Genomic DNA, 57,671 nt, shown 5'->3' with positions numbered 1-57,671 from the left:
CATCGGTAGCGGAGTACGACAACAAACAATTTAATAAAGATCCACTCACCGGTGTTCCTGCTTCTAAGAAAACGGAGTACTATCAACACGCAGCAGATGCTGCTGCTGCGGTGATCGCGCTGGGTATCTACGACCTGGAAACAGATTATGCCAAAGCATTTCTGAACGGCAACAGCAAGGAGGCTATCTTTGCTGTGTATTACCAGCGTCCGGGCGTTACACACCAGCTGGACTTCTTCTTCTCTCCCCCGGCAGATGTAGCGGGCGGCGGCGCTACCGGCGTACCTACTGCCGAACTGGTGAATGAATATGAAATGGCAGATGGCCGTAAATTTTCCTGGTCAGAAGCCGATATGAAAGCAGATCCGTATGCCGGCAGAGAACCAAGGTTCTATGCCTCCGTTATTTATAACGGCGCCTCGTGGAAAGGCAGAACCGTAAACACTACACCCGAGGACGATAAGGAAGGCTACATCGATTTTAAAGTAAACAGCGATCCGCGCAAAACAGTGACCGGCTACTACCAGCGTAAAATGCTGGACGAAACCAACACGGATATCCTGGTGCTCAACAGCAACCAGCCCTGGGTAGAAATGCGCTATGCAGAAATACTACTGATACATGCAGAAGCATTGACCAAACTGGGCAAAATAACAGAAGCCAAGACCTCCCTGAATAAGGTAAGATCCCGGGTAGGCCTGCCCGGAGTGCCCGCAGCCACGCCAGAAGCGATGATGGCCGCTATTGAGCATGAACGCAAAGTGGAACTGGCCTTCGAAGGCCATCGTTATTGGGACCTGCGCCGCTGGCGCAAAGCGCATATCGTATTAAACAACGTGCGCTTCCACGGACATAAGGTAACGGCCAACGGTAGCGGTTTCGATTATACGGAAGTAGACTGCGATAAGGAAAACCGTTATTTCCCAACATCTTTCTACTACATGCCGATCACACAAACCGAAATTGTGAACAATCCGGCAATGAAACAAATTCAGGGCTGGTAACCAGCTATGCGTAACAATAAATGATTTGTACATGCGAAATATATATCAAGTACCTGCAATCATCATGGGGTTAGGCATGGCGTTTACTGCCTGCCACAAGCCGGAACCCATCTTTCCAAAAGAAGACAGCAAACCGCAGTCGATTTGGCTGGAGTTGCCCGGCGTAAAAGATGCCACCTTTGAACCGGTATACAATACGGCCAAAGACAGCGCTTTTATCGAAGTACCTTATTTCTACCCGGTAGAATCAGATAACGAAACAGATATCCATAAATTAATATTACGTGCCAACCTGCCACTGGACGCCGTAATGCGCCCCGCTATCGGTACGTTGATGGATATGTCTAAACCCATTAGCCTGGAAATTACCGGCGGCACCGGCCAGAAAAGCAAGCTGGTGGTAGTAGCAAAAAAAGTAGGAGATGTGACTGTGAAAAAAGCTACCATGCACTACCTGCTCGATGGCGCCGACACAGAAGTGGAAGCCGTAATGAAAGATAATGACGTGATCTTTTACGTACTGCCAGGTGTAGATGTATCGAAGGCACAGGTGAGTGTAACGGTCAACAGTCACTCTACGGTATCCATCGCCGATGGCGCCACCGTAAACCTTTCCAACCCGGTACCCTTTACCGTAAAAAGTATCGACGGCATCGTAAAACCATATACGCTAAAAGTACTGCCACCGGTGAAGAAACCTTATGGCATTGGTATTACCCGTAAGCTGTTTGTAAAGCTGGGCGCAGCTTCCGGCGGCGGAGGTATCAGCACCAACTACACCGAAACCAGTATGGCCGTGAGCGGCGATTACCTGGTGGTGGTGAGCAATACCAACCCGTCGAAATTGCGTCTGTTTAATCGTACTACTGGCAACTACGTACAGGATATGCCATTGCCAGTCAGCAATTTCTATTCCTTCCAAATGCAGAACGATTCTATGGGAGCTTTAGTAGGCGCCAGCTTTGCAGCCCTGAATGATAAATTCACTTTATATCGCTGGAAGAGTGCTACCGATCCCGCACCGGAAAAGATCCTGGAATGGAGCAATACTACCGCTTGGGCAGGCGTAGGCCGGCGGGTACGCATATACGGAGATCTGTATAAAGATGCTGTGATCTATGCAACGGCCTCTCAAACCGCGGACATCTACAAATGGCGTATCCACAATGGTAAAATTGTGAATGCCACTAACACACCAGATGTTAACGCAGCGCCGGTGGTAGCTACCTATAAAGGCACTGATAACATAGGTTACCTGGCAGATGCATTACCTACAGCGGCTTCTTTCTCCAGTACTTACTTCATAAATTATGGCAGTGAAATAGCGATGGTAAATGGAGGCAGCAACGCCCGTATTGCGGCTTTCAATACCGATGCTGCCGGTTATATTTTCCATGCGCCTTCTGTGTACTTCAATTTCAACGGCGCCAGCTACCTGGCCTTTTTGAAATACAACTCCTGGAGTCTTAATAATGGCAATATCGCCCTGTTCGATGTTACCGATCCGGCGGCGGTGAGCATGTCGCCTGCCAACCCGGCCTACGGTGCGTTTAATGTATTCAACGCTGAGTCTATCGCCGGCCCAGCCGACAATGGCAACGGTACCGGTGACGTGTGCGTGTCTTTTGCGCCCGACAGGTCCAGCGCCTACATTTATATGCTGCTGACCAACGTGGGGATCATTGGATATGAACTGACCACCTATTAATCACTCCGTCCGGAGCATAGCGCATCCTATGCTCCGGTTTTTTAAAGCACTGCCTCATGAAAAAAATACATATCATTCCTGCGCTGTTGCTGCTATTGATAGTGGTAGCCGGATGTAAAAAGAATAATAACTCTATTCCCGTCGTGGATCCCGATGAGGGCACCGATACCCTGGTAACACCCGGAGGTAAAAAGGAAGCGATTGTCTGGATAGATTTGAACGCCAACGTATTTGGCACCTATGGCCGTTTTAATGACACGGCGGCTATCCGTAAAACGCTGGATACATTGCAACAAATCGGTATCACCGCATTGGTGGTAGATGTAAAAGAATCTTCCGGGCATACCGTTTTTCCCAGCGCCTATACCAGCAAAGTGGCCAGCCATAATGGAAAATCGCTGCCGGCAGGGGTAGACTATCTCGACTTTATGGTGAAAACCGCCAAAGAAAGGAAGATGAAAGTGTATGCCTCCGTGATGACTTTTGTAGAAGGAGATAATGATGCGAAGACCGGCGCCGTTTTCGAAGATGCCACCTTTAAAAATAAATACCAGGCCATCGTATGTGACGCCAGTGGTAAACGGGTACCCGTTACCGAAACAGGCCGTCCCGGATTTGTGAACCCCGCTTATCCGGAAGTGCAGGACCGCATCATCAACATCCTGAAAGAGATCGTGACCAAATACGCAGTGGATGGTGTTATCCTCGACTATGCCCGCTACGCCAATATCGATGCGGACTTTTCTGACTATAGCAAAACGCAGTTTGTACAATACCTGAAAGACGTGTTCAACGACCAGAACGCCAATTTCATGAACTTCCCGACAGATATTGTTTCTTCCTGGAAACAGGAAAACGGGCAAACCACACCTGCAGCTACCGGCAAGTATTACAAACGCTGGCTGGCCTATCGGATGAGTGTGATCTACAACTTTGTAAAGAAAGCACATGCCGCTATCAAGGCCACCCGTGCAGATGCGCTGTTTGGCGCCTATGTAGGCGGCTGGTACGGCGACTACTACCCGGTGGGTGTTAACTGGGCTAGTCAAAAGTACGATCCGTTTAATGACCCTGTGCTTCGCATGGACTGGGCCTATCCGCAAACCAAAGATTACGGTTATGCCGATGAGCTGGGGCTGCTGATGACGGGTAACTATTATGCACAGATCATGCTGGCAGATAATCCTGCTACTGCAGGATTGACCTATAACTGGTGGAGCCTCGAAGGCTCTCTGAATGGAGGCCGGTATGTAACCAAAGGTAAAGTACCGCTGGTAGGCAGTATCGACGCCGGTAACACGGTGTGGAACAATAAATCCGATATCCGTAAAGCCATTAAACTGATCCTGTCTAAAACAGCCGGCGTCATGATCTTTGACCTGGTACACTTATATGCGCCGCAGTACAATCATATGGGCGTGCCATTGTGGGATGAAGTAAAGGCGGGCTTACAGCCATAAATTTATGAAACAGCGTAATCAGAGCCTGGATGCTTTAAGAGGGTTGGCCATTTTCGGAATGGTGCTGGCAGGCAGTATTGCCTTCGGGATACTGCCTGCCTGGATGTACCATGCGCAGGAACCGCCGCCTGCACATCAGTTTAATCCGCAGCTGCCCGGTATCAGTTGGGTAGACCTCGTATTTCCGTTCTTCCTGTTCAGCATGGGCGCTGCCATTCCCTTATCTCTCAAAAAAAGAATACAGGAGAAAGCGGGCTTTTGGGCTATAGGCTGGCTGGCGGTGAAACGTTACCTGCTGTTAGTATTCTTTGCGCTCTTCTCCCGGCAAATGGCCCATGCGATGCCCGGAGCCATGGGATATGGAGTTGCCATCCTGGCTTTCGGGCTGCTATTTATTTTGTTCTTCCAGTCGCCTGCCGGTAGCCGCTTGTGGCGTATCCTTAAAGGTATGGCCGTAGTGATTACAGCGGTGTTGATATATGTGTTGCCTTTTGAGGATAACAAAGGGTTTTCGCTATACAACAGTGATATCATTATCCTGATATTGGCTAATGTATCTTTTGCGGGCATTTGCTGGTGGTATATTACCCGGAATCATCCGTTATGGCGACTGGCACTATTGCCTTTGCTGGCCGGTATTTACCTGGGCGGAACGCAGCCGGGTAATTGGTGTTATACCTGGCTCCACTGGTCGCCGCTGCCCTGGATGTACCAGGCGGATTTCCTGAAATACCTGTTTATCCTCTTGCCCGGTACGCTGGCTGGCGACTGGCTGCTGCAATATAGTGCAGCCACCAAGGCACCGGATGCCGGAGAGATTGTCCGGATACGGCTGGCAGGTAATTTCGCGGCGGCTGTACTGATCTGCAACGTATGCCTGTTATTTGGCCGGTATACCACCATTAACCTGGTGGCTACCTTGGCGGGGTTGCTGCTCTGCTACCTGGCGGTGGCTACCCTGCGCCGGGAACATTTTCGGTTATTGTATCTTTTTTTGCAAACGGGTGCTTATCTTGTTGTACTGGGGCTATGCTTTGAATCATTTGAGGGCGGCATAAAGAAAGATCCCGCCACGTTTAGCTATTACTTTGTTACTACCGGCCTTGCCTTCCTGGTATTAATTACCCTGTACTCGCTGCAATACAGCCGGGTAGGGCAAATCATCATCCATTATCTGTCAGTTACCGGCCGTAATCCAATGGTGGCCTATGTTGCGGGCAACCTGTTGTTATTACCGCTTTTGCAGCTCACCGGCGTTATCCATTTTTTTGATGCCATGGAGCAGCAGGCAGTTACCGGTGTGTTAAGAGGATTTTTGTTTACTGGGTTAGTTACCGCCCTTGCCGCCTGGTTTACCAACCGGCAATGGTATTGGAAAACATAAAATGATATGACATTAAAAAGTATTCCTTTGTTGCTACTGGGATGTATAGGCGGTATACTACCGCTGCTGGCGCAGGATTCCAGCTATCATAATTATTTGTACGACAGCCGTACGGCGTACTTCCGGCAATTACCGGTGGCTAAAAAGCCGGTAATATTTTTTGGAGATAGCATTACGCAGTGGGGCGACTGGTGCGAGTTCCTGGGAAAGGCCAACATCCTGAACAGGGGGATTGCGGGCGATAATACCAATGGTTTACTGGCCCGGGTAGATGAGGTAGTACGGCATCGTCCGGTGAAGCTCTTTATCCTCGTGGGTACCAATGATCTCAACAAGCATATGCCGGCAGCATCTGTGGTTGCTACCTATCGCCGCATTATCAGCACCGTGCAGGCGGCTTCTCCAGGTACCCGTATTTTTGTACAAAGTGTATTGCCCATTAATAATCAGCTGATAGGGCGCCAGTATTATACCGGCACCAACGAACAGGTTATTGACCTCAATGCAGGGCTCAAAGAGATGGCGACTAGTTTGAAGGTAACTTTTGTGAATATATACGATGCACTGCTCGACCGCAGCGGTCAAATGGATGCCCGCTATACCTACGACGGGCTGCATCTTTCCGGGGAAGGCTACCTGAAATGGGTACAGGTGCTGAAACAACAACGATTAATTTAATTCATTTATCAATAGCAGAACATGAATCTCTCGTCAATAGACATTGTGATCATCTTTCTTTATCTGGCCGTTATTGTGGGGCTTGGATTCTGGATATCAAAGAAAGCTTCCAAAAATATCCAATCTTATTTTTTGGGAGATAATAATATCAAATGGTACTGGCTGGGATTCAGCAATAGCAGCGGGATGTTTGATGTAAGCGGCACCGCCTTTTATGTGGCGTTGCTCTTTGTGTACGGTTTCAAAGCGGCCTGGCTGCCCTGGCTATGGCCAATCTGGAACCAGATTTTTGTAATGGTGTTTTTGGCCATCTGGATCAGGCGAAGTAATGCGATGACCGGGGCCGATTGGATCATCAAACGATTTGGCGACGACCGGGGAGGCCGGCTGGCACATATTATCGTAGTGCTTTTTGCCATTGTAAGCGTCATTGGGTTTATAGGATACGTATTTGTAGGTATTGGTAAATTCAGTGCCACCATTTTACCCTGGGACCTGTCTAATCCCTTGCTGAGCAGTCAGCAAACATACGCAGTGATTATTGTGGCGCTGACTACCTTGTACACCGTAAAAGGAGGGATGTATAGTGTAGTGGCCACAGAAGTGCTGCAATATGGCATTTTGCTGGTGAGCTGTGTGCTGGTGGTAACTTACGCGGTACACGATGTGAACTACACCGAGTTGCATCATCGCTTACCGGAGGGGTGGAATAATTTCTGGCCAACCTGGAAGCTGGATGTCAACTGGAGCAATTCTTTTCCACAGGCCAACCAGAAAGTGGCGGAAGATGGATTTACCTGGTTTGGCGCACTGGTGATGATGATGATTGCCAAAGGCGTATTTTCGAGTCTCGCAGGCCCTGTGCCTGGCTTTGATATGCAGCGTATTCTCAGTGCCAAGAAGCCCAAAGAGGCGGCTATGCTTACTGGCTTTACCAACCTGGTATTGTATATCCCTTTGTTTATGATGGTGAGCGCATTAACGCTGATCGGTATTAATTATTTCATGCCTGTATTGCAGGCGCAGCAAAAGCCTGACTTTGAAGTGATACTGAGTAAAGTGGTGGGCGGTTACCTGCCTGCCGGTGTGAGAGGCGTGGTGCTGGCCGGCTTGCTGGCTTCCTTTATGAGTACATTTTCCGCTTTCGTGAATGCGGCTCCTGCTTATTTAGTAAATGATTTCTATAAAAAGTATTTTAAGCCCAATGAGGCGCCTTCACATTACGTGAAGTGGAGTTATGTTACTTCTATCGCGGTAATCATTACGGGCTGCATCTTTGGCCTATTTGCCGACTCGCTTAGCTCTCTCACCTTGTGGATTTCTTCGGCGCTTTATGGCGGCTATGCTGCGGCCAATGTGCTGAAATGGATATGGTGGCGATTCAATGGCTATGGTTATTTTGCGGGCATGCTCACCGGGCTTATTTCCGCCACGTTTGTACCTAAACTCATGGGATTGCTGGCCACGGCCTATTTTCCGCAGTACGCCGATTTATTTGGCAGCGGTATCGGCACGTTGATTTCCTTCTTCATTATCCTGGCATTTTCTATGACCGGCAGTGTGCTGGGGTGTTTACTCACACCCGCTCCCAGTCAGCAGGTGCTTACCAGTTTCTATGCCAACACCCGGCCCTGGGGCTGGTGGAAGCCGGTAGCCCGTTGGGCCAGGGCTGCAGATCCTGACTTTATACCTAACCGGCAGCTCAAATGGGATATCCTAAATATCCTGATAGGCATTTGCTGGCAAATGAGTATGGTAATTATGCCGGTCTGTTTTGTTTTTGGTTATTTTGAGAAAGGCTTCCTGGCCATGGGTACATGGTTGGCTTGTATGGTGGTACTGAAGTTTACCTGGTACGACCGCCTCTATATCACCGCCGCGGAAAATACAAATATTGTTCATCGGGAAGCTGCCACCGCAGCTATTGAAACGGAATAATATGATAACACGCATGATATTGGCAGCGGCGCTGCTGCTGCCGCTTAGTGCTGCCGCCCAGTACGACAGTACTTATGGCAGCACTTATTACCGGCAAAAGGTAACACAGTTTAATGAGATCCCTGATACAGAGTCTGGCGAAATTATTTTCCTGGGAGATAGTATTACGGATATCGCAGAATGGGCAGATCTGTTTAAAAACTGTAAGATTAAGAACCGCGGTATCAGCGGCGACATGACTGCCGGTATTTTAAACCGCCTGTCGGAAGTTACCCGCCGTAAGCCTTCCAGCATCTTCCTCATGGTTGGTATCAATGACCTGGCCAATGGCGTACCCGACAGTGTGATTATCAGCAACTATGCAAAGATCATGGACCGCATCCGCCTGGAGTCGCCTGGTGCCAAATTGTACGTCCAGAGCATCCTGCCTACCAACGATCAGTTTACGGAGTTTGCCCGGCATCAGCACAAGGAGGCGCAAATTGCCGCTATTAACCTGCAGCTGGAACGCATGGCGGTGCAACGGGGATGTATCTACGTAAATTTGCACGATGCCCTGTGCGATAGTGAAGGAAAGCTGAGTACCGACTATACCAACGACGGGCTGCATTTAAAAGGCGCCGGGTACCTGGCCTGGAAAAATATACTGCAACGGAAAAAATACTTATAATGAAAATTACCGGCACTTTCTTAGATGAGATCAGCCACGATATCCCGCATCAGAACTGGGGCAGGGCAGAATGGCGGAAAGATTTTGAGCACATGAAAGCCATCGGCATCGACACTGTTATCCTGATTCGTAGCGGTTATCGTAAATTTCTGACTTATCCCTCCCGCTACCTGGTAAAGGAATTCGGCGCCTATGAGCCACCGGTCGACCTGGTAAAGATGTACCTGGAACTGGCTGATGAAATGGATATGCAGTTTTATTTCGGACTGTATGATAGTGGCAAATATTGGGATACCGGCGACATGTATCATGAAATAGACAGCAATCGCTTTGTGATAGACGAAGTGTGGAAAACATATGGTCATCATAAAAGTTTTAAAGGTTGGTATCTAAGTATGGAGATCAGCCGCAAAACTAAAGGCGCCGCAAACGCATTTCGTACACTGGGCCTGCAATGCAAGGAGGTAAGTAACGGGCTGCCTACGCTGATATCGCCCTGGATAGATGGGAAAAAAGCCGTGATGGCGGCCTCTGCTGGTCTTACCAAGGCCGATGCCGTGTCGCTGCTGGAACACGAAAAAGAGTGGAGCGAAATCTTCGACGGTATCCGTGGCGCAGTGGATGCAGTTGCTTTCCAGGATGGACATATCGATTACCATGAACTGGAGGATTTTTTCCGGGTAAATAAAATGATGGCAGACCGCTATGGGCTGCAATGCTGGACCAATGCCGAAAGTTTTGACCGGGACATGCCCATTAAATTTTTTCCCATCAAGTTTGAAAAACTGCGGCTTAAGCTGGAAGCAGCCAGGAAAGCCGGTTATGATAAGGCGATTACTTTTGAATTTTCACACTTTATGAGTCCCCAGTCGGCCTACCTGCAGGCGGGACACTTGTACAACCGGTACAAGGAATATATGCACACGTTCTGAGGGGAACGGTTGTTAAAACGGGGCTGATCCACATGGGTCGGCCTTTGTTTTTTATACCCGGTGTGAATGCGCTGTTTTATGTTTAACTTGGGGAAACTTTCGTGAAAACTTATTTGACTGGTACATGCGCAAAAAAATTGCCGATACAGGCATAGGCAGATTCCTGAAAAAACTGGGTCCGGGGCTGATTACCGGCGCCAGTGACGACGACCCTTCCGGCATAGCCACTTACTCACAGGCAGGCGCACAATTTGGATTGGCTACCCTGTGGACGGCGCTGCTCAGCTTTCCCCTCATGGCCGCAGTACAGGGCATGTGTGCCCGTATTGGCATTGTCACCTCCCAGGGCTTAACGGTTACCTTAAAGCAGTATTATCCCCGCCCGGTATTATACCTCATGCTCCTGTTCAGTTTTCCGGCTATTACGCTCAATGTAGGCGCCGATATACAGGGGATGGGTGCAGTATGTCATATGATGGTACCCTCCGTGCCGGTATGGGTATTTTGTGTGGCTATTACGGCATTGATGATGTTCACCATCATCCGGTATTCCTATCAGAAAATTGCCATGATCCTGAAATGGCTCTGTGTATTGTTATTCCTGTACCTGATAGTGCCTTTCATGCTGCACCTCAACTGGATGGACATTTTAAAACATACCTTTGTTCCGGATATACAATGGAACAATGATTATCTCTCCATTATTGTAGCTATTTTAGGCACCACCATTTCCCCCTACCTTTTTTTCTGGCAAACTACCATGGAAGCGGAGGAGCAGGAACATAGCGGTCATGGGAAGAAAGGAGCGCACGGTATCTGGGTAGATAAGCAGATATTGAAAGACATGAGAACAGATGTGAATGCCGGTATGTTGTTTTCCAACATCGTGATGTTCTTCATTATCCTTACTACTGGCAGTGTGTTATTTTCCGCAGGGATTAACCAGGTGGAAACCGTAGATCAGGCTGCCAAAGCGTTGGAACCGCTCGTCGGCAAACTGGCCTCCCTGATGTTTACCCTGGGGGTACTGGGCACCGGGTTACTGGCCATACCAGTACTTACGGGTTCACAGTCTTACATGCTGGCAGAAACCCTGGGCTGGGAAGAAGGCCTGGATAAAACTTTCGCGGAAGCCAAGTCGTTTTATGTTTCTATCATTATCTCCCTGCTGGTGGGATTGTCGCTCGATTTCCTGGGTGTTAATCCCATAAAAGCTTTGCTCTATACCGCTATCGTTTACGGGCTAACGGCGCCTGTAATGATTGCCATGATTATGCATATCGGCAACAATAAAAAAATCATGAAGGAATATACCAACTCCTGGTTTTCCAACCTGCTGGGGGCGCTCACGCTCATCCTGATGACGGCAGCCGCCGCGGCTTTGATTTATTCTCTCTTTTAAGAGAGGAAAGAAAATTTTGTTGGATAATAAATAGATTTAGTAGCTTTCGTGCTGTGCCCCTATATTTTTATAAGGGCTTGAAAATAGTATTTGTTTGAGAGAAAAAAGAATCATTGGTGTTTTATCTTATCTGGTTTTAATTCCTTATCACCATCCCTTGTTTGTTTTTTTGATATGATAGTTAATTGTGGGGAAGTATCTCTGAGATGCTGTTAATATCAGTGTACGCGAGTCTTTGTCAATTAAATATTTGTATGTCTTTTTATTCTTTTTTTTGTCGCGTTGGCATTGCGTTATGGTGTATTCTGGTGTTGCCATTCCGTACGATTGGGGGTATACCTTATACTTCACCATTTACACCCTGGGCCGATTCGCTGGGTAATCACCGTGCGGTGATACAAGTTGATCAACCCGTACCTGCTGTTTTCGTACATATTCCCTGGCGCCGTCATGGTGCTGATCCGGCAAAATTCCGCCTCTTAATCACCGACGAAAACGGCCGGGAAATGAAGAACATCTTTCGTATTCAAATCAATCACGAAGCAGGAGATATGGTCTTTGAGCCACGCAGTGGCGCCGGCAAATATTATGTGTATTATATGCCTTTCCGCGGAAAGAAAAATAATGGTTGGTTTGATGGCGACTATCTCCCGCCGGAAACCGCACCCGAGGCGGATTGGACACAAACGCAACACTTGTCGCTGCCATACGGCGGTCATCATCCTGTTGCAAAAGTGCTGGAAATACAGTCCCGTACGCCCTTCGATAGTTTCTATCCAATGGAGGTGTGTGCTACCGCTGAAGAAACTCAACAGCTAATCAAACAAAGTAAAAATAGCTACCTTGTTTTTTCAGAGGACAGAAAATTCCCGATACGCATGCCAGACCAGTTACCATATCGGTGGATCGAGACTCCCCATCAGCAGGGGTTTTCGGGAAAGGCTGCCCGCAATGAGTACTATGCTTTTCAATTGGCAATATATGCAGCTGCCGCTGATCTGGAAGATGTACAAATAAAGTATAGCGGTTTCAGTGATCAGCTGAAGTGTTTCAATAGCCAGGGGGTTCATCCCGACGGTACCGCTTTTACCAAATCAATTAATGTAGCCAAAGGCAAGGTGCAACCTTTGTGGTTTGGACTCGACATTCCTGAGCACCCGACACAACACACCTATCGCTTCACCATTACCATTCAGCCTAAGAATAAAAAGGCAATCGTGGTACCGGTAAATATAGCGGTAGGTGACACACTCCTGGCCGATCGGGGCGATGGTCAACCCTGGCGGCATTCCCGCTTGCGTTGGCTCAATTCTACGCTGGGCGATGCACCAGTAGTGACTTCCCCCTATCACCCGCTGGAACGTAACGGCAGCCGCATTATCTCTCTCTTACACCAACTGGAAATCGGCAGCGATGGCTTCCCTGCCAGCATCACTGCTCTCAGTGGTGAACAACTCCTGGCTAAGCCCATGCAGTTGCTGCTCTATACCAAGGAAGGCATAATGCCCCTGCGCCAGGAACCCATTCAGTGGACAACCGCTACCCCAGCGGCTCTCAGCTGGGAAACAAGGGAAGCTAATAACCAGGTATCGCTCACCACAAAAGCGACCATGGAATTCGACGGGCATATTGTCTATCACACCACTATCACTGCCTTGGGTGATGTAACGCTAACGGATGTACGCCTGGAGATACCGTTTAACAAACTACAAGCCCCCTATTTTATGGGAATGGGTTTGTCGGGACAACTAATTCCCGAACAATACGACTGGAAGTGGAAAGGGCCACAGGATAGCTATTGGGCCGGCAATTATAATATCGGCCTCCATTGTGAACTTCAGGGCGCCGCATACACGGGGCCTTTGCTTAATCTCTATCATCCTTCGCCGCCCCCCGCCTGGTACAACGATAACAAAGGCGGTTTCCAGCTAAGCAGGAAGGCAACTACCACCACCGCCACGCAATACACTGGTGAGCGGACGTTGCATAAAAATGAACACCTGCAACTGGATGTGGCATTTTTACTGACACCTGTAAAACAACTCTCTACAGCAGACCAGTTCACTAACCGCTATTATCACAATGCTGCTAATCCCACACCCACACTCAATGATCTGGCAGCCGGTGTTAAGATCATCAATGTGCACCATGCCAATAGCATCAATCCATATATTAACTATCCCTTTATTGCAACTGATACCATGAAACAATTTGTTGATGACTGGCACCGGGAAGGCATGAAGGTGAAAATCTATTATACTGTCCGGGAATTAAGTAACCAGGCGACGGAGTTATGGGCTTTAAAGAGCATGGGTAATGAAGTGTTGGCAGATGGCCCTGGAGGTGGATATCCCTGGTTGAGAGAACATCTCGTAGATCACTATAATGTACAGTGGTTTACTGCGATAAACGGATATGAACAGTGCGATGCAGCCATCCTGACGAGCGGAGAATCGCGCTGGTATAACTATTATGTGGAAGGATTACAATGGCTGGTTAAAAATGAAGGAATAGACGGATTGTACCTGGATGATGTATCCTACGGACGGGATATGCTGAAACGAATGCGCCGGGTAATGGATGCTGTGAAACCGGGATGCTTGCTGGATCTGCATTCTAACACTGGCTTTTCGAACGGACCTGCTAACCAATACACGGAATTTTTTCCCTATCTCAACAAAATCTGGTTCGGAGAGAGTTTTGATTACAATCATATGTCCCCCGCTAACTGGCTGGTAGAAGTGTCCGGTATCCCCTTTGGCTTAATGGGAGATATGCTGCAAGGTGGTGGCAATCCCTGGAGAGGAATGGTATATGGCATGGCGCTGCGATATCCCTGGCACACCGAAGGGGTTATATGTGATCCCCGGGAATTATGGAAAGTATGGGACAAATTCGGTATAGCTTCCGCTCATATGATAGGGTACTGGGATCCCACTATACCCGTTAATACAGGGGATTCAAACATCCTGGCTACTGTATACGTGAAACCGGATAAGCTGTTGATTGCTCTGGCCAGCTGGCAGGAACAATCAACTAAAGTGAAATTACAGATTGACTGGACAAAATTGGGATGGCCTGTAACAGACAGACTCCTGCAAATGCCCGTTATCCGCAATTTTCAGGAGGCCCGGCAATACCATTCAACAGATAGTATCAATATCATTCCAGGTAAAGGATATTTAATAGAGATAAATAAATGAATCGCTCTTCCGCTTTGATCACCATCCCGGCTCTGCTATTATCGCTTACAGCAGCCAGCCAGCAGCGCATATCCGTGAATATGCCTCCCAATACCTTTAAAGATGCTACGGTGAAAGTACAGGAGGCCATTGCCGCCTGTAGAAATATCCCGGGCGCCGTACTGGAATTTCAGCCCGGTCGCTATGATTTTTATCCCGATAGTGCCGTAAAGAAGGAGTATTTTATTTCCAATACTTCCGATGAAGAGGAAGCGCCCAGTAAAGTAAAAACTATTGGACTGTTTTTCGAAAACTTTAAAGGACTTACCATTGAAGGGCATGGCGCCTCATTGGTATTTCATGGAAAGATGATCACCTGGTTGTTCGATCATTGTGAAGATATTACGATGCGCAATATCAGCGTAAATGCAGAACGCCCTTCCATGTCGGAAATGACGTTGCAAACAGTTACACCAAAAGAGGTAATCGCTGTCATTCACCGCGATTCCAGGTTTGCCATTCTCAATGAGCGCCTGGAATGGTATGGGGAGAAATGGAAACTGCAACAGTTCCATGCGGTATTGGCAGACACGACTAAAGGTATGTATACTTACTCCTCCTGGAATCCGTTTTATAAAAGTAAAGCCACACAGCTGGCGCCAGGAACGGTGCAGTTTACCGGCGACTTTTCCTCGTTCAAAGGAGTGCCAGGTAATATCTTAACTGTCAGGGATGGCATCCGCGACCAGGTAGGGGCTTTCATGCAACACTGCCGTAATGTACAGCTGGAAAATATCAATATGCATTATATGCATGGCCTGGGCATTGTAGCGCAATTTTGTGAAAACCTCCATTATAGTGGTGTGCGGATTATGCCGGCTCCGAGCAGTGGGAGGGTAATGGCGTCCTTTGCTGATGGCATGCACTTCTCCGGTTGCAAAGGTGATATCATCATTACTGCGGCCCACTTCAAGGGCCTGCATGATGACCCGGTAAACGTGCACGGCACACACCTGCAAATCACCGAAAAAATGTCACCGCGGGTATTGAAGCTGCGTTTCATGCACCATCAAACCTATGGCTTCGCCGCCTTCTTTGCGGGCGACAGTGTAATGTTGGTACATAGCGCCGCCCTGCAGGGGTATGGTATGGCAAAAATAGTAGCTGCCAAAATGTTATCACCGCGTGAAATGGAAGTCACCCTCGATAAGGATGTACCAGCTGCCACCCGTACTGGCGACTGCCTTGAGAATATCACCTGGACACCGTCCGTGACGATACGCAATAGCATTTTTGAAGGTGTCAATACCCGTGGATTACTGGTAACTACCCGCAAGAAAGTGCTAATCGCCGATAACACCTTTTACCGCACCGGTATGCACGCCATCCTGATCGCCGACGATGCCAGCAGCTGGTACGAATCAGGACCGGTGGAGGATGTAACCATTACCGGTAATACATTTGAAGGAGTGGGGTATAACCAGGCGCCGGACAATTACGTGATTGCCATTGCACCGGAAAACCATGAACTGGTACCGGGATATATGGTACATCGGAACATCCGTATCACTGACAATACCTTTAAATTATACGACTACCCGGTGTTGACCGCCAGGAGTACCGTTAATCTTATCTTCCGTAACAACCGCCTTACCTGGATGAAGGATTACCTGCCGGCAGGAGCGGAGCGGGCAGCGTTTAAGCTCACCGCCTGTGAAAAAGTGACGATCAGCAACAATGAATCCAGCCTGCCTTTTAAGCCGGAAGTGCAGCTGGAACAAATGTCGCGTAGGGAATTGCGTACCGATCTAACGGTAAAGTAACTACGTAGTTAGCGGGCATCTTTCGCCACCCGGAAGCCCTGGTTGCTGAAAGATGCCCGTTTATTTACCCGCCCGATATCTACCGAGTTAAAGAACGAACAGGAAGCCGCACTGCACCACCAGGAGCCGCCACGGGCATGCGCCAGCGACGGTTTTTCATCGGGGCGAACTTTCCCGCTGCAAAACTCAAATACATTTCCATACACATCATACAAGCCCCAGGCGTTAGGTGCAAAACTACCCACCGGCGAGGTATACATAAATCCGTCTGAGCTGTCGGCCTGCAGGTGATTTTTATCCCGCCAGATATTGGCATAGCGGCTAATATCTGTTGGTCGTTTCCCGAAAAAATAATCGGTGGCAGCACCCGCACGGGAAGCTATTTCCCACTCTTCCAAGGTAGGAAGCCGCACGCCGGCCCATTCACAATAAGCCTGTGCATCATGGTAGCTGATACAGGTAACCGGGTGATTCATTTTGTGGTCGATACCACCGGCGCCCACGCCGTTAGGATAACGCCAGCAAGCGCTGCTATCGTTATGCCATTCAAATTCTGCCAGTCCCGGTATAAATATCAGCGCATCATGGCGTTGCTCTGCATCGGTAACATAACCCGTAGCCTTTACAAACGCCATAAACTCCTCATTAGTAGTTTCACAGCCGGCAATATAAAATGAATCAACGCTTGCCAGCCGCCGTGGATTCAGGGTATGTTGTTGCTTCCCTATCCAGTACCGGCCTTTGGGTACCAATATATATCCGCAGCGCCACTGTGCCGCGCAGGTATATACGCCGAGCAACAGTAACCCTATACTAATGTTTCTTAGGTAGCGTATCATAAAAGCTCTTTGCCCGCTGGATAATCAGTTCTTCGTTGGCGGTATTTAAAGTGAGCGCCGCCCGGTAACTGCTTTCATAATTGGTGCTGGCATATAATTTTTTAAAAGAAGGGGAGGTCATAAAAGGCCCGTATTCATTGTTTTTCATCAGTAACATCAATACGGTCAGTATATCATGATCTTTATGATCGCGGTTGTATACATTGATCAGCAAAGGAATCATCTCACGGGCATTAATATCTACAATGGCCATTTTATAGTTCAGGCCTATGCGGTTGGTTCTGCCGATCGATTCAGTCATCAAGGCTATCACTGAGTCGCGGTTGGCCTGGAAGAAATTACCCTGCCGTTCGCTCCAGCTGAAGTCGTCGAATGCATCCGGCAACTGCCCGAAAATCTTTTTCTGTAAATCGGGGTCCGTCGGTATGGCATCGCAGTTCTGGCTATAGGTTTCTGCGTGGATCATGTGATAGGTAAACTTTTCCCGCAGCGATAAGGCCAGGTAGTCTTTTTGGGCAATAGGCAGGTTTTCATTTTCGTCCGATGCAACATTTTTGACAAGGGCCAGCACTTTTTCCAGGCCGTAAGGGGGCCGGGTAATTTTATGGCGGTATTTTTCATAGGATTCATTGGAGTCTTCCTGGGCAAAGCTATGTTGGTACAAGGTTACCAGGACAAGGATGGCGATTACTTTTTTCATACAGTACTTAAAAATTTTGCGGGAAGTTAAAGCAGCGGAGAGGAATTGCCAAATAGCGGCTGCCAGCCCCGGCCATTTTGTGGAATAGCACCCCTATTTTTAACATATAATTTCGAACCTCCGCCGTTGGCTGTTGTTACTCCATATAGACCATTTACCCGCGACTGCACTGCCTATTGTGAATGTTTAAATTATCCTGGTATGAAAAAAGTAATCATGCTTCTCGCCTTCACAGCAGTCACCTGCTCCGTTTATGCACAGCCCAATACCTTTGCCATGGCCGGCTCCCGCAAAGAGGCCCGTAAAGAACGCCACGAACGCAAGATAACCCTGAGAGAGCTGAAGGGCTCCGAGGTCAGTTTTCAGTCAAAACAGGCATTCGACAGGGACTTTAGTAATACTTCCAACATGGTTTGGACCCACAATATGTACTTCGACAAGGTATCTTTTCTGAATGAAAAAGGCGTGTCCATGTCGGCTTATTACGACTACAATGCCAGGTTGGTAGGTACAACTGCCCCGGCAAAGTTTAGCGATTTACCGGTAGTGGCGCAGAAAGATATCGCAAAGCATTATTCGAATTACGAGAAAGCGCCAGTCGTTTTTTTTGATGATAATGAAGCCAATGAAACAGATATGATCCTTTATGGGATGCAGTTTGAAGACGCTGATAATTATTTCATAGAACTAAAAAATAAAAAGAATCAACCGGTTGTATTGAAGGTAGATATGCTTGGAAATGTAGGATTTTTCGCAGAAATGAGTGACATTAAATTTTGAAAGGTTATACCATGTTTAACAAAACGATGTGGATATTGCTGTTGATCGCTTTCCTGGCAAACAGCTGTGCTACTACACATAGTATGGATCAGCTCCAGGGGCCGGCCAACGGCAATATCACTTACCAGACTTTTTACGACGATTTATCGCCTTATGGTACCTGGATGGACTATCCTTCCTACGGGAATGTATGGAGCCCGAATGTAGATGATGATTTCAGGCCTTATGCCACTAATGGGTATTGGGACTATAGCGACGAAGGCTGGGCGTGGATGTCTGATTACAGCTGGGGTTGGGCGCCGTTTCACTATGGCCGCTGGTTATATGACAACGCCTATGGCTGGTTATGGGTGCCTGGTTATGTTTGGTCGCCCGCCTGGGTTACCTGGGGATCGCTGGATGGCAGTTATTGCTGGGCGCCCCTTATGCCGGATGTAAACGCCGGGGTACAATTTGGCGCCTGGCGTCCGCACGACTTCTATTGGAATGTTTGTCCCCGGGAACATATCTATGACCATAACCTGGGCAGCGTGCTTCAACGGCCGGGATCGGTAACTAATATCTCCGGCCGGGTTACTATCATCAACAACTTTGGTAGTACCAGCATGCATAATCAATATTATTCCAGGGGACCCGCTGCCAACGAAGTAGCGCAATATACCCATCGCACGGTAACGCCCGTGCCTATCAGGCCGGTCAATGCCGCCAACCTGGTAAAACACGAAGGCAACGAAATGCACATATATCGTCCGCAGGTGCAACGCCCGGGCGACGGCGGTACCGGCAGGGTAACAGCGCCACGGCCACGGGAATTCCGTCAGGCGCAGCAAAATGTAGCCAGGCCGGTACGAATCGACGATAACTGGCCCACTGCCCGCCCACCCGAACAAAGGATGAATGTGCAGCAACTGCCCGTAAACAGGGTAGGTGGTGGTAGCCGCGTAGGAGGAAGGCATTAGTGGAGCTAAAGGCGAAAAGCATAAAGCAAAAAGCTATTGAAGCGAATGACTAATCCGATTTAAATATTCGCTTCAATAGCTTTTTGCTTTATGCTTTTCGCTTTCAGCTTTCAGGGCTTTTTACTTAAATTTATAGACACAATCTTTTTTTATGAAGCGTACTATCCTCTCTTTATGTTTCTTACTGGCTGCCGCCATGGTATATGCCCAGCGCATTAAACCGGATGTAGTCAGCACTGCAGCGGGACCGTTAACCATTCAGCCTGTTGAACACGCCAGCCTGGTATTACAGGCTAACGGCAAAGCGATTTATATAGACCCGGTAGGCGGCGCCGGGAAATACCAGGGCCTGGCAGCACCAGACTTGATCCTGGTAACAGATATACATGGCGACCACTTCGATCCGGCTACCCTCGCCGCCATCCGTACACCCAATACCATCCTGGTAGTGCCGGCAGTAGTGGCAGCGAAATTACCGGACGCCGAAAAAAAGGGCGTGGTGATCATGAAAAATGGCGATCAGCAAACCGAAGCCGGTTTTGCCATTGCGGCCCTGCCAATGTATAACCTGCCTGAAAGTTCCACTGCCATGCATACCAAAGGCAGGGGAAATGGTTACGTACTTACCATTGGGAAAGAACAGGTATATATTTCCGGAGATACCCAGGGCATCCCAGAAATGCGTAGCCTGAAAAATATAGACGTAGCCTTTGTATGCATGAACCTGCCCTACACCATGGATGTGCCCGAGGCGGCAGATGCGGTATTGGCATTCAAACCCAAAATCGTATATCCATATCACTACCGCGGCAAAAACGGTTTAAGTGATGTGAACCAGTTTAAAAAACTCGTTGATGCGGGCAACAAGCATATCGACGTGCGGTTGCGCGACTGGTACGCGAAATAAAATCATTAATCCATGCAGCATGAGTAAAATCATTTGCCCCGGTTGCCGCCTGCAGCTTGCAGACGCCCAGCTGGCGCCGTCCGACAGGTACAATGCTTCCGGCGAATGCGAAGATCTTTTCAATGAACTGTCGTTTCGCACCTTTGCAATGAAGCATCCGGATTTCCGTCACCAGCTGGCGGTGGATACCTATGGCGCCCAACATGCAGGAGGCGTGTCTAAACCGATTACCACCGCTTACGCGCTGATAGGGCTATACCTGGCATTGGAGCATGGTTTCACCGGCCGGCAGGTACAACATGTACATAGCATTATCGTGAAACAAACCTGGGAGCCGCCACCACCTCCGGCTACGTCGGCAGGTATAACGGTGCAGGATGTACTGAAAGCGCCGGGAGCAGAAGAGCTGTATGCCGCGATGCAGAAATGGGCCCGGGCGGTATGGGATAGCTGGGCGCCTGATCACAACTGGGTAAAGGAAAAAGCAACTCCCTATATTTAAAAGAAACATTTGTATAGTTTTGCATCCCATGATGCAACTCACGTCTTTAACAGAACTGGCTATCGCGGCGATAATCATTATTATCGTCGCATTTCTTTGTGTAAAAAAAGGAAAACTCACCGGCCCCGCCGCTGTTACCGCCGCCATACTGGGTATGTGCGTGGCCCTCGGCATCGGCTACGGAGGGCTGTTACTGTTAGGCGCTTTCTTTATCACCGGCGTGGCGGCCACCGGGCATAAGAAAGGGTTGAAGACCGTTCCCGGAGAGCAACATGCAGAAAAGCGAACCGCCGGGCAAGTATTTGCCAATGGAGGCGTTGCCGGCATATCGGCCCTGCTGGCACTTTCATACCCCGACCACGAACGTTTATTTATACTGATGGCAGCAGGAAGTCTGGCGGCAGCTACTGCGGATACCGTATCGTCTGAACTGGGAACGGTATACGGCCGCAACTTCCGTAATATACTCACCTTCAAAAAAGAAGCAAAAGGATTAGATGGAGTAATTAGCCTGGAAGGCACGTTACTGGGGGCTGCGGGCGCATTGTTACTGGCCGTGCTCTACTGGTTTTTTTTCGGAGGATATCGCCGCGCGTTGTTGGTGCTGATTGGCGGCATACTGGGTAACGTAGTCGATTCCTTGCTGGGAGCCACGTTGGAACGTAAGCAGGTAATAGGAAATGATACGGTCAATTTTTTGAATACGCTATCAGGAGGACTGATAGCGGTAGCGCTATATCTGCTTTCATAGTAGCGTACTTTTTTCTTCGCTGCTTTGCCCCTCCGCGAGAAAAAAATTAGTTAATGAACCTTTCTATTTTTTCATTGTTGTATTGACTGACAAGATGCTGTTACTGTGAATGTTTGTTGATTGGCTACAGTATTCTCCTCATTCTACGGTGTTTTAAAAGGATGATGTAAACAAAGCTTAAACATGTATACGCTATATTAAGCGTACCGAGACCCGTTTGCCCGAATGTCATGTGAATTTTTAATCCAGGGATCGACCAAATCCGCTATAGTTCAGCAATGAAAGATAGCCTGGTGTTATTTTCTCCAAATATGAAAGCTTATGACCGATAAGTTTACTAGGCCTTTATTTACCAAAATAAACGGGACCCAGCAAATAGCTACCTATGTTAGAAAGTATAGCCGTAGTTTGTTATTTGGCAGCAGCCTGTTATTGTTTACCCTGTTGCTGGCGCATTCGGTAGCGGCGCAGCAATGTACTGGGTCCCTTGGAGATCCGGTGTTCAAGGAAACCTTCGGGACAGCGCCTACCGCTGCCAAACCTACTTTGGGAGGCCCCCTGCCTGCGGGCATTACTACCTATGCTTATTATACGCCGGTAGGCGCCAGCCGGCCCACAGGGCCTTATCCCGGACAGTATACGATCAGTAACACCACCCGTGGTTATAACAACACTTACTTCGTTGACCGGCCCGATCATACTTCTACAGATGGTACGGGGTATTGTATGGTGGTAGATGCAGAAGCTACCCCGGGAAAGTTTTATGAAAGAACCATCACCGGTTTATGTGCCGGTACTACTTTCGAATTCTCTGCCTGGATTATGAACATCAATCCCCAGACCGGTGCTAATGTATCCAGGCCCAGTTTACGTTTTGATATAGTAGATGCGAATAACCCCAACGGAACACCCATTACTTCTGTATCTACGGGCCAGGTAGCTTATCAGAGTCCTGGCACGTGGGTAAGACAAGCCGGCATTTTCCAGATGCCGTCTACCACCAACGCTGTAATATTAAGGATATTCAGTAACACGCCCAGCAGCAATGGTAATGACCTGGCATTGGATGATATTGCGTTTGCTGCCTGTGGTCCGCCAATTACATTTACGCAGGCAGCAGGTATTGTATGCGCCGGTAATAATACAGCACTAAGTGTAAGCCTGCCCGCAGGTAGCTATTCCAATTACTTTTTCCAATTACAAAAACGCGCGTTAGGTACCGCCGACTGGGCCAATGAAGGTGGTATTGTAAACAACCAGGCCAGTAACCAGCGGACGTTTCCGATCACCAACGCCCGGGCAGGATTTGAATATCGGGTGGTGGCGGCAGGAGGCATTAATGAAATCAGCAACCTTAATTGCCGTGTTACTTCCTCCCCGATTGAATTAAAAGTGATCGACTACACCACATCTATTGCAGACATAAACGCCATCTGTTATAATACATCCACTACACTTACTGCGTCGGTTACTCCTAAGCCAGGTACAGGCACACCGTCTACCGGCTTTGTGTATCAATGGGAAACCAGTGCCAATGGCAGTACGGGGTGGACGACTGTGTCCGGACAAGCCGGCGCCACCCTGAATACCGGCGCGCTCACCACTTCCCGTTATTATCGTGTAACCGCTACCGTAAATGGTTGCCAGGGTGATGGTACTTCCGTACCAGTATTAGTTACCGTTAACCCGGCTATTACCGCTACAGTAGGTCCGGTGAGTTCCGTTTGCGCAGGAGCCGCCTTGTTTTCCCTGCCTTATAGTATTGCCTCCGGCGCTCCAAATACTTATAGCATTACTGCCGGCGCCCGGGTCATGGCTGGATTTACACCTGTATCTTCGGCGCCGTTAACCGCATCGCCGGTAAGTGTGCCCATACCTTCTAATGCGCCCGCCGGTACGTACGACTTTTTAGTCACTTTCAGCAGTTCGGATGTGAACTGTAGTTCACCGCAATACCCGGTAACATTAACGATAGACGCCAAACCCACCATCGCGGTGGCAGGTGCTCCTCAGAACCTCTGCGAGGTAAGCCAGGCCACGTTGGGAGGTAACACTCCTGTGGCAGGTACGGGCACCTGGTCGCAGGTAAGCGGCCCCACAGAGGCCAGTTTCGATGACATTCATAAACCTGGTGCCGTGGCAGGCAACTTAACTACCGGCACCTATGAATTCAAATGGACAATCGCCAACGGTAACTGCCCGGCTACTTCCAGCAACACGCAGGTAACGGTATGGGCGCCATCTACTGCACCCAATGCTGGTCCCGACCAAACGGAATACAACTCCGGCGTATTCCAGATGGATGCCAATGCGGCTATCACCGGTACCGGCGCGTGGAGCGTGGCCAGCGGAAATGCAACGATTGCCAATACCGCCAACCCTAAAACACTGATTACGATCGGGGCAAATACCACCGCTACTTTGGTTTGGACTACTACCAACGGTGTTTGTCCGCCGCGTAAAGATACCGTAGTGCTTACCTATACCAGCCGGGCAGATATACGCATTGGTAAAAGTGTGCTTGAATCTGGACCATACCTAGCCGGGCAGGAAACTACCTACGAAATAGTGGTAGGAAACGTAGGCCCCAGCAACGCTTCCAATGTACATGTCACCGATGTCATACCGGCAGATTTTGTCGTGAGCAACATCGAAACTGCGGTCATTGGCGCGGCCCAAATCCTGCAAAATAATTCTACCAATACCAACATCGATATCAACGCCAGTATCCCCGTAGGATTGGCCAGCGTTACGGTTAAAATAACCGGGCAGATAAAATCTTCCTTCGAAGGAAATCTTACCAATACGGCCAACGCGGTTTCACTGGTAGAGCCAGACCCCGATGGCGCCACCAGTACTTCTGTGATAGCAGTAGCAAGACGGCCTTTCTTCGCGGCGGTAAAAGCTGCTCCCGCCGGCGCGGTGGCAGGGCAAGCGATCCATTTTTCACTGGTGGTAGATAACGCTGGCATGGGTGATGCACAAAATGCGATGATCACAGACGTAATCTCTTCCAAACTCACCAATGTAAGCTGGTCAGCTACGTCTACCGGTAAAGTGAATATTACTGCCGGCGCTACCGGCACGGGTAACCATCTCAGTATAACGGCCAATATGCCTGGCAATGATACCGGCAAGGTATATATCAGCATCAACGCTACCGTAAACGCCGCCGCCACCGGAAATATTGATAATACGGCTACGGTTACGCCTACTGAAACGACTGTGCCACCGGTAAATTCCAATACTACCAATACGCTGATCACCAGTACACCCGGACTGCTGATCGATAAATCCCGTACCAGTCCCGTGATCGCCATTGCCGGACAGGAAATCGATTACGTACTGACCCTGCTGAATAATGGACCCAGCAATGCCGTAGCTACCATAATCACGGACACGGTGCCTGCTACTGTTCAGAATGTAACCTGGACCACCGTGGCGCAGGGTAGCGCTACTGTTACCAATGGAGCTAGCGGCAACGGTAATATCATACGCGTAACCGGTAATGTGCCCGCAGGTAGTTCCAATCGTATACTCGTATACGTGAAAGGTACTGTCAGCGCCGATTATACAGGAACAATCCAGAATATGGTAACGGCTACACCATCTGAACCGGGTATACCACCATTAACAGATACGGACGTAGCCACCGTGCAGAAATCTGTAAAGCTGGATATCCAGAAAAGCGGACCCACTACGGCTGTAGCAGGAGAACAAATTTCCTATACTGTAGATGTAAGGAACGATGGTCCATCTAACACCAGCAATACCTTGATCCGCGATATTGTACCCACTGCGCTGGAAAATGTATCCTGGAGGGCATCGGTGTTAAGTGGTACGGCTTTTATCAGGAGCGGCGCCACCGGTAATGTAAACAAGATGGAAGTAACCGCCGATATGAATGCAGGCGCCACCATCAGGATCATTATTACCGGTACTATTGCGCCGCCTACTTTCAATCCCATAGAAAACACGGCCCAGGTAGTGCCTGTGGAGCCAGGTTTCCCTCCGGTTAATTCTAACGAAGTGGTGACGAATATTCAGCGGCAATCGGCGTTGGATATCACCAAAACAGGCCCGGATACGGCAAATGCAGGAAATAATATTATATATACCATCACCGCTGCCAATAATGGTCCAAGCAACAGCCGGGGCGTAACCATTACAGACCTGGTGCCAGCTACTATACAGCAGGTGACATGGATAGCCGTGGCAAATGGCAATGCAGCTGTTTCCGGTCCCACCACCGGCACTGGTAACAATATTGCTGTAACCGGCGATATCGCTACGGGTATAGGCAATGCTATTGTGGTGACTGTAAGAGGAAAAATCGATCCTTCGTTCTCCGGGAAAATCACCAATAAGGCCGTGATCATACCTGCGGCAGGAGAAGGTACCGGCGACTCATCTACAAAGGTCACCACCGTTAACAGGTTACCGCAGTTAACTATCTCCAAAGTGGCGCCAGCCCTGGTTCGTTCCGGCGATACAGTTACCTATAATATCCAGGTCGCTAACCCGGGTAATGCAGATGCGCAAAATCTCGTAATCACCGATGTGGTACCCGCCGCATTAACCAGTGTACAATGGACTGCTACTACCACGGGAGCCGCCACCATCGGCAGTGGCGCTAACGGAACCGGCAATAATGTACAGGTAACGGCGTCTATTCCTGCCGGTACAGCCAATGAGGTGAACATTGTGGTGAAGGGAAAAACATCGCCGGCTGTAGAAGGACTTATCACTAATACCGCTACTGTTACGCCATCCGAAGCAGTGCCACCGGTAAGCGCTACGGCAGATGTAAGAACCAGGAGAAGACCGGAATTCAATATTACCAAGTCCGGTCCTACCACCCTCAACGCAGGTGAAAAAATCATTTATACCATCCTGGTAAATAATATAGGGATTTCAGATGCACAAAATCTGTTGATTAAAGATACCGTTCCAGGCGCCATCACCCAGGTTACTTGGACAGCTACCACCAGCAACAGTGCTACGATCGTCAACGGTGGTACAGGTGCCGGCAATATCCTGGCCATTACTGCTAATCTGCCCGGAGGTAACAACAGCGGGGTCGCCATCACGGTAACAGGTACTGTAGATCCTACTTTCAACGGCACCTTCCAAAACGTGGCTAACTATCAGTCAACAGAAAATGTATCCCCAGGAATATCTAACCCGGTAGTCACTACCGTGCAACAAAAATCCGCTGTACATATCACTAAGTCAGGCCCTGTGGTGGCCAATGCCGGCGATAATATTACTTACACCCTGCAGGTCACCAACGCCGGCCCGTCTACGGCGGTGAATACGCTGATTACAGATCAGCTGCCGGCAATCTTGCAAAACGCGGCGTGGACAGCCACCGCCAGTGGTGGCGCTACTATCAGTACCGGCAATACCGGCAGCGGAAATAGTGTATCCGTTACCGGTACTATTCCTGCAAAGACTGGTGTGATTAATATTACGGTGAATGCCCTGGTACCTCCGGGCGCCGCTGCCGGAAGTATTCGGAACTTCGCGATCGCTACGCCTGATGAAGCAGGTATGCCACCGGCAAATTCGGATACCGTCGTTACCGTTATTAAGCAGAAATCCGGGTTGCTGATCACCAAAATAGCGCCTTCCACCGCCAATGCCGGTGAAAGTATTGTATACGGTGTGAAGGTGGTCAATGTAGGTCCCAGCGATGCGCATGGCGCCGTGATTACCGATGCCATTCCGGCTACTATATTGAATCCCACCTGGATGGCCACCCCATTTGGTAATGCATCGATTACCGGCAGTACCACCGGTACCGGTAACCAGCTGACAGTTACCGCAGATATACCCGCTGGAGATTCTAATTACATCGCTATTATCATTAACGGTACTATCAAAGACGACTTTGCCGGCCAGCTGATGAACACCGCTGTAGCTACACCCGCAGAGCCAGGATTGACGCCGGTGAATTCAACGATTACAACTACTGTTACACGGAAAGCGGTATTGAAAGTGCATAAATCCGGTCCGGCTAATATTACTGCGGGTAACCGTCTCCGTTATATCATCGATGTCACCAATACAGGCCCTGGAAGTGCTTCCAATGTGACCATTTCGGACGTTATACCAGCGGGTATTATTAATGCCACCTGGACCGCTGCCGGATTGAGCGGCGCTGTGATCAACAGTGGTAATACCGGTACCGGTAACATACAGCTGAAGGCAGATATCCCGGGCAACTCCCTGGCAGTAGTACATATTGAAATAGATGGGCAGGTAGATCCCGGCTATACATCACCTACTTTGCTCAACAAGGCCGTGGCGCTGAATGATCCATCGGTCACACCCGCCGGTGATTCTTCTTCCGTATTAACTACAGTAGCCCGGCTGGCAAACCTTAATATTGTAAAGAGCGGACCCGCCAACGCCGCTGCCGGTGAGCCAATGCAGTATATCCTGACGATCAGGAATGCCGGGCCTTCCAATGCTACCGGCGTACAAATTGGCGACGTGCTGCCATTCGGCTTGCTGAATGGTAGCTGGACAGCTACCGGCACCGGCAACATACAGCATATTTCGCCTGCAAAAGGTAATGGTAATGTAAGCCTCACAGCAGATATTCCCGCAGATACCAGCACACTGACAGTAACCATAAATGGCATTGTAAGTCCTGCGCTGGTTAACGGCACCATGATCAGCAATACCGCTGTTGTAACATTGCCCGCTGGCAGTCCCTTAGTGGATCCTAACCTCGGGGATAATACCAGTACAATTGCTACGGTAATAGACAATGATCCGATAGTGAGAATCGGTAAAACCGGTCCTGCTATTACGCACGTGGGCGATTCCATCTTCTACCGGATAGTGGTAAGTAACGGTGGCTCCGGCAATATCACCAATGCACTGATCCAGGATATGGTGCCATCTGCAGTAACCGTGGCTTATTGGACAGCTACCGGCACGGGTGATGCCATTGTAACCGGTGCTGCATCCGGTAACAGCAATACGCTGCAAACCACCGGCAGTATGCCGGTAGGCGGGCCCAATACCATTGTTATTATGGTCGCCGGTGTGGTGAATAATACCGCAGGTACCAGCATCACCAACACGGCTACCGTTACAGCAGGTGCAAATAAATCAAGTTCCGTGACGACCTCTGTAGATCACTCTACCGATGTGAGTATTGTGAAGAGTGCGCCACAACAGCTCAATGCGGGGGAAGCCATTACTTATACCATACAGGTATTTAATGCGGGACCCAATGACGTAGACGACCTGGTGATCAACGACCAGGTGCCGGCAGATATTACCAGCGTATCGTGGTATGCCATTGCTAGCGGTAATGCCACTGTATTGGGCCAGGGCCGTGTAGACAGTACCGGTAATGCCATCAGTCTACCGGCTAAGCTGGCTGCAGGTTCCGGCAATTATATTACAATTACGGTCAATGGTTTGATAAGCGGCGCAACCACTGCTAATAGCATCACTAATACCGCTACTGTAACCGTGAATGGCGTGGTGGATTATAACCCGGCAAACAATAGTAGCAGTGCTACTACCACCATAGGTAAACTTACTGGCGTACAGGTGCATAAGAGTGGGCCTAAACAGGCGGTAGGAGGCAATGCTATCACTTACAGTATTGTGGTCACCAACAGTGGGCCTTCTGATGCCATTGGCATAAATATCAATGACATGGTACCGGCGGTGATAAAGAACGTTAGCTGGATGGCGAGTGTAAATGGTGCGGCCGGCATTACAGGCGCTTTCTCCGGTACGGGCAGCAATATCAGTACCAGCGCCAATATTCCCGGCGGCACTGGTAATAACGTTACTATAACGGTTACGGGCATAGTAGATAATGATTTTGAAGGTACCATCGTTAACACCGCCAATGTAACTGGTACCGGCATTCCGCCCGTCAGCGATTCGGTAGTTACGCTGGTAAACCGCCAAACGCAGGTGAACCTCTACAAAGATGGCCCCGCCACTGTTACCGCCGGTGATAAGATGAGCTATATGATTACGCTCACCAACAACGGCCCGGGATATGCCCGCAACCTGCTTATTTCCGATAGCATTGATGCTCGTCTTCAGCAACCTACCTGGACTACCCAGGTAACAAATGGTGCTGTGATAAATACCGGTACAAGTGGCAGTGGCCAGTTTTTGCTCGTCAATGCAGACATACCTCCTGGTGTAAATGCCACGGTGGTGATTACGATCACAGGCACCATAGCACCAAATGCCAGCGGTACGCTTTCCAATTACGCCGGCGTAAGCAAGCCAACCGGTGAGTGGATTGCAACGCCGCCAGTGATCACGGAAATAGTACAACATCCGGCCCTGCATATTACAAAGAACGGCCCGGCATCGCTGAATGCCGGCCAGACCATCCATTATCTGCTGCAGGTAAATAACGATGGTATCAGCAATGCTACCAACGCTAAAATTACTGACCTGGTGCCAGCCGGTATCAGCCTGGTACAATGGAACGTACAAAGTGTGAGCGGGGGCGCTGTAGTGACTTCCGGAAATACAGGAACCGGCAATGATATACAGCTCACGGCCAACATGCCTGCCGGCGCAGGTATCGTGGTGTCGATTACAGGTAAAACAGATTCCACTTTTGCAGGTAGTATTGTCAACAGTGCTATTGTAATACCGTCTGAAGCAGGTAATACACCAGATACCGGCACGGTACAAACAGTGATAACACTTAAACCCGGATTAAATATCACCAAAACCGGCCCTGCTACGCTTACCGCTGGTGCAACGATTACCTACACCATCAGGGCTGCTAACGACGGGCCAAGCACAGCTACCAATGCTTTACTGACCGACCAGGTGCCTGCCGGTATCACCCACGTTACGTGGAGCGCCAGCGCTGCCGGCAAAGCAACTATCAACGGCGCAGCTACCGGCACCGGTAATGGGGTAAACCTCCTGGCGACTATTCCGCCAGGCGCCGGAAATAATATAGCCGTTACCGTTACCGGCGTAGTAGATCCGGCGTTTCGTGATACCCTCGACAATATAGCCATCATTACACCGGCGGAACCAGGTATCCCGGCAGATTCTTCCGACCTGGTGAAAACCGTCGTGACGGCTAATCCGCAGTTGCTGATCCAGAAAGATGGACCAGCCAATATCACCGCCGGTCAACCGATTACCTACACCATCACAGTAGGTAACCAGGGATTAAGTAACGCGGTAAATGCAAAAATTACAGACATCATACCTGCTACTATAACCGCCGTGCAATGGGAAGCCAGTGCTGATGGCCAGGCTACCATCAGCGGCCCTGCCAGTGGTACCGGTAATAATATCAGCATCACCGGCAATATACCGGCGGCAGATTCCAATGCCATCGTAATTACGGTGAACGGTATCGTGGCTAACAATGCGAGAGGCGCTATTATAAATACTGCTACGGTTACGCCGTCAGAAACAGGCGCGGTTGCGAGCCAATCTACCGTCACTACCAACGTAGATGTACAGGCCCTGGTGAGAATCACCAAATCAGGCCCCGCTACCATGATTCGTGGCACTGAAGCTACCTACATCATCAACGTAGTAAATCCAGGCCCGAGCAATGCAAACGATGTAGATATCACCGACGTTATTCCGGGCGTATTGACCAACGTTAGCTGGACGGCCACTGCCGTACACAGCGCTACTATTACCGCCGGCGCCACCGGTACCGGTAATACGATGAAAGTAACGGCTAACCTGCCCGCTACGGATACCAGCGGTTTAAGCATTGTGATAACCGGTACTGTATCGCAAACAGCGCCAACAGGCACGGTAACGAATACTGCCCACGCCATTCTCAATGAGCAGAACGGCGCCGACATTCCATCCAGGCCGGTAGTAAGTACTATCACTGGTTTGACTGACCTGGTGATTACCAAAACGGGTCCTGCTGAGGTATACGAAGGCGGCCAGGTAATTTACCAGCTTACTATCACCAACAATGGTCCTTCTGACGCCAACGGGGCTACCTTAAATGACGTACTCCCGGCAGGGTTATCGAAAGCGTCTGTTGCAGTATCGCAAAGTACTAACGGAACGGGAAATATACAGGCATCTGTTAATAACAGTATTGCTAGTGCAACGTTGGGCACCTTCCCGGTAGGGGCACAAACGGTTCTGCAAGTCAGCGGCATTGCAGTGGCTCCCGGGACATTAAGTAATACGGCGGTGGTAAATACTCCTGCCGGATTGCCGGATGCCGACAGCAGTAACAATACCAGCGAAACCGTGACCACTAATGTGTTGGCTAAATCTGCCCTGAAAGTGATGAAAACCATTGCCCCACCGCAAGGTCCTTATGTAGTAGGGCAACAGATCACTTATACCATTACAGCCACCAATACCGGTAAAGCTGCTGTAAACCCGGTGATAGTGAACGACCAGCTACCGGCGGCTACCCTGGTAAGCGATCCGGTGTTTACGGCACCAGTTAAAGGCACGGCAACTTTCAATACGGCACAGCGGCAACTGCAATGGAATATCGGTTTACTGGATGCCGGAGAAACAACTACCTGGAGTTATAATATAATATTGACGGGTCCGGGTAATACCCAGAACACCGCCGTGGTAAACGGTCCGCCGGATGTAAGTACACCGGATACTTCTACCGTGATTATTCCGGTACAGAAGAATACTGACTTGTCGATCACCAAAACCGGCCCTGCTAACGTGTTTGAACATGGTAAGGTAACGTATGTACTCACTATTAATAACGCAGGCCCCATGGCAGCAGATGGCGCCACAGTACAGGATGTGTTACCGGCAGGATTATCGCAAACGGCGATCAGTATTACACAAAACACCGGCGGAGCGGCTAATATTCAAACAGGCATTACAAGCAGCGCCGCTACTGCTACCATTGGTACATTCCCGGTAGGTGGACAGGTGGTGCTGCAAATCACCGGTGTAGCTTCCACTTCAGGTACGCTGCTCAATACCGCAGTAGTAAACACCCCTGCCGGTTTGCCGGATGCCGATAGCAGCAATAACACCAGTAAAACGGTAGCAACAGGCGTCATTAAGCAGGCAATACTCAAAGTGGTGAAATCCGTCAGTCCATCCACCGGCCCTTATAGTGTTGGTCAACGGATTACCTACACCATTACGGCTTCCAACACTGGCAATACTACGGTAGCGCCGGTCATTGTCAACGATGTACTGCCGCCGGCTACCCTGGTGAGCGATCCGTTGTACAATACGCCGCAAACGGGAACCATCAGCTTCAACAGCAATACCAGGGTATTACAATGGAACATCGGAACGCTCAGCGGTGGCGCCACCACTACCTGGAGTTATGATGTCACCATCACCGGTGCGGGAGAAGTGCTGAACACCGCCACTATCAGCGGTCCGCCAGATGAAAGTGTACCCGATTCTTCTACTGTTAGTATCACCACAGACAAATTCGCTAACCTGAAAGTGATGAAGAAGCTGGATACCGAGCCTCCGCTGAATGTAGGACAACTGTTACAGTTTACCATTACCGCTATCAACAACGGTCCCAACCAGGCAACAGGTGTTGTGATGAAGGATACATTGCAAAGCATGATCGATAAACCATTGACGATAAATACCAGCAAGGGAAATGCTACCTACGATCCAACTACCCGGACGATCAGCTGGCAATTAGCGGAGCTGGCAAACGGTGCGCAGGAAACGCTCACATTTACGGCTAAACTGGCCAGCGGCGGCAATATCAATAACACTGCCACCATCAGTGGTAATGAAACAGATGTAGACCTCACCGACAATACGGCCAGTATCACAGAAGCTATTACAGGAGCCGATATCTTCCTGCCGAATGTGATCACACCAAACGGCGACGGCAAGAACGATTTCTTTGTGGTGCCGGGACTGGACCGCTATCCGGGATCTACCCTGATCATCTACAATAGGTGGGGTAACCAGGTATACCAGAACAAGAACTATGATAACAAGTGGAATGGCCTGGGCCTGAACGAAGGAACCTATTTCTACATCCTGAAGTTGAATACGCCGCAAGGAGAAAGGGATCTGAAAGGTTGGGTGGAACTGTTGCGATAAAAATACTTACTGACATCTTAAAGAAAAATGGGTATGCGCATAAGTGCTAAATCAAAGTTAACACTGCTGATCACCTTATCGGGATTGCTGGTAGCACCGGCGGCCATCCGCGCGCAGCAAAACTTGCAGTTCAGCCAATATGTTTTTAATATGTTGAGTGTGAACCCTGCCTACGCAGGATACAAGGAAGATATATTTGCCAATGCCATTTACCGCAAACAGTGGGTGAATTTCCCCGGGGGGCCGCAAACCGGCGGCGTGTCGGTAGATGGAGCGCTGAATGCTTCTAAAGACAACCGGGTAGGACTGGGCATGCAGGTGATGTACGACAAGCTGGGCCCACAAGATGCTACCTCCATTTACGGTATGTATTCCTACCGGATACCCTTGAATGAAGATGGCGACAAACGCCTCTGCCTCGGGGTAGGCGCCGGTGTTACCCAATACGGTATCGATGGCACAGCGCTGCGGTATAATGACCAGGATGATCCCAGCATTCCACTGGGCCGCGCCTCCACCTGGGTGCCGGATGCACGCTTTGGGGTATATTATTTTACGCCTAAGTTTTATGTGGGCGCCTCCGTGATGGATCTCTTCTCGTTATATACAGACGCATCCCGGTACTATTGGAAAGGCTATCAGTATAAAACTATCCGGAAAACACAGCACCTGTATGTCAATGCCGGTACGGTATTCGACTTGTCGGATAACCTGAAGCTCAAACCATCGATATTGATCAAGGAAGATTTTAAAGGGCCAACCAACGTAGACCTTACCGCCTTGTTCTTTATCGCCGACAGGCTATGGGTAGGAGGATCTTACAGAACAGGCGTGAAGCTATGGAGTAAGCCTGCATTGGACAAAGACCTCGAACAGCTGGATGCGGCCAGTATCCTCGTACAGTTTAATATCAATGAACAATTCAGAATAGGTTATGCATATGATCTCACTATTAATAAAATGGCTTCCTTTCAAAGCGGGTCGCATGAAGTATCTATCGGGTTCTTATTCCCGGCTAAGAAAGGAAGGGTGACCAGTCCGCGTTACTTTTAGTAATGGAGAGGTATTCATTTAAATACGTACTATGAAAAGATATCCCGGAATTATTTTACTTGTTTTATGTGTGCAGCTGGCATGGGGGCAGGAACAGTTATCGCTGGAAAAACAGGCTGCTATTTACTATGCCAGGTACGACTATGCCCGGGCGGCGTCCATGTATGAGCGGATAGCGGCTAAACGAAAAGAAAAAACAAGCACCCAGGTATTGGAACGCCTGGCGGATAGCTACCGGATGTATAACCAGTACCAGCGGTCCGCCGACTGGTATAGTAAATTGCTGGCACGCCCCGATGCCCCGCCGGATGCCAGGTTGTATTATGGCGATATGCTGAAATGCCTGGGAAAATATGCTGAGGCCAAAGCGGCTTACACACAGTATGCGTCATCCGGAAATGCCGACCGCGTAAAAAATCGTATCGCCGGCTGCGATGCTGCAGTGGAATGGATGCAATCGCCAACGGCCGTGTATATACGTAATGTAGAAAGACTCAATACTGCTAAATCGGATTGGGGCGCTACTTCCTATCCAGGGGGAGTGGTGTTTATGTCGGATACTTTATATCGCCACCAGCTACGCAAAGGCAGCCGGTTTAACCGGAATAAATACGGGCGCAACAACCGGGAGTATTATAAATTGTACGAGGGAGATACAGCTAATTACGGTAACGTATATATCAACGATTTTTCACCTGCCTTTAACTGGTCGCGCTATCATGTGGGACCAGTAAGCTTTGATAAGCAGTACCAGGTAGCTTATGTTACCATGACTAACCCCAATCGCCATGTTCCAGGTGTAAAAGAGCACCGGGTAAAATATGGACTCCGCCGCCTCGAGCTGTATGCTGTTGAAAAAGATCGCAGCGGTAAATGGGCAAAGCCGGTTCCATTTGCCTATAACAAACCGGAAGCTTATTCCCTTGGACATGCGGTGCTTAGCAACGATGGCAACACACTTTATTTTGCCTCCGACATGCCCGGCGGCCAGGGAGGCACCGATATCTGGTACAGCGAACGGCAAACAGATGGTAAATGGGGAACACCCGTTAACTGTGGTCCCGCCATTAATACGCCTGATGAAGAGGAATTTCCATCCATAGCGCCCGACGGCAGTTTGTATTTTGCCAGCAAAGGCTGGCCAGGAATGGGCGGCTTCGATATCTTTCATGCCAGCGGCAGCAAAAATCAATGGAGTGCTCCGGAAAATCTTCGCTATCCTACCAATTCCCCGGGAGATGATTTTTACTTCGTCACCAATACCAACGGGAATACTTGGTTTGCCTCCAACCGCGATGGTGGAAAAGGCAGCGATGATATTTACAGTATCACTACTCCTGAAACGTTTACCATCACCAAAGTGCCGGTGGCGCTGGTGATTCCATTTATCGGCAAAGTATGTCCTTCGCTCGACGGTGCCTGTATCTATATTTATAACCGGCAGCGGGGCATAGGCTGGTGCTTTATTGGTACACCCGGCCGCGAAATCACCATGACCCTGGAAAAAGAAACAGACTATGTGATCAGGATGACCTATGCCGGCGAAAGAAGGGATTCTGTTGAATTGAATACCCGCGGCATGAAAGACGGAGAGTTGCTGAGGAAAGATATTTGCCCGCCGAAAAAAATGGAAAGTATAAAGCCGAAAGGAAATGGTCATTGAAGTGGATGCCCCTCGTAAATATTGGAGTGCCCCTAAAATGCCTGACTTTTAGAGGCGCTTTGCATTTCAGCATCATATTGTTAACACATCTGGGTGGCTTTGCTTTCAAATTCCTGCATCGTATATTTGACGCTATTAAACCCATTTTCATCTATGCAGGAACAACTGGCATTACTGGAGCAATTCCTGGCGGCGCAACGCCCGGGCCTCCTGGCCGATCTGAACCCAGCCCTGACACCGGAAGATATCAAAGCGCTCGAACAAAAATACAACCGCGTAATCCCCGCGCCGGTGGCCGCTTTATACCAGTGGAAAAATGGGCAGTCCTTTAAAAGCTTCGATGCATTTGTAAATAATTCCACTTTTATTCCATTGGAAGCTGCCCTGGATACCATGGAGGAACTAACGGGTATGATAGGATTCGACTTTGAAATAGAAAACTGGTGGCATGCTGACTGGTGGCCTTTATTTCACAATGGTGGCGGCGATTATATCTGCTATGATGCGCATGGATTATTTACCGGGCAGTCGGGGCAACTATTGGAGTTCTGGCATGCGGATAATGATCGCCCCGTGATAGCGCCCGACCTGTTGTCGCTGATCACTGCGCTGAATCAATATTACGCTGCGGCGCCTTCCGACAATGAAGATGAATTTTTTGAAGTAATGTCACCGCCAGGTTATCCTAAAAAGTTCCTGGTGAAGTAATGTTTAATCATTTTTGATGAGCCAGTTGCTGATCAGCACTATTGCACAACATGTATCATTAAACGTGGAAGAACAGCAACGTATTCCCACCTTTTTTGAATCGTTGTCCGTTCGCCGCCACCAGTTCCTGCTGCGGGAAGGGGAGATATGCCGGTATGAATTTTTTATAGAAAAAGGTTGTTGCCGCCAATATGAAACAGATGGTACCGGTAAAGAGAATGTACTGCAATTCAGCATAGAAGGGTGGTGGATAACAGACCTGGAAAGCCTGTTGGCCGAAACGCCTTCCCGGTTTAATATAGATGTATTGGAGCCGGGTACGGTGTGGCAGATCAGCAAGTCGCAGCTGGAATTATTATTTAATGAGATACCGGCGGTAGAGCGTTATTACCGCATCATTTCCCAGCGTGCTTATGCGGCCCTGCAAAGGCGAATATTGTGGTTACAGAAACCCGCCCTGGAAAGATACCAGGCATTTGTAGCAGCTTACCCTTTCTTTGAAACCCGGCTACCCCAGCACCAGGTGGCTGCTTACCTGGGAATTACCCGCGAATCGCTGAGCCGTTTGCGGAATAAAATAGCCAAAACTTCCAGGTAGCGCCAATTTATTATCATTTATCATTGTGGAACGAGCGGGCATCGCTCATATTTGCTAAAAAAAGCAAATATGACCACACATCCCATTTTAGCCGCATTTGATCATGCTTTGTTACAGGCAAAGAACAGAACGGTAGTAGCACCTATGAGCCGTGCCAGCGCTACCCTGCAGGGAGTACCTACAGCTGCTATGCAGGCCTATTACGAAAAATTCGCCGCTGGCGGTTTCGGGATCATTATCACGGAAGGATTATATACTGATACCTTGGCCAGCCAGGCATATCCGCACCAGCCGGGAATAGTAACACCAGCGCAGATAGCTGGCTGGCGGGCCATTGCGGGGGAAGTAAAAGCCCGGGGCAGTATCTTTATTGCGCAGCTGATGCATGCCGGCGCTTTGTCCCAGCATTTGACGCATACGCTGGCGCCTTCAGCTGTACAGCCTATGGGGAAAAAGCTGGCTTCCTATGGTGGCGGTGATGGCCCTTTTCCTTTGCCGGCGGCGATGACTGCCGCCGATATCCAGGCAGTGACAGCAGGGTACGTGCAATCGGCCGAAAATGCCCTGGCGGCGGGGTTTCATGGGGTGGAAATACATGCGGCCAACGGCTACCTGCTGGACCAGTTTTTAACAGATTATACCAATCTCCGGGAGGATGAATATGGCGGAAGTATCGCGAATCGTTTCCGGATCGTTGCCGCCATTATTGCCGGTATACGGGCGAAAGTGCCAGCAAGCTTTATTATCGGGTTGCGGTTGTCGGAAGGTAAGGTGAATAATGGCTGCTACCGCTGGCCGGGAGGCGTGGAAACGGCAACCAGCCTATTGATAGAAGTGAAACAGGCGCCGGTCGACTATGTACATATTTCAGGAGAGGGAAGTACCTGGGAAAAGCTGGTGTACGATGATCGGCAGTCACTCACCACTATCGCCAAACGAATGATGGACCGTCCGGTGGTGGCCAATGGTGGGCTGCACAACCTGGAGGTGGCGAGACGCGTACTGGAAGAAGGCCATGCCGATTTTATTTCCCTGGGACATGCAGCGCTGGCTAATCCTGACTGGCCTGCCCGTGTGCGGGAAGGTATAGCATTTATTGATTTTGAAAGAGACATGGCAGCGCCGTTTCCGCCGTTACAGTAATATACTGCTGTTGGGGTTACGGGGGATGTTTGGAGAAAAAGAATAGGGAAGAAAGAAGCCGCTAACGGCTTCCTTTCTTTTATTCGCCGTTAGCTAACATTTCCATTTCCAGTAATTTGCTGCCACCGGCAAAATCGGCCGCAGCGTCAGGGCATAAAATAGAACCCAGGGATGCCATCATACGTTGTGCTACGAGGTCGATATCTTCCGTAGTAGTGGCCAAAAAGGGAGCCTGGCTTTTTAGCCGCTGCAACAGCGTATTCTTTTGCTGTACAGAAATATCTACCAGCTGATTAATCCTTTCGACTGCCGCCTTGTATAACTCGTCGTAATAAAAAAGCATATTCATATAAAGGAATATTTTGTACTCCTCAAATGTAGGGCTATGACTATAATCTTAGCTATATGAAAATATTATGACCTATAATTAATAGTTATAAATGGATTTGGCGAGTTTGATGAAACGCCGGTTCAGATCACTGGTTTCACCTTTGCGTTGAATAAAGTAAAAGCTGCGCTCAATCCGCAGGCCCTCAAATGAAAGAATGGTAAGTTCCCCGTGCTGCAACTCTTTAGCGATGGAACGGGTAGATAAAAATCCTACGCAACCAGACTCGAGCAGGAAATTTTTCAACGCTTCGGTGCCACCCAGCCGTACTTTGATTTTTAAGTCAGTAAGCCGGATGCGGCTTTTCCACAGCCCGGTTTTAATAGCTTCCAGGGTGCCGCTGCCTCGTTCGCGTATGGCCACCGGCATTTGCAGTATATCTTTCAAGGCATAGGTCTTTTTCTTTGCCAGCGGATTTTGACGGCTGCAAACGGCTACGATCTGGTCTTTAAGAAAAGGTTGGTAGGTGATATTACTTAACTGTCCCTTTTCTTCAGTGACGCCGATATTAATTTCCTTATCCAGTAACGCCTGCAAAACAATTTCACTGTTGCGGTTCAACAGTGAAATATCTACCAGCGGATATTCCCGGTGAAACGCCGACATTACCTTGGGCAGGATATACAGCGCGGCAGTGGTACTGGCGCCCAGGTTCAGCATACCGGTGGCCTGCTGCTGATCGTGTATCACCGAAATATCAAACTCTGTTTCCTGTTGTATATGTTTTACGGTCAGCAAGCGGCTGTACAACAGCTGCCCCGCTTCCGTGAGCTCTATCTGCAACCCTTTCCGTTCAAACAGTTTGGTTTTATATTGTTCCTCCAATCCTTTGATATGCGTGCTCACCGCCGGTTGGGAAATAAATAATGCCTGGCTCGCTTTTGAAAAGCTTTTCTGATGGGCTACTTCCATAAATACCAGGTGTCGGTTGGATAGCATGATGGACTTATTTTATTATTCTAAAATAAGCATTTTCTCAGGGAGCATAAAGCATAAAGCTATTGTAGCGGATGACCGACGCGATTTATAAATATTCGCTAAGATCATCCGCTACAATAGCTTTATGCTTTCTAAAACCTCATTTTTTCAAACCGGTCTACCTGTGCTATAATGCCCCAACCGTAAAAATCATTGATCACGGCTATCATCACTTCGTTATCTCCTTCAGCGAGCGGGAGATCAAATGAGGTATTGTCTACTGAACAGCGCCCAGCCGGCTCTTTCATGATAGGAGAACCATAGGTATTCTTGCCTACATATACATATTTGCCGTTCAGGAACACCCATACATTGTCGCTGAAGCCCAGTTTTAGCTTGCGGGTTTGTGCTATGGCTGAATGAATATTGGTTTTCAGCCAGGCAATGCGGCGGTTCCGGTCCCGCTGCCCTCCCAGCTGCCGGGTTAGGTTAATTAACCCGTTCCTTTCCGCCCATATTGGTTTCCAGGTGGCATCTTTTCCTGGTGCATTGGTGTAATTATAATCTGTCGGCATAGTTACCACTTCCGGTGCAGTCACCTGCCAGCGGCGTATATAACGAGGATCATTGTCGGTAATATCAGCCAATGGTTCGGGGGCGAGCCCTCCTGTCTGCCCCGGCTGTACTACCAGGTTGGAAACAACGGCCTGGCCACTGAAAGCTAATGCGCCATGCCATACATTGCCTTCCAGTTTGGGAATATCGAGCACCGGCCGCGCAGTATCGTTTACAAATACCTGCATACGCTTACCCGATACCACCAGCTTTACATGATTCCATTGATCCCGCTGGAACCACGCGGCAGTTTGGTACTGGGGCAGCATATCCCAGAGGTTTATCCCGTCTATAAATGGTGCATATTGTACTGCCTCACCATTGCCTGATAAGGCGGTGCGGAAATAAAAACATTCGTTTTCCTGCTGGCTGCTCCGCCGGAAATAAAAGGAGGTGAAATTTGGATCCAACGGCTCGATGTCATAGGAGATGGTCCCGTCCTGGAAATCCAGGTTTTTTAATACGGCGGTATCCGGACTGTTTAATATCTTCATAGCCGGTACCGATTTGTACATAGAAAAATCGACGGTACCAGGCTTGAAATTCCAGTGATCCGGTTGTAACGCTACCTGGATGGTGGTAGGATGGGTTGCTTTCCCCTTACGCTGCGCGAACATACTTAATGGTAGTAACAGCAATAAAAACGAAATACTTGTCTTTGTCATGACCTGCGTTTTTGTGTTGAATGGTTAGGCTGGCAAGTTGAATAATCCGTTATTTAAACCCGGTTCAAGCACCTGGCAGGTTGGTGCAAGTTTGTGCAAGTAGATAATTGGCTATTATTAAATGAACAACAGTTTTGAAATAAAATACATATTAAAGTGCCTGGAGCTGGTGGAAGCCCGTTTAAACTGGGGGCCCAGCAGTGAATGGACAACCTATGATTTCGAAAAGTTGAGTAGTATCATTGCGGAAACTACCGGGGTAACCCTTAGCATTACCACCCTGAAACGCCTTTGGGGAAAGATCAGGTACAACAACATTCCCGCGGTGACTACGCTGAATACCCTGGCCAAATTTGCCGGCTACGATAGCTGGCGGGAGTTTAAACAACAGGTGTCCCTGCACCCGGTGGGGAATGCACAGCCGGATAGGAGGGAGACAACTGTATTACCGCCAGTCCGCAAAGTATTTCCGCGCCGTTGGATGCTGGGCCTAATGGGCTTCTTACCCCTACTCCTCATCGGGTACCTGTTACTGTCGTCCAACAAGAAGCCTGGAAAACCGCTTGACCCGGTAGCCTTCGCGTTTAGCAGCAATAAAATCATGTCGACCGGCGTGCCCAATTCGGTGATCTTTCATTATAACGCCCTGGCGGCAGGCGTTGCCGATTCAGTATTTATTTCCCAGTCCTGGGATACTTCCCGCAAAGTGGCCGTGCCACGCCAGGAAAATACCTGGTCTTCCATTTATTATGCACCGGGTTACTACCGGGCCAAGCTGATGGTGAACAAACAGATCGTAAAAGAGCATGACCTCATGATCGCCTCCGATGGCTGGCTGGCCCTGTTGGAAGCAGGGCCGGGGGCTCCCTACTATTTCAGGAAGACAGACATCGAAAAGGATAGTGGCATAGCAGTGAACAAAGCGCTGTTGGCCGCTTCCGGTATACAAACGCTGCCCACGCCACCAGCTCTGCGCTTTTTTAATGTACGGGATATGGGCGACCTCGACAACTACAACTTTACGTTTGAAACCACGCTGAAAAGTGATTTTAAAGAAGGTACCGCTGCCTGTCAACGCATACAGGTGCTCATTCTCTGTAAAAATGATGTGATCTTTATCCCGCTCTGTGCCAAAGGGTGTGTAGGAGACTTGTCGCTCTACGCGGCAGGTACTACAGTAAATAGCCAAGCGGCCGACTTGTCAGGGTTGGGCTGTACCCCTGAAGAGTGGACCACGCTCAAAGTAACGGCCGTGAATGGGAAAATGCAGGTGTGGGTAAACGGCAAGGCTGCCGCCAACCTTACCATGGTGCATGCACCCACCGGTATCGTGGGGCTCCAATACCGCTTTAACGGTACCGGCGCCATTAAAGACACCCGCTTCACACAGCATGGGAAAACGATAGTTTTTTAACTGGTATCTCTCTCCCTAAATACAGTTATCAAAAATAATCAACCAGTCCGGCCAGATTTTTTATCTTTGTGCCGTGGTGAAAAGAATAGCTGCATATATATTATTATTTATCTTCTTTTTACACAACACCGGTTTCGATCAGTTGTTGAAGATACCTATGCTGGTGGTACATTACAAGGAGCACCAGCAGCGCAATCATCAGCTCAGCATCACCGACTTCCTCTGTATTCACTACCTGCTGCCGGATGATGGAGATAATGATGCTGACAGGGACATGCAGCTACCTTACAAAACAATAGATGTCAACCTGCTCCATCATGCCTTTGTTCCCCTGGCAAAAGCAATTACGGTAAACAGGCAACCACAGCAGACCCCTATTGCAATGAATTATCCCATACTCAGGGACTATCACCTCCCGGAACCAGCACTATCTTCACTTTTCCGGCCTCCACGGACAGAAGCTTTTTCCAATTCATAGATAGTTTTTCTGCCTGTACAACAGGTAGGGATAAACGCTTTTATTTCCTTTTGAATTAACGAAGAAGACATGCTTAACAAGATCATTAGCTTTTCTGTAAAGAATAAGCTGATTGTAGGATTATTCGTATTGGCTTTAATTGGTTGGGGGACTTACGAGGTGACCCGTTTGCCGATTGATGCCGTACCGGATATTACAGACAACCAGGTACAGGTGATAACGGTATCACCTGCCTTAGGGGCGCCAGATGTAGAGCGTTTGATTACATTCCCCATAGAACAGGCCTGCAGCAATATTCCCGGGCTGAAACAAATCAGGAGTTTTTCCCGCTTCGGGCTGTCGCTGGTAACGATTGTATTCAATGAAGAAACAGATGTGTATTGGGCGCGTCAGCAAATCAGCGAGCGTTTGCAGCAGGTGCAGCAGGAGATTCCGGCAGGCGTAGGGACCCCGGCAATGGCGCCGGTAACGACCGGGTTGGGTGAAATATACCAATATGTAGTACGTCCCAAACCGGGCTATGAGGACAAATATGGACCAATGGAGCTGCGTACCCTGCAGGACTGGGTAGTACGCCGGCAGTTGCTGGGTACCCCCGGGGTAGCAGATGTGAGCAGTTTCGGTGGACAACTCAAACAATATGAAATTGCCGTAAAGCCTGCACAGCTGAAAGCCAATAACATTACGGTGGGTGACGTTTTCGATGCCCTGGAAAAAAATAATCAGAATACCGGTGGCGCCTACATTGAAAAAGGACCTACCGTATTATATATCCGGAGCGAAGGCCTCACACAAAGCATCGCCGATATTGAAAAAATTGTAGTGAAAACGCTGGGCAACGGCATGCCTCTCCTGATACGCGATGTAGCTACAGTACAACTGGGTGCAGCCACCCGCTACGGCGCCATGTGTTACAATGATAAAGGAGAAGTGGCCGGCGCAGTAGTAATGATGCTGAAGGGAGAAAATTCTTCCGCCGTTATCAAAAGGGTAAAGGAAAAGATAGCCGAAATTCAACATTCCCTGCCGGAAGGCGTCGTTATTGAACCTTTCCTGGACCGTACCAAAATGGTCAATCATGCCATCAGTACCGTGGAAACCAACTTGGTGGAAGGCGCGCTGATCGTAGTGTTTGTGCTGGTATTCTTCCTGGGCAACCTGCGGGCCGGTTTAATAGTATCATCAGTGATCCCGTTGTCTATGCTGTTTGCCGTTATCCTCATGAATAAATTCGGCGTGGGCGGTAACCTCATGAGCCTCGGAGCCATTGACTTCGGGCTGATCGTAGATGGTACGGTGATCGTGGTGGAAGCCATCCTGCACCGTTTTACGCACTCCAAACAATTCAAGGATATCGGCCTGGTAAACCAGGATACGATGGATACAGAAGTAAACGCAGCTACCGGTACCATGATTACATCGGCTGTGTTTAGCCAGATCATTATTCTCATCGTATATATTCCTATTTTATCCTTACAGGGTATAGAAGGAAAGATGTTTAAGCCCATGGCCTTTACCGTGGCTTTTGCTATCCTCGGGGCCTTCCTGTTGTCGGTTACCTATGTGCCGATGATGAGCGCCCTGTTTCTCAACAAAAAGATCAGCCATAAAGATACGCTGGCAGACCGGATGATGACCTGGCTCCAGAAACGATACCAGCCTTTGCTGACCCGCGTGATGAACTTTCCCAAAACGCTGATAGCAGGCACCCTGGCTTTGTTTGCCGTGGCTGTGGTAATCCTGGGACGAATGGGAGGGGAGTTTATCCCGCAACTGGAGGAAGGAGATTTCGCGGTAGACACCCGCCTGCTGACAGGTAGTAACCTGCATACCACAGTAAAGGAAACGCAGAAAGCCGCCAGCATCTTACTCAATAAATTCCCGGAAGTTGAAAAGGTGGTTACCAAAATAGGTAGTGCAGAAATCCCTACCGACCCTATGCCGCTGGAAGCTGCCGATATGATGGTGATATTGAAAGATAAGAAAAAATGGACCTCTGCCCATTCTTTCGATGAGCTGTCGGAAAAGATGAGCAAGGAACTTGCCGTACTTCCCGGCCTTAGCGTTGGTTTCCAGTTCCCGGTGCAGATGCGCTTCAATGAACTCATGACCGGCGCCCGCCAGGATGTGGTATGTAAAATTTTTGGAGAAGACCTCGATACATTGGCCCTTTATGCCAACAAACTGGGAGATGTGATCCGCACAGTAGACGGCGCCATCAACCTATACGTAGAAACGGTAACGGGTATGCCGCAGGTAGTTATCAACTACAACCGGGATGCCATGGCCCGCTACGGGCTAAATGTGAGTGACGTAAACCGCGTAGTCAATACCGCCTTCGCCGGTCAAAGTGCAGGGCTGGTATATGAAGGCGAAAAGCGCTTCGACATGGTAGTGCGGCTGGCAGACGAAGAACGTCAGCATTTATCGGACGTGCAACAGCTCTTGATCCCCGCGCGCAACGGGATACAAATTCCGCTGGAACAGGTAGCCACCGTAGAAGAAATAGAAGGCCCCAACCAGATACAGCGCGAAAATACCCGCAGGAGAATTATCGTAGGCTTCAACGTCACCGGCAGAGATGTGCAAACTATTGTAACAGAGTTACAACAAAAAGTGGCTGCAAAGCTGAAATTACCCCCTGCTTATCATATTGTTTATGGCGGCGCTTTTGAAAACCTTACCGCGGCCAAACAACGTTTATCCATCGTAGTACCTATTGCACTACTGATGATATTTATGCTCTTATATTTTGCATTTAATTCCGTGAAACAGGGACTATTGATCTACACCGCTATCCCGCTGTCGGCCATTGGAGGCATCCTGGCCTTGTGGATGAGAGGCATGCCTTTCAGTATTTCTGCCGGCGTAGGCTTTATCGCACTCTTCGGCGTAGCTGTGTTGAACGGTATCTTACTGGTTTCGGAGTTTAACCGCCTGAAAAAGGAAGGCGAAGCCGATGTAAGGAAAATAGTAGTACTCGGCACCAAATCAAAACTCCGTGCTGTATTGATGACCGCGCTGGTACCTTCGCTGGGCTTTATTCCCATGGCATTGAGCAAGGGCGCAGGCGCCGAAGTGCAGAAACCATTGGCCACCGTAGTAATTGGTGGATTAATTATTTCTACGATGTTAACATTATTTGTCTTGCCCGTATTTTATATCCTTTTTGAGAAGGGATTTAAATATTTCAAACCAGGTAAAGTTGCAGCAACGGTTGCCTTGCTTTGTTTGCTGGCTTCTCCGGCCTTCGTGCAAGCCCAGCAGAAGATAACCCTGCCGGAAGCCATTCAGCTGGCTGCTAAAAATAATCTCAGCGTACAGGCGTCGAGGTTAGGAGAACAGTACTATCGCTCGCTGAAGAAAACCAACCTCGACTTCGACAAAACCAACCTGGGGATAGAGTATGGTAAAATAAACAGCGTGGCTAACGACAACCGGTTCACGGTTTCACAAGGCATACAATTTCCTACGGTATATAAACATCAGCGCAATATTAATAATACCAATATTGCCCTGAGCCAAACACATACCCGTCAACAGGAAAATGAACTCGCCGCACAGGTGAAACAATCTTTTTATACCCTCTTGCTACTGCATGAGAAAGAGCTATTGTTGCGGGAAGCAGATAGTATTTACCAGGTTTTTTTACAGAAAACGGCACTGCGTTTTAAGACCGGCGATGTGGACATCCTGGAGAAATCGACCGCGGAGAACCAGCGGATACAGATCGCTAACCAACTGCTGTCGCTGAAAACAGATGAAGCAGTGGTGATGAACCAATTTAGGTTACTGTTAAATACGCCTGATGCGGTGATGCCCGTTAGCGATAGTTTAGTATACCGCCTGTCAGCGTTGCCTGATACCGGTGCGGTTACCAATACGCCCATATTAGCCCTGCGCCGGCAACTACTGGAGCGCAGCATCCAGGAAAATAAACTGGAAAAAAGCCGTTTGCTGCCTACACTCAACCTGGGCTATAACAACATGAGTATTATCGGCTATCAGCGGGTAGGAAATGAGGAGAAATATTTTGGCGGCGGCGACCGGTTCTCATCGGTAAGTGCAGGCATTGGCCTCCCCATATTCAACATTGGGCAGCGTTCCCGCATTAAGGCTTCCCAGGTATTTATTCAGCAGCAGCAACAAGAGTTGCAGGCTACCCGTCAACAGTTGGGGACGGAATTGCAAAACGCAGTACAGGTATATGTACGCAACCTGCAATTGTTGGACGTATATCGTACCACTTTATTGAATAATGCTAACCTGGTTATTACTAACGCAGGGAAACGCATGGTCAGTGGGGAAATAGGCTACCTCGAATGGGTGATGCTCATTAACCAGGCCCTGGAAATGCGCAGCAACTATTTCGCCGTGATAGAGCAGTTGAACAACGCCGCATTCACCGTAGAAAAATTGAGTGGTATTAATTAAAATTTTTTAATCCGGAGTCATGAAAAAAATAACGTTATTAGCATATAGTTTTGGGATCATATTGTTGTCCTGCAAGGAAAAGAAAGCACCGGATCAAACGGTGAACAACAAGGCTGAGACCCAGGCGGCGACCGTCGAAAGCAACGAGGTACAGCTTACACCGGAGCAGCTGAAAGCAGCCGGCCTCGAAACCCAGCCCGTTACCACCCGCGATATGCACACCATACTAAAGGTAAATGGTGTAATAGATGTACCTCCGCAAAATATAGTATCCGTGAGTATGCCAATGGGAGGTTACCTGAAAAGCATGCAGCTGCTTCCCGGAATGCAGGTAAGCAAAGGACAGGTAATGGCTGTATTGGAAGACCCGCAATATATACAGCTGCAACAGGATTACCTCGTCGCTAAGAGTAAATTACGTTACCTGGAAGCCGATTTCTTCCGGCAGAAAGAGCTGAATGAGTCGAAAGCTAATAGTGATAAGGTATTTCAGCAGGTAAAAAGCGAATACGAAGCACAGAAAGTGTTGCTGAGTGCACTGAGAGAAAAGCTGCAACTGATCAATATTCATCCGGATAAGTTAACAGATGGTAATATCACCCGGAGTGTGTCCCTCTACGCACCTATCAGCGGGTATGTATCCAAGGTGAATGCCAACCCCGGAAAATATGTGAGCCCTACCGATGTGTTGTTTGAACTGATTAATCCGGCAGATCTGCACCTGAACCTGACCGTATTTGAGAAGGACCTTGTCAACCTGGCGCCGGGGCAGAAAGTGGTTTGTTATACTAACGATAATGGGGAGAGATATGCGGCTACCATCCATCTGATTACCCGTAATATTGATGAAAACAGGGCCGGAGAAGTACATTGTCATTTTGAGAAGTATGATAAGCGTTTACTGCCAGGCATGTTCATGAATGCAGAGATAGCACTGAACAACGCAGCTGTAAGCGCTTTGCCCACCGATGCCGTGGTGAAGTGGAGAAATAAAACATATGTTTTTGTGGCCACCGGGGCAAATAGATTTACGATGACACCTGTAGAAACCGGCGCCAGCAATGACGGCTATACGGAAATTAAGACGGCGATGGCAGATAAGAAAATTGTTACCCGCAACGCTTATACGTTATTGATGAAGATGAAGAATAATGAGGAAGAATAGGAGCGTATCGTGTTTTTGTTCCTGAAAATAAAATACAGACATTTGTCATTTAAATCACTCATATGGTCAATGAGGTAGTATCGCGAGAGAATCCTGTTCAAAGCAAAAGTAAAATCACTACTATTTCTATCATCGCCAGCGGCGGGTTGGCGGCGCTCAAGTTTGTGGTGGGCGTACTTACCGGCAGTTTGGGATTAATAGCGGAAGGGGTACACTCGTTGCTGGATTTGCTATCTACCTTAGTCACCTTTGTGGCCGTTAGAGTGGCGGCCAAACCTCCGGATGCGAACCATCCATACGGACATGAAAGAGCGGAATCGCTGGGCGCCCTGGCGGGTATGACGCTGCTGGGCGCCACAGCTATCATTATCGGCTATCATGCTATCGTGAAAATCATATGGGAGCCGGGTGCACCGAAAGTAACGATCTGGTCATTTTCCATCATCATTATCAGTATTGTAGTCGACTTCATGCGGGTACAAACATTGAAACGCGCGGCCAGGCACTATCAAAGTCAGGCCCTGGCCTCAGATGCAGAGCACTTTAGTAATGATATGCTGGGATCTGCCTCCGTGTTGCTGGGCTTACTGTTTATCTATATGGCGAAATTCCTGCCACTGCCGGTTTGGCTGGTGGAACGCGCCGATGCGTTTGCTGCACTGGGTGTAGTAGCCATTGCCTTTAAGTCGGTATGGCATATAGGCGCAGAAGCTATCAAATCGCTTATGGACGACGTGCCGGAAGACCTGCTGCCCCGCCTGCAGGAAGCGGTGGAAAAGATACCAGGCGTAGTACCGGGAGCGGTTACCATCAAAACCCGTTTCGTGGGCAATAAGGCGTATGTGGAAGCCACCGTAGGCACCTTGAGAAGTCTCACTTTTGAAAAAGCGCACGAACTTACAGAAACGATAGAGCAGGCCATCCGCGAAGAATTGGATGGCGCCGCAGAAATTATTGTCCACGCGGAACCGATTCATACCACCGATGAGCCCTATAGTATTACTGTTCGCTCAGTGGCTGCCAGGTTGGACCTCCGTATTCACAACCTGAATCTTTATCTCGTGGCCAATGAAATGCGGATAGAACTGGACCTCGAAGTGCCGGATAACCTTACGTTACAGGAAGCCCATACCAAATCCGAACTCCTGGAAACAGCGCTGCGGCAGGAGTTTGCCCTGCCGGTGAAAGTGGCAGTACATATTGAACCCAGGAATGAAACGCCCCGCTCTTCCATCCGTCATATTCCATCCATGGAAAAGGTAAGACTGGCCCTGGCTGATCTCACAGAATATCAACATGTAGATATTGATGAAGTATTGCTTACAGATGAAGGCTTAGTAGTAACACTGATTATGACCCTGCCGGGAGATACTTCCCTCGCCAATACCCATACGATTATGTATGACCTGGAACGGGCACTGAAACTGCAGGTCCCTGATATTATCCGGGTGCATATCGACCCTGAGCCGGAGAAATAACTTTACGCTATAAAAAAGAGAAGAGAATGCCTTTCGGGCATTCTCTTCTCTTTTTTATATATTTTGATTTTGCTGTTAGGCGCGCTGCCGGGTTTCCCAGTCAATGCGGTACTGGTACACCCAATCCTGGCCTTTGATGCCAAACAAGCGAAGGAAAATGCTCATCATAAAGTTCCGGATTTTCGCCTGGAATGGGCTTACTGCTTGTTTCCCTGCGCCCCGTCTTCTTCCTTCTGCCACAATTTTTTCTACGCGGGGTTTACGGTCCTGTTCAAATTGGGTAAATACCTGTTCGTAATCACCGTTAGCATCGCGTAGTAGTTTAGCCAGGTACATGCTATCTTCCAGGGCCATAGATGCGCCCTGGCCGGAGTTGGGGCTTACCGCATGGGCTGCGTCGCCAATGAGCAATATCCTGCTTTTATGCCAGGTGGGCAAGGATTGTATATCGCTGATATTTTGCTTGATAGGTCTTTCTGTATGTTCGATAAGTGTAGAAATGGGCGCATGAAAGTCTTTGTAGATGGCCAGCATTTCGGCCTTTACATAATCCAGGGACAATTGCCTCAGGGCTTGCTCGCTCATTGGTTCGGTAGCATAGAGGTTAGACCACCACATGGCATATTCATTGCCGGCTGCACAATAGCCAAAGAACCCTTTGGCGCCAAAGGTAAAATTGAGGCTGCGTAGTTCCCGGCTGGTGATTTCTGGCAGGTTACTGATCTTCGCAAAGCCGCCTACGCCTACTACGTTTACAAATGCGGGTTGTGGCCCATCAGGTAAAATAATACTGCGGGTACGGGAACGGATACCATCTGCACCAATCAGTATATCGCCGCTATCACTGCTGCCATCTTCAAAGCACGCTTTTACACCGGTAGGATGCTCGTCTATGCCGGTGAGTCGCTTATTGTATTGTATGGAAATGCCGGCGGCTTTGGCGGCCTGTGCCAACACATCGTGCAGATCGGCTCTGGACAGGCTCACGCCGGGTTGTCCGTATTTAGTAATATTGCCATAAGGAATGGAAGCTAATACTTTTCCCTGTTCATCGCGAAAACAATGTTGCATAGTAACCGCGCCGCGGGAAATGATATCATGTGCCAGGCCCAGCGCCGCAAGTACATTCATGCCGTTGGGCGCAATGTTTAAACCGCCGCCCGCCGCTTCGCGGGGAGGATAGGCTTCATAAACGGTGCTGCCAATACCGGCTTTGTGAAGGAACAGCGCAAGGCTAAGTCCGCCGATACCGCCGCCAATGATAAGTACGTGAGGAAGATGATTGCTGGTCATTGTATTGGAATTTTGTACAGCAAAACTAGCCGCACCACATTCCCGGATCAACAACCGTTAGGTAAGATAACAGGGATCGCCGGTGAGTGAAATGTTTTTAGCGGTGAAAATTTTCACCGGTCATCACTCACCGGCGCTACATTTAATTAGCTATTGCCTTCTTCTGCGCCTGCTTTTTTACCAGCCAGTAACAGCCGTATAAAAATAGCAACCAGCCAGGAATCAGCTCTACCGGCAGCTTCATACCGGTAAGCCACATGAGGCATAAAATGCCTATCAGGAACAACAGGCAGATGTAATTAGATAAGGGGTAGATAAAAGAAGGAAATTTCGTACGAACCTGTTCCGCTTTCTTTCGCTGTTTGAATTTCAGGTGCACCACACTAATCATCAGCCAATTGATCATCAGCGAAGATACTACCAGCGACATCAGCACTTCCAGTGCCTGGTCAGGAATCAGTTTATTGATCACGATACAAATAGCGGCAAAAAGCCCTGATACAATAATAGCCACCACCGGTACATGGTTTTTATTTAGTTTGGAGAGAAAAGCAGGCGCATTGCCTTGCTTCGACAGTCCATATAACATCCTGCTGTTACTATATACACAGCTGTTATACACCGACAATGCTGCTGTTAATACAATCAGGTTCAGTACATTGGCAATCAGGCTGGTGAAGTAGATCGTATGCCCGAAAAGCTCGAATTGGAAGCCTTTAAGGCTTTCAAACACCATCACAAACGGACTACTTTTAGTAGTAATATTTTTCCAGGGCGATAATGCAAATAAAATAACCAGGGCGCCCACATAAAAAATCAGGATACGATAAATAACCTGGTTGGTAGCTTTGGGAATAGTCTTTTCAGGTTTGTCGGCTTCAGCAGCGGTAATACCAATTAATTCCAATCCCCCGAAAGAAAACATGATCAGCGTAATGGCTGCAAACAATCCCTGGAAACCGCCTTTGCCGTCAGACTCCAGCAACCCTTTCGGGAAAAAGCCGCCATCGTTCCAGAGGTTATTGATACTGGCCTGGGAGCCCCCGCTGCCGCTGATCAGCAGGTAAGTACCGAAACCGATCATGGCGATGATAGCTACCACCTTTACAATGGAAAACCAAAACTCCGCTTCTCCGTATACCTTTACCGAACTGAGGTTGAGGGCATTGATGGCCACAAAAAAGAACAGGCTGGAAGTCCATAAGGGGATTTCGGGCCACCAGAAATGTACGTATACACCGATGGCGGTTAGCTCCGACATGCTTACGAGAATATAAAGCATCCAGTAATTCCATCCGGAGGCGAAGCCTGCAAAGGTGCCCCAATATTTATAGGCAAAATGACTGAAACTTCCGGAAACGGGTTCTTCTACGACCATCTCGCCCAGCTGGCGCATAATAAAGAAAGCGATGATTCCTGCCAGGGCATAGCCCAGGATAACGGAAGGTCCTGCCAGTACGGCGGCCGGGCCTATCCCCAGGAACAAACCGGTGCCTATGGCGCCGCCCAGGGCAATCAGCTGAATATGTCTGTTTTCCAGGCCTCTTTTAAGCCCCTGTTCTGTTTTTTTCTCGGTTGTTGGTTCCAATGTTGTTGTGCTGGTAAAAGTTGCAAATTTGAGGTAATTTCAGCAAAAGTGGCGCTATATATTGTTTTGGCTGCATGACTACTGATGGTTGATATTCCCCGTTTACCGGAAAAATAAGAAAAATATATGAATCAGTCTTTAGGTCACCCTTAAAACACCCTATTATAGATTATTTTGACCCTTGTGCAAGAAAATATCAGAAAATCACTCCTTATCAGCCAATAGTACTCCTTTAGCCAGTTTTATCAATTTGTGAACTTTTCATGAGCCAGGAACAACCTTTATCTATCCATCTATTTTTGCACCCGTAAAACTACCATTCTTTATGAAGAAGTATGCACACTTATTCAATTACACTACATTACTCCTACTGTCCATTTTTTTATCCGCCATGCAAGCCATGGGCCAGTCGACCGGATCCGGTATCACCGGGTTTGTATATGACGATGCTAAAGCGCCAATTGAAGGAGCCAACATACAGGTTAGAAACACCGGTACCGGCTTCATGACCGCTACAGCATCCGACCGGAAAGGATATTTCTCATTTAGAGACTTGCCCGTAGGGACCTATGATATCACCGTTTCTTTCCTGGGATTACAAACCACCCTGCTGAAAAGCAATGTGCTTAACCTGGGCGACCGCCTGGTATTACATAGCATTGTGCTTGGCCGCAACGCCAAAACCCTGCAGGAAGTATCGGTAAAGTCCAACAGCTTTAACAATAGTGTGGACCGCCTCGGTACCGGAACTGCTATCACTGGTAAAGTGATACAGAAAATTCCGCTGGCATCCCGCAACTATACTGATCTGATGACGCTATCCCCTTTGTCTAACGGCACCTCCCTGGCCGGCGCCAAAGCAGGGGGCACAGGCTACATGCTCGACGGGGTGAGCAATCGCCGCGCTACTTTCGGTGGCGTTACAGATGCTGCGTTTTCTATTTCCTCGGAAACAATCCGCGAGTTTGAAGTATCCACCAACTCATACGATGTGGCCAATGGCCGAGGTTCCGGTGGTGTGGTAAAAGCTATCACCAAATCAGGAACAAACCAGTTTTCAGGTTCCGTATGGAGCTACTATGGCGCCAACGACCTGGCTGCCAAAAAAGATGTGAATGGCAACCGCCTCACCACTAAATATGAGATCTTCCAGGGTGGCGCCCTGTTCAGCGGCCCCATCATCAAAGACAAATTGCACTTCCTCGTATCCTACGATCAATACCAGAATACGATCCCATTCCGGGCTTACGACTTCGGCTTTTCTGCTCCCAACCAGGCACAGGCCGAAAAGAACCTGGGCATCACCAAAGCCAACCTCGACAGGATCGTGTCTATCATGGAAAAGAAATTCGGATTCCCGGTAGGACCTGAGTATGGCGCGATTAATATCACCCAGTCTACCAAAAATGCCTTCGCAAAGATCGACTGGAACATCAATCGCCGCAACCTGCTCACCCTGAAGTATAACTATCTCCACTTCACCGATCCCAATAAACTGAAGTCAAATGGGCTACTATCTACAGAATATACCGGCGTGGAAGAAGATCACGGCGTAATGCTGGGCCTCCGCACCGAGTTCTCCGAAAAATCATACAATGAGCTGAAAGTAAACTACAGCACCTACCGGAAATTCCTTCACTTCCTGTACAACCGTGTACCGGAAGGCTTTGTAAACGTTACCTCTACTTTCAGTGATGGCACTACAGGTACTACTACCGTGGCTTTCGGTAACCAAAACTGGGTACCGGAAACAGATGCCTCCAACGTGGTACAGCTGTTAGACTATTTCCATTATAAGAAAGGTAACCTGAACTTCCTGTTTGGTACCGATAATAACATCAACTTCATCGGCGACCGCCTTTCCCACGACCAACAGGGACAGTTTTACTACGCCAGCATCGACGATATGGATAATAACAACCCTTATCGCTTTAACCGGAAAATACCACTGAACGGTAACAACCCCGCAGTGAACGTACCGTTGATTCAACTGGGTGTATTTGCACAAATGGAAACCAACCTGCGGCCCAACCTCAACTTAACCGTTGGTCTCCGTTGGGATGGTAACATCATTGCCGGTAAGCCTACCTTCAATGAACTGCTGTATAAAGATCTTGGCGTGAGAACAGACGTAGTACCCTTTGATGCCAAAAACATCCAGCCACGGGTAAACCTCATCTGGGACGTAAACAACAATGGCCAGGATGTGGTGAAATGGGGCGCCGGATTGTTTGCATCTGAGCTTACCACCCAACCATTGACATTTGCGCATATCGATAATGGAGTAGACTTTCGCCAGGTAGATATCCGCAGCAATGTACCGGTACCTGACTGGCAGGCTTACCAGAAAGATTTCAGCAAGGTGCCGGGAGTAGATTATTACCATTCTTTGCCCACCACACAACCTGCTACCGTACTGGTATTAGACAAACACCTGAAAATACCGCTCACGTTTAAAACAAACCTGAGCTACTATCACTACTTCAACAGTTGGTTCCGCATGGGCGCCAATCTTTATTACAATACTACCTGGAATAACTTTTACCTGTACGACCTGAACTTGAAACGTAACCCGGAATTTACGACCAACGAAGGAAGGGCAGTATACGTACCTGCCAGCACGCTGAACAACAGTACTTCTACCAGCTATCTGCCGGTACTGGCCAATTCCAGGATATCATCCAACTTTAACCAGGTAAGGTATTTTACCAACACCAACTGGGCATCTAAATACTTCGGCGCTATGATCGAAGCAGCGGTGCAATTGCGTAAAGACGGTTATTTCAGCTTGTCCTATGCAAGAGGTAAAGCTACCGGCACCCCTCCGTACGACAATGGCGATCCTCGTAACGCCAACTTCGCAGTAGGTCCTAACTATTGGGATTATAGCAGCTACGGTAAGAACTGGTACAGCGACGGCGACCAGCCGCACAAAATAGTAGCGCTGTTGCTCAGCCCAAGTTTCTGGGGCTTTAGCGTGAGCTCTTCCTTCCAGGCTTATCAGAATGCCCGCTACTCTGTGTATGTGAATAAAGATGTGATCGGTGAAAGTAATGATGGTACTAACCTGGCGTATATTTTTGATCCGAATGATGCTAAAACTCCCGCCAACATACGCACAGATATGCAAACCTTATTGGATAAAACCAGTCCTGAGTATCGTAAATTCCTGACCGGCAACTTCGGAAAATTTGCGCCATACAACGGTGGTGTACAGCCCTGGCGCGCACAATGGAACTTAAGCGTGATGAAAGATGTAAAGCTGTATAAAACACATAAATTATCTTTCCGCGGAGATATCTTCAATGTGCTGAACCTGTTGAATTATAAATGGGGCGGCTATACGCAGATCATTAACACCAACCTCTATACCGTAACAGGTTTCGACCAGGCTACCAATTCATTTACCTACAAGGTAAATACCAATGCAGGTACCCGTCAGAAAACTGCATCCTATTTCCAGGTGCAGTTTGGTATGAAGTATTCGTTCTAAGAAGGCGGATAAAAAAGGATCAGCCCTTACACCACATGGTGTAAGGGCTGATCCTTTTTTATCGAAAGTTTATTTAACTCATTTTTCTCTTGCTGCTTAAATACTTCCTTACCGGGATATCATACAACTTCATGGCCGCGTAAGCAATCCCAATCAATGCCATGGTGGCCCCCGTTACAATAAACGTAAGCGTAAGTGTATCCGGTTTATGCGCAGTATAGTAATTGGCAAACATCCAGATCGCCGCATAATGTGTCATATACAGGGGGTACGAGATATTCCCGGAAAATACACAGATTTTTTTCCAGCCATTGTTAGCCACTGCGCCTGCACCCAATGCAATCAATAGCGGGAAATAAACCAGTACAACGGCCAGTTCCACCATCCAGTTGTGGGTAAAGTAAGGCATCAGTAAGGAGAGCAACAACAATACAGTAAGACCCGCAAATCCCAGTTTATTTTTGATAATAAGATTAAAACGAAACACCAGCATTCCGGCCAGGAAGGAATAAGCGACGCGGGCTCCACCATGCCAGAAATTATCTTTTCCCCATCCGCCCATCAGGTTGCCGGCACTATGGCCTGCATAACCCAGCGCCAGGGCGGCTGCTATCATGAGTGCTACCAGTATACCGCGACGGGCTTTTCGTAGTACCAGGGCATAGCAGATGTTGGCTACGTATTCCCAGAATAAGGACCAGGCAGGTGCGTTGAACCCAAATAAATTGAAGGTGCGCTCCGTCATCACGGGGTAAGGAATCAACAAGATGGAGCAGAGAAATAAAATAGCCAGCTGCATAAAGCTGTAAGTGTTTGGAAGTGTGGCAAACGGATCAAATAAAAAGGCGAGTAATCCCATGACGCTTCCTAATATTACCAGGGGATGTAGCCG

General features: G+C 48.8%; 36 protein-coding genes (2 of these 36 only partly in view). 28 read left to right on the top strand and 8 right to left on the bottom strand.

Annotated features, from left to right (window positions below):
• The 11 genes from HGH90_RS27690 to HGH90_RS27640 form a co-directional block, all read left to right on the top strand.
• Window positions 1-1,004: the 3' portion of a RagB/SusD family nutrient uptake outer membrane protein gene (locus HGH90_RS27690; protein ID WP_169192400.1), read on the top strand. The gene continues 685 nt to the left of window position 1, outside the view; the window shows 1,004 of its 1,689 coding nt (coding positions 686-1,689); the start codon falls outside the window, past its left edge; it ends in the stop codon at window positions 1,002-1,004.
• 31 nt (window positions 1,005-1,035) lie between these two features.
• A complete protein-coding gene (locus HGH90_RS27685) occupies window positions 1,036-2,712 on the top strand; it encodes a DUF5018 domain-containing protein (protein ID WP_169192399.1) in 1,677 nt (558 codons plus the stop codon).
• Window positions 2,713-2,768: 56 nt separating this feature from the next.
• Complete coding sequence (locus HGH90_RS27680) at window positions 2,769-4,172, top strand: family 10 glycosylhydrolase (RefSeq protein WP_169192398.1); 1,404 nt, start codon at window positions 2,769-2,771, stop codon at window positions 4,170-4,172.
• 4 nt (window positions 4,173-4,176) lie between these two features.
• Window positions 4,177-5,556 (top strand): DUF5009 domain-containing protein, encoded by a 1,380-nt coding sequence (locus HGH90_RS27675; protein ID WP_169192397.1) that lies wholly within the window; start codon window positions 4,177-4,179, stop codon window positions 5,554-5,556.
• 6 nt (window positions 5,557-5,562) lie between these two features.
• Entirely contained in the window at window positions 5,563-6,234 is a 672-nt protein-coding gene (locus tag HGH90_RS27670; protein WP_169192396.1) for a GDSL-type esterase/lipase family protein, read from the top strand.
• Between the two features lie 21 nt (window positions 6,235-6,255).
• On the top strand, window positions 6,256-8,172 hold the full coding sequence (locus tag HGH90_RS27665) for a sodium:solute symporter family protein (RefSeq protein ID WP_169192395.1): 1,917 nt from the start codon (window positions 6,256-6,258) through the stop codon (window positions 8,170-8,172).
• Window position 8,173: 1 nt separating this feature from the next.
• Complete coding sequence (locus tag HGH90_RS27660; RefSeq protein ID WP_169192394.1) at window positions 8,174-8,842, top strand: GDSL-type esterase/lipase family protein; 669 nt, start codon at window positions 8,174-8,176, stop codon at window positions 8,840-8,842.
• Complete coding sequence (locus HGH90_RS27655) at window positions 8,842-9,774, top strand: DUF4434 domain-containing protein (protein ID WP_168767268.1); 933 nt, start codon at window positions 8,842-8,844, stop codon at window positions 9,772-9,774. Before HGH90_RS27660 ends, HGH90_RS27655 begins: the two co-directional genes overlap by 1 nt.
• Window positions 9,775-9,898: 124 nt before the next feature.
• On the top strand, window positions 9,899-11,176 hold the full coding sequence (locus tag HGH90_RS27650) for an NRAMP family divalent metal transporter (protein ID WP_169192393.1): 1,278 nt from the start codon (window positions 9,899-9,901) through the stop codon (window positions 11,174-11,176).
• A 254-nt stretch (window positions 11,177-11,430) separates the two neighbouring features.
• On the top strand, window positions 11,431-14,379 hold the full coding sequence (locus HGH90_RS27645; RefSeq protein WP_169192392.1) for a glycoside hydrolase domain-containing protein: 2,949 nt from the start codon (window positions 11,431-11,433) through the stop codon (window positions 14,377-14,379).
• Window positions 14,376-16,181, top strand: coding sequence for a right-handed parallel beta-helix repeat-containing protein (locus HGH90_RS27640; RefSeq protein ID WP_169192391.1), 1,806 nt, complete (start codon window positions 14,376-14,378; stop codon window positions 16,179-16,181). The genes HGH90_RS27645 and HGH90_RS27640 overlap by 4 nt, the downstream gene beginning before the upstream one ends.
• A gap of 8 nt (window positions 16,182-16,189) precedes the next feature.
• On the opposite strand, the gene HGH90_RS27635 is transcribed toward HGH90_RS27640, so the two are convergent.
• Window positions 16,190-17,020 carry a formylglycine-generating enzyme family protein gene (locus HGH90_RS27635; RefSeq protein ID WP_168767264.1) on the bottom strand — a complete coding sequence of 277 codons (831 nt, stop codon included), beginning with the start codon at window positions 17,018-17,020 and terminating at the stop codon, window positions 16,190-16,192.
• Entirely contained in the window at window positions 16,995-17,720 is a 726-nt protein-coding gene (locus HGH90_RS27630; RefSeq protein ID WP_169192390.1) for a hypothetical protein, read from the bottom strand. The genes HGH90_RS27635 and HGH90_RS27630 overlap by 26 nt, the downstream gene beginning before the upstream one ends.
• Before the next feature lie 201 nt (window positions 17,721-17,921).
• Here HGH90_RS27630 and HGH90_RS27625 point away from each other — a divergent pair, with 201 nt between their 5' ends.
• The 11 genes from HGH90_RS27625 to HGH90_RS27575 all read left to right on the top strand — a co-directional run bounded on the left by HGH90_RS27625 (window position 17,922) and on the right by HGH90_RS27575 (window position 38,850).
• Window positions 17,922-18,500 (top strand): hypothetical protein, encoded by a 579-nt coding sequence (locus tag HGH90_RS27625; protein WP_169192389.1) that lies wholly within the window; start codon window positions 17,922-17,924, stop codon window positions 18,498-18,500.
• Between the two features lie 11 nt (window positions 18,501-18,511).
• Window positions 18,512-19,459: a DUF6600 domain-containing protein gene (locus HGH90_RS27620; protein ID WP_169192388.1), complete on the top strand. Its 948-nt coding sequence runs from the start codon at window positions 18,512-18,514 to the stop codon at window positions 19,457-19,459.
• A gap of 151 nt (window positions 19,460-19,610) precedes the next feature.
• A complete protein-coding gene (locus tag HGH90_RS27615) occupies window positions 19,611-20,366 on the top strand; it encodes an MBL fold metallo-hydrolase (RefSeq protein ID WP_168767260.1) in 756 nt (251 codons plus the stop codon).
• A gap of 19 nt (window positions 20,367-20,385) precedes the next feature.
• A complete protein-coding gene (locus HGH90_RS27610; protein WP_168767259.1) occupies window positions 20,386-20,868 on the top strand; it encodes a DUF5946 family protein in 483 nt (160 codons plus the stop codon).
• Window positions 20,869-20,896: 28 nt separating this feature from the next.
• Complete coding sequence (locus tag HGH90_RS27605; RefSeq protein ID WP_211093130.1) at window positions 20,897-21,619, top strand: DUF92 domain-containing protein; 723 nt, start codon at window positions 20,897-20,899, stop codon at window positions 21,617-21,619.
• A gap of 321 nt (window positions 21,620-21,940) precedes the next feature.
• Window positions 21,941-33,685 carry a gliding motility-associated C-terminal domain-containing protein gene (locus HGH90_RS27600; protein WP_169192387.1) on the top strand — a complete coding sequence of 3,915 codons (11,745 nt, stop codon included), beginning with the start codon at window positions 21,941-21,943 and terminating at the stop codon, window positions 33,683-33,685.
• A 33-nt stretch (window positions 33,686-33,718) separates the two neighbouring features.
• The gene (locus HGH90_RS27595) at window positions 33,719-34,738 is read left to right on the top strand and encodes a type IX secretion system membrane protein PorP/SprF (protein ID WP_169192386.1); all 1,020 of its coding nucleotides are present in this window, start codon (window positions 33,719-33,721) and stop codon (window positions 34,736-34,738) included.
• A 31-nt stretch (window positions 34,739-34,769) separates the two neighbouring features.
• Window positions 34,770-36,401 carry a tetratricopeptide repeat protein gene (locus HGH90_RS27590; RefSeq protein ID WP_169192385.1) on the top strand — a complete coding sequence of 544 codons (1,632 nt, stop codon included), beginning with the start codon at window positions 34,770-34,772 and terminating at the stop codon, window positions 36,399-36,401.
• Between the two features lie 153 nt (window positions 36,402-36,554).
• On the top strand, window positions 36,555-37,109 hold the full coding sequence (locus HGH90_RS27585; protein WP_168767255.1) for an SMI1/KNR4 family protein: 555 nt from the start codon (window positions 36,555-36,557) through the stop codon (window positions 37,107-37,109).
• 16 nt (window positions 37,110-37,125) lie between these two features.
• A complete protein-coding gene (locus HGH90_RS27580; RefSeq protein ID WP_168767254.1) occupies window positions 37,126-37,707 on the top strand; it encodes a Crp/Fnr family transcriptional regulator in 582 nt (193 codons plus the stop codon).
• A 69-nt stretch (window positions 37,708-37,776) separates the two neighbouring features.
• Window positions 37,777-38,850 (top strand): NADH:flavin oxidoreductase, encoded by a 1,074-nt coding sequence (locus HGH90_RS27575; protein ID WP_168767253.1) that lies wholly within the window; start codon window positions 37,777-37,779, stop codon window positions 38,848-38,850.
• A 79-nt stretch (window positions 38,851-38,929) separates the two neighbouring features.
• Here HGH90_RS27575 and HGH90_RS27570 read toward each other — a convergent pair whose 3' ends face one another.
• The 3 genes from HGH90_RS27570 to HGH90_RS27560 all read right to left on the bottom strand — a co-directional run bounded on the left by HGH90_RS27570 (window position 38,930) and on the right by HGH90_RS27560 (window position 41,436).
• Window positions 38,930-39,199: a hypothetical protein gene (locus HGH90_RS27570; protein ID WP_145672962.1), complete on the bottom strand. Its 270-nt coding sequence runs from the start codon at window positions 39,197-39,199 to the stop codon at window positions 38,930-38,932.
• Window positions 39,200-39,277: 78 nt separating this feature from the next.
• Window positions 39,278-40,177 carry a LysR family transcriptional regulator gene (locus HGH90_RS27565; RefSeq protein WP_145672960.1) on the bottom strand — a complete coding sequence of 300 codons (900 nt, stop codon included), beginning with the start codon at window positions 40,175-40,177 and terminating at the stop codon, window positions 39,278-39,280.
• Between the two features lie 131 nt (window positions 40,178-40,308).
• Entirely contained in the window at window positions 40,309-41,436 is a 1,128-nt protein-coding gene (locus HGH90_RS27560) for a hypothetical protein (RefSeq protein ID WP_168767252.1), read from the bottom strand.
• Window positions 41,437-41,557: 121 nt separating this feature from the next.
• Between HGH90_RS27560 and HGH90_RS27555 the strand changes: the two genes are divergently transcribed.
• The 5 genes from HGH90_RS27555 (at window position 41,558) to HGH90_RS27535 (ending at window position 50,405) form a co-directional block, all read left to right on the top strand.
• Window positions 41,558-42,850 carry a hypothetical protein gene (locus tag HGH90_RS27555; RefSeq protein WP_169192384.1) on the top strand — a complete coding sequence of 431 codons (1,293 nt, stop codon included), beginning with the start codon at window positions 41,558-41,560 and terminating at the stop codon, window positions 42,848-42,850.
• Between the two features lie 73 nt (window positions 42,851-42,923).
• Complete coding sequence (locus HGH90_RS27550; protein ID WP_169192383.1) at window positions 42,924-43,328, top strand: hypothetical protein; 405 nt, start codon at window positions 42,924-42,926, stop codon at window positions 43,326-43,328.
• Between the two features lie 69 nt (window positions 43,329-43,397).
• Window positions 43,398-47,762 (top strand): CusA/CzcA family heavy metal efflux RND transporter, encoded by a 4,365-nt coding sequence (locus HGH90_RS27545; protein WP_169192382.1) that lies wholly within the window; start codon window positions 43,398-43,400, stop codon window positions 47,760-47,762.
• 19 nt (window positions 47,763-47,781) lie between these two features.
• Window positions 47,782-48,927, top strand: coding sequence for an efflux RND transporter periplasmic adaptor subunit (locus HGH90_RS27540; protein ID WP_169192381.1), 1,146 nt, complete (start codon window positions 47,782-47,784; stop codon window positions 48,925-48,927).
• A 62-nt stretch (window positions 48,928-48,989) separates the two neighbouring features.
• Entirely contained in the window at window positions 48,990-50,405 is a 1,416-nt protein-coding gene (locus HGH90_RS27535; RefSeq protein WP_168767247.1) for a cation diffusion facilitator family transporter, read from the top strand.
• Window positions 50,406-50,480: 75 nt separating this feature from the next.
• On the opposite strand, the gene HGH90_RS27530 is transcribed toward HGH90_RS27535, so the two are convergent.
• Window positions 50,481-51,698 (bottom strand): FAD-dependent oxidoreductase, encoded by a 1,218-nt coding sequence (locus HGH90_RS27530; protein WP_169192380.1) that lies wholly within the window; start codon window positions 51,696-51,698, stop codon window positions 50,481-50,483.
• Window positions 51,699-51,840: 142 nt separating this feature from the next.
• Window positions 51,841-53,286, bottom strand: a complete 1,446-nt coding sequence (locus tag HGH90_RS27525) for an amino acid permease (protein ID WP_168767245.1) — start codon at window positions 53,284-53,286, stop codon at window positions 51,841-51,843.
• A 325-nt stretch (window positions 53,287-53,611) separates the two neighbouring features.
• Here HGH90_RS27525 and HGH90_RS27520 point away from each other — a divergent pair, with 325 nt between their 5' ends.
• Window positions 53,612-56,779, top strand: a complete 3,168-nt coding sequence (locus HGH90_RS27520; RefSeq protein ID WP_169192379.1) for a TonB-dependent receptor — start codon at window positions 53,612-53,614, stop codon at window positions 56,777-56,779.
• A 73-nt stretch (window positions 56,780-56,852) separates the two neighbouring features.
• On the opposite strand, the gene HGH90_RS27515 is transcribed toward HGH90_RS27520, so the two are convergent.
• Window positions 56,853-57,671, bottom strand: partial view of an acyltransferase family protein gene (locus HGH90_RS27515; RefSeq protein WP_248277078.1) — the 3' portion only. The gene runs 378 nt beyond the window's last position; only the last 819 of its 1,197 coding nucleotides appear in the window; its start codon lies beyond the right edge, outside the window; its stop codon occupies window positions 56,853-56,855.

The sequence above is a fragment of the Chitinophaga sp. Ak27 genome (assembly GCF_012726295.1).
In the GTDB taxonomy this organism is placed as follows: Bacteria; Bacteroidota; Bacteroidia; order Chitinophagales; family Chitinophagaceae; genus Chitinophaga.
Note: the sequence above shows the minus strand (reverse complement) of the source record. Positions and strands in the feature narration are given on the sequence as shown.

Coding starts and splice junctions, on each gene's coding strand:
- HGH90_RS27595 (WP_169192386.1), top strand. CDS start 33,719: ATGCGCATAAGTGCTAAATCAAAGTTAACACTGCTGATCACCTTATCG.
- HGH90_RS27585 (WP_168767255.1), top strand. CDS start 36,555: ATGCAGGAACAACTGGCATTACTGGAGCAATTCCTGGCGGCGCAACGC.
- HGH90_RS27680 (WP_169192398.1), top strand. CDS start 2,769: ATGAAAAAAATACATATCATTCCTGCGCTGTTGCTGCTATTGATAGTG.
- HGH90_RS27675 (WP_169192397.1), top strand. CDS start 4,177: ATGAAACAGCGTAATCAGAGCCTGGATGCTTTAAGAGGGTTGGCCATT.
- HGH90_RS27555 (WP_169192384.1), top strand. CDS start 41,558: ATGAACAACAGTTTTGAAATAAAATACATATTAAAGTGCCTGGAGCTG.
- HGH90_RS27560 (WP_168767252.1), bottom strand. CDS start 41,436: ATGACAAAGACAAGTATTTCGTTTTTATTGCTGTTACTACCATTAAGT.
- HGH90_RS27640 (WP_169192391.1), top strand. CDS start 14,376: ATGAATCGCTCTTCCGCTTTGATCACCATCCCGGCTCTGCTATTATCG.
- HGH90_RS27655 (WP_168767268.1), top strand. CDS start 8,842: ATGAAAATTACCGGCACTTTCTTAGATGAGATCAGCCACGATATCCCG.
- HGH90_RS27650 (WP_169192393.1), top strand. CDS start 9,899: ATGCGCAAAAAAATTGCCGATACAGGCATAGGCAGATTCCTGAAAAAA.
- HGH90_RS27600 (WP_169192387.1), top strand. CDS start 21,941: ATGACCGATAAGTTTACTAGGCCTTTATTTACCAAAATAAACGGGACC.
- HGH90_RS27620 (WP_169192388.1), top strand. CDS start 18,512: ATGTTTAACAAAACGATGTGGATATTGCTGTTGATCGCTTTCCTGGCA.
- HGH90_RS27590 (WP_169192385.1), top strand. CDS start 34,770: ATGAAAAGATATCCCGGAATTATTTTACTTGTTTTATGTGTGCAGCTG.
- HGH90_RS27610 (WP_168767259.1), top strand. CDS start 20,386: ATGAGTAAAATCATTTGCCCCGGTTGCCGCCTGCAGCTTGCAGACGCC.
- HGH90_RS27635 (WP_168767264.1), bottom strand. CDS start 17,020: ATGATACGCTACCTAAGAAACATTAGTATAGGGTTACTGTTGCTCGGC.
- HGH90_RS27605 (WP_211093130.1), top strand. CDS start 20,897: ATGATGCAACTCACGTCTTTAACAGAACTGGCTATCGCGGCGATAATC.
- HGH90_RS27665 (WP_169192395.1), top strand. CDS start 6,256: ATGAATCTCTCGTCAATAGACATTGTGATCATCTTTCTTTATCTGGCC.
- HGH90_RS27580 (WP_168767254.1), top strand. CDS start 37,126: ATGAGCCAGTTGCTGATCAGCACTATTGCACAACATGTATCATTAAAC.
- HGH90_RS27520 (WP_169192379.1), top strand. CDS start 53,612: ATGAAGAAGTATGCACACTTATTCAATTACACTACATTACTCCTACTG.
- HGH90_RS27615 (WP_168767260.1), top strand. CDS start 19,611: ATGAAGCGTACTATCCTCTCTTTATGTTTCTTACTGGCTGCCGCCATG.
- HGH90_RS27670 (WP_169192396.1), top strand. CDS start 5,563: ATGACATTAAAAAGTATTCCTTTGTTGCTACTGGGATGTATAGGCGGT.
- HGH90_RS27565 (WP_145672960.1), bottom strand. CDS start 40,177: ATGCTATCCAACCGACACCTGGTATTTATGGAAGTAGCCCATCAGAAA.
- HGH90_RS27570 (WP_145672962.1), bottom strand. CDS start 39,199: ATGAATATGCTTTTTTATTACGACGAGTTATACAAGGCGGCAGTCGAA.
- HGH90_RS27625 (WP_169192389.1), top strand. CDS start 17,922: ATGAAAAAAGTAATCATGCTTCTCGCCTTCACAGCAGTCACCTGCTCC.
- HGH90_RS27540 (WP_169192381.1), top strand. CDS start 47,782: ATGAAAAAAATAACGTTATTAGCATATAGTTTTGGGATCATATTGTTG.
- HGH90_RS27575 (WP_168767253.1), top strand. CDS start 37,777: ATGACCACACATCCCATTTTAGCCGCATTTGATCATGCTTTGTTACAG.
- HGH90_RS27685 (WP_169192399.1), top strand. CDS start 1,036: ATGCGAAATATATATCAAGTACCTGCAATCATCATGGGGTTAGGCATG.
- HGH90_RS27530 (WP_169192380.1), bottom strand. CDS start 51,698: ATGACCAGCAATCATCTTCCTCACGTACTTATCATTGGCGGCGGTATC.
- HGH90_RS27645 (WP_169192392.1), top strand. CDS start 11,431: ATGTCTTTTTATTCTTTTTTTTGTCGCGTTGGCATTGCGTTATGGTGT.
- HGH90_RS27660 (WP_169192394.1), top strand. CDS start 8,174: ATGATAACACGCATGATATTGGCAGCGGCGCTGCTGCTGCCGCTTAGT.
- HGH90_RS27630 (WP_169192390.1), bottom strand. CDS start 17,720: ATGAAAAAAGTAATCGCCATCCTTGTCCTGGTAACCTTGTACCAACAT.
- HGH90_RS27545 (WP_169192382.1), top strand. CDS start 43,398: ATGCTTAACAAGATCATTAGCTTTTCTGTAAAGAATAAGCTGATTGTA.
- HGH90_RS27535 (WP_168767247.1), top strand. CDS start 48,990: ATGGTCAATGAGGTAGTATCGCGAGAGAATCCTGTTCAAAGCAAAAGT.